Source organism: Bosea sp. 29B (assembly GCF_902506165.1).
Taxonomy (GTDB): Bacteria; Pseudomonadota; Alphaproteobacteria; order Rhizobiales; family Beijerinckiaceae; genus Allobosea.
Genome location: NZ_LR733817.1, coordinates 53,767 through 107,192, shown reverse-complemented (window position 1 = coordinate 107,192; position 53,426 = coordinate 53,767). Strand labels below are relative to the sequence as shown.

The 53,426-nt window shown below is 66.8% G+C and carries 62 protein-coding genes (2 of these 62 only partly in view); 32 read left to right on the top strand and 30 right to left on the bottom strand.

Features of this window, described 5'->3' with window-relative positions:
• Both GV161_RS00610 and GV161_RS00605 read left to right on the top strand, forming a co-directional pair.
• A protein-coding gene (locus GV161_RS00610) for a methyl-accepting chemotaxis protein (protein WP_152012324.1) crosses the window boundary here: on the top strand, positions 1-59 show its final stretch. It extends 1,918 nt beyond the left edge of the window; the window shows 59 of its 1,977 coding nt (coding positions 1,919-1,977); its start codon lies off the left edge, out of view; the stop codon is at positions 57-59.
• A complete protein-coding gene (locus tag GV161_RS00605) occupies positions 56-415 on the top strand; it encodes a tRNA-binding protein (protein ID WP_152012325.1) in 360 nt (119 codons plus the stop codon). Before GV161_RS00610 ends, GV161_RS00605 begins: the two co-directional genes overlap by 4 nt.
• Positions 416-633: 218 nt before the next feature.
• Here GV161_RS00605 and GV161_RS00600 read toward each other — a convergent pair whose 3' ends face one another.
• Together GV161_RS00600 and GV161_RS00595 are read right to left on the bottom strand one after the other, a co-directional pair.
• Complete coding sequence (locus tag GV161_RS00600; protein ID WP_152012326.1) at positions 634-1,545, bottom strand: pyridoxamine 5'-phosphate oxidase family protein; 912 nt, start codon at positions 1,543-1,545, stop codon at positions 634-636.
• Between the two features lie 4 nt (positions 1,546-1,549).
• Positions 1,550-2,173 carry a glutathione S-transferase gene (locus tag GV161_RS00595; protein WP_152012327.1) on the bottom strand — a complete coding sequence of 208 codons (624 nt, stop codon included), beginning with the start codon at positions 2,171-2,173 and terminating at the stop codon, positions 1,550-1,552.
• Between the two features lie 98 nt (positions 2,174-2,271).
• Between GV161_RS00595 and GV161_RS00590 the strand changes: the two genes are divergently transcribed.
• Entirely contained in the window at positions 2,272-3,174 is a 903-nt protein-coding gene (locus GV161_RS00590) for a LysR family transcriptional regulator (RefSeq protein ID WP_152012328.1), read from the top strand.
• A gap of 3 nt (positions 3,175-3,177) precedes the next feature.
• On the opposite strand, the gene GV161_RS00585 is transcribed toward GV161_RS00590, so the two are convergent.
• Together GV161_RS00585 and gcvA are read right to left on the bottom strand one after the other, a co-directional pair.
• Complete coding sequence (locus GV161_RS00585; protein WP_152012329.1) at positions 3,178-3,858, bottom strand: alpha/beta hydrolase; 681 nt, start codon at positions 3,856-3,858, stop codon at positions 3,178-3,180.
• Between the two features lie 114 nt (positions 3,859-3,972).
• On the bottom strand, positions 3,973-4,896 hold the full coding sequence (gcvA, locus tag GV161_RS00580; RefSeq protein ID WP_152012330.1) for a transcriptional regulator GcvA: 924 nt from the start codon (positions 4,894-4,896) through the stop codon (positions 3,973-3,975).
• A 105-nt stretch (positions 4,897-5,001) separates the two neighbouring features.
• Between gcvA and GV161_RS00575 the strand changes: the two genes are divergently transcribed.
• A complete protein-coding gene (locus GV161_RS00575; protein ID WP_152012331.1) occupies positions 5,002-5,223 on the top strand; it encodes a DUF1127 domain-containing protein in 222 nt (73 codons plus the stop codon).
• Positions 5,224-5,313: 90 nt separating this feature from the next.
• Here the strand turns inward: GV161_RS00575 and GV161_RS00570 are convergent, their stop codons facing one another.
• From GV161_RS00570 to GV161_RS00555, 4 genes are all read right to left on the bottom strand, one after another.
• Positions 5,314-6,762: an ATP-binding protein gene (locus GV161_RS00570; RefSeq protein WP_244623895.1), complete on the bottom strand. Its 1,449-nt coding sequence runs from the start codon at positions 6,760-6,762 to the stop codon at positions 5,314-5,316.
• A 5-nt stretch (positions 6,763-6,767) separates the two neighbouring features.
• Positions 6,768-7,493, bottom strand: a complete 726-nt coding sequence (locus tag GV161_RS00565) for a response regulator (protein ID WP_152012332.1) — start codon at positions 7,491-7,493, stop codon at positions 6,768-6,770.
• A gap of 158 nt (positions 7,494-7,651) precedes the next feature.
• Positions 7,652-8,164, bottom strand: a complete 513-nt coding sequence (locus GV161_RS00560) for a hypothetical protein (protein ID WP_152012333.1) — start codon at positions 8,162-8,164, stop codon at positions 7,652-7,654.
• 23 nt (positions 8,165-8,187) lie between these two features.
• Positions 8,188-8,709, bottom strand: a complete 522-nt coding sequence (locus GV161_RS00555) for a MarR family transcriptional regulator (RefSeq protein WP_152012334.1) — start codon at positions 8,707-8,709, stop codon at positions 8,188-8,190.
• A gap of 171 nt (positions 8,710-8,880) precedes the next feature.
• Between GV161_RS00555 and GV161_RS00550 the strand changes: the two genes are divergently transcribed.
• The 5 genes from GV161_RS00550 to GV161_RS00530 all read left to right on the top strand — a co-directional run bounded on the left by GV161_RS00550 (position 8,881) and on the right by GV161_RS00530 (position 12,621).
• The gene (locus GV161_RS00550) at positions 8,881-9,771 is read left to right on the top strand and encodes a branched-chain amino acid aminotransferase (protein ID WP_152012335.1); all 891 of its coding nucleotides are present in this window, start codon (positions 8,881-8,883) and stop codon (positions 9,769-9,771) included.
• A gap of 215 nt (positions 9,772-9,986) precedes the next feature.
• A complete protein-coding gene (locus GV161_RS00545; RefSeq protein ID WP_152012336.1) occupies positions 9,987-10,445 on the top strand; it encodes a hypothetical protein in 459 nt (152 codons plus the stop codon).
• 13 nt (positions 10,446-10,458) lie between these two features.
• The gene (locus GV161_RS00540) at positions 10,459-11,130 is read left to right on the top strand and encodes a ribonuclease T2 (protein WP_152012337.1); all 672 of its coding nucleotides are present in this window, start codon (positions 10,459-10,461) and stop codon (positions 11,128-11,130) included.
• A 4-nt stretch (positions 11,131-11,134) separates the two neighbouring features.
• On the top strand, positions 11,135-11,986 hold the full coding sequence (gene rlmJ, locus GV161_RS00535; protein WP_152012338.1) for a 23S rRNA (adenine(2030)-N(6))-methyltransferase RlmJ: 852 nt from the start codon (positions 11,135-11,137) through the stop codon (positions 11,984-11,986).
• Positions 11,987-12,018: 32 nt separating this feature from the next.
• Positions 12,019-12,621, top strand: a complete 603-nt coding sequence (locus GV161_RS00530; protein ID WP_193219477.1) for a glutathione S-transferase — start codon at positions 12,019-12,021, stop codon at positions 12,619-12,621.
• A gap of 256 nt (positions 12,622-12,877) precedes the next feature.
• Here GV161_RS00530 and GV161_RS00525 read toward each other — a convergent pair whose 3' ends face one another.
• Positions 12,878-13,549 (bottom strand): outer membrane protein, encoded by a 672-nt coding sequence (locus GV161_RS00525; protein ID WP_152012339.1) that lies wholly within the window; start codon positions 13,547-13,549, stop codon positions 12,878-12,880.
• 370 nt (positions 13,550-13,919) lie between these two features.
• Between GV161_RS00525 and GV161_RS00520 the strand changes: the two genes are divergently transcribed.
• Both GV161_RS00520 and GV161_RS00515 read left to right on the top strand, forming a co-directional pair.
• Complete coding sequence (locus GV161_RS00520; protein ID WP_152012340.1) at positions 13,920-14,720, top strand: glycosyltransferase family 2 protein; 801 nt, start codon at positions 13,920-13,922, stop codon at positions 14,718-14,720.
• Positions 14,713-15,459, top strand: coding sequence for an SDR family oxidoreductase (locus tag GV161_RS00515; RefSeq protein ID WP_244623896.1), 747 nt, complete (start codon positions 14,713-14,715; stop codon positions 15,457-15,459). The genes GV161_RS00520 and GV161_RS00515 overlap by 8 nt, the downstream gene beginning before the upstream one ends.
• Before the next feature lie 51 nt (positions 15,460-15,510).
• On the opposite strand, the gene GV161_RS00510 is transcribed toward GV161_RS00515, so the two are convergent.
• From GV161_RS00510 to GV161_RS00490, 5 genes are all read right to left on the bottom strand, one after another.
• Positions 15,511-15,798: a hypothetical protein gene (locus GV161_RS00510; protein ID WP_152012342.1), complete on the bottom strand. Its 288-nt coding sequence runs from the start codon at positions 15,796-15,798 to the stop codon at positions 15,511-15,513.
• Positions 15,799-15,960: 162 nt separating this feature from the next.
• Entirely contained in the window at positions 15,961-16,725 is a 765-nt protein-coding gene (gene pgeF / locus GV161_RS00505) for a peptidoglycan editing factor PgeF (protein ID WP_152012343.1), read from the bottom strand.
• Positions 16,726-16,747: 22 nt separating this feature from the next.
• Entirely contained in the window at positions 16,748-17,845 is a 1,098-nt protein-coding gene (locus tag GV161_RS00500) for an SAM-dependent methyltransferase (protein WP_152012344.1), read from the bottom strand.
• Positions 17,842-18,666 carry a prolipoprotein diacylglyceryl transferase gene (gene lgt, locus GV161_RS00495; RefSeq protein ID WP_152012345.1) on the bottom strand — a complete coding sequence of 275 codons (825 nt, stop codon included), beginning with the start codon at positions 18,664-18,666 and terminating at the stop codon, positions 17,842-17,844. The genes GV161_RS00500 and lgt overlap by 4 nt, the downstream gene beginning before the upstream one ends.
• A gap of 252 nt (positions 18,667-18,918) precedes the next feature.
• Entirely contained in the window at positions 18,919-19,485 is a 567-nt protein-coding gene (locus GV161_RS00490) for a hypothetical protein (protein ID WP_152012346.1), read from the bottom strand.
• A gap of 201 nt (positions 19,486-19,686) precedes the next feature.
• Here GV161_RS00490 and GV161_RS00485 point away from each other — a divergent pair, with 201 nt between their 5' ends.
• The 6 genes from GV161_RS00485 (at position 19,687) to GV161_RS00460 (ending at position 24,860) form a co-directional block, all read left to right on the top strand.
• On the top strand, positions 19,687-20,079 hold the full coding sequence (locus tag GV161_RS00485) for a RidA family protein (RefSeq protein ID WP_152012347.1): 393 nt from the start codon (positions 19,687-19,689) through the stop codon (positions 20,077-20,079).
• A 68-nt stretch (positions 20,080-20,147) separates the two neighbouring features.
• Complete coding sequence (gene uvrC / locus GV161_RS00480) at positions 20,148-22,256, top strand: excinuclease ABC subunit UvrC (RefSeq protein WP_152012348.1); 2,109 nt, start codon at positions 20,148-20,150, stop codon at positions 22,254-22,256.
• A gap of 173 nt (positions 22,257-22,429) precedes the next feature.
• Positions 22,430-23,041: a CDP-diacylglycerol--glycerol-3-phosphate 3-phosphatidyltransferase gene (gene pgsA / locus GV161_RS00475; protein ID WP_193219478.1), complete on the top strand. Its 612-nt coding sequence runs from the start codon at positions 22,430-22,432 to the stop codon at positions 23,039-23,041.
• Positions 23,042-23,067: 26 nt separating this feature from the next.
• Entirely contained in the window at positions 23,068-23,319 is a 252-nt protein-coding gene (gene moaD / locus GV161_RS00470; protein WP_152012502.1) for a molybdopterin converting factor subunit 1, read from the top strand.
• Between the two features lie 16 nt (positions 23,320-23,335).
• Positions 23,336-23,800 carry a molybdenum cofactor biosynthesis protein MoaE gene (locus GV161_RS00465; RefSeq protein ID WP_152012350.1) on the top strand — a complete coding sequence of 155 codons (465 nt, stop codon included), beginning with the start codon at positions 23,336-23,338 and terminating at the stop codon, positions 23,798-23,800.
• A 37-nt stretch (positions 23,801-23,837) separates the two neighbouring features.
• Complete coding sequence (locus tag GV161_RS00460; RefSeq protein WP_159650084.1) at positions 23,838-24,860, top strand: DUF1176 domain-containing protein; 1,023 nt, start codon at positions 23,838-23,840, stop codon at positions 24,858-24,860.
• Between the two features lie 64 nt (positions 24,861-24,924).
• On the opposite strand, the gene GV161_RS00455 is transcribed toward GV161_RS00460, so the two are convergent.
• From GV161_RS00455 to GV161_RS00440, 4 genes are all read right to left on the bottom strand, one after another.
• A complete protein-coding gene (locus GV161_RS00455) occupies positions 24,925-25,101 on the bottom strand; it encodes a hypothetical protein (protein WP_159650083.1) in 177 nt (58 codons plus the stop codon).
• 220 nt (positions 25,102-25,321) lie between these two features.
• Positions 25,322-26,212 carry a LysR family transcriptional regulator gene (locus GV161_RS00450; RefSeq protein WP_129159359.1) on the bottom strand — a complete coding sequence of 297 codons (891 nt, stop codon included), beginning with the start codon at positions 26,210-26,212 and terminating at the stop codon, positions 25,322-25,324.
• A 142-nt stretch (positions 26,213-26,354) separates the two neighbouring features.
• Positions 26,355-27,320: a thioredoxin-disulfide reductase gene (gene trxB / locus GV161_RS00445; RefSeq protein ID WP_152012352.1), complete on the bottom strand. Its 966-nt coding sequence runs from the start codon at positions 27,318-27,320 to the stop codon at positions 26,355-26,357.
• Between the two features lie 52 nt (positions 27,321-27,372).
• A complete protein-coding gene (locus GV161_RS00440; RefSeq protein ID WP_152012353.1) occupies positions 27,373-28,341 on the bottom strand; it encodes a mitochondrial fission ELM1 family protein in 969 nt (322 codons plus the stop codon).
• 105 nt (positions 28,342-28,446) lie between these two features.
• Here GV161_RS00440 and GV161_RS00435 point away from each other — a divergent pair, with 105 nt between their 5' ends.
• Positions 28,447-28,908 (top strand): Lrp/AsnC family transcriptional regulator, encoded by a 462-nt coding sequence (locus tag GV161_RS00435; protein ID WP_091842906.1) that lies wholly within the window; start codon positions 28,447-28,449, stop codon positions 28,906-28,908.
• Positions 28,909-28,917: 9 nt separating this feature from the next.
• On the opposite strand, the gene GV161_RS00430 is transcribed toward GV161_RS00435, so the two are convergent.
• The 4 genes from GV161_RS00430 to carB all read right to left on the bottom strand — a co-directional run bounded on the left by GV161_RS00430 (position 28,918) and on the right by carB (position 33,861).
• Positions 28,918-29,388 carry a hypothetical protein gene (locus tag GV161_RS00430; protein ID WP_152012354.1) on the bottom strand — a complete coding sequence of 157 codons (471 nt, stop codon included), beginning with the start codon at positions 29,386-29,388 and terminating at the stop codon, positions 28,918-28,920.
• Positions 29,389-29,392: 4 nt separating this feature from the next.
• Positions 29,393-29,881: a hypothetical protein gene (locus GV161_RS00425; RefSeq protein ID WP_152012355.1), complete on the bottom strand. Its 489-nt coding sequence runs from the start codon at positions 29,879-29,881 to the stop codon at positions 29,393-29,395.
• Between the two features lie 70 nt (positions 29,882-29,951).
• Positions 29,952-30,425, bottom strand: coding sequence for a transcription elongation factor GreA (greA, locus tag GV161_RS00420; RefSeq protein ID WP_152012356.1), 474 nt, complete (start codon positions 30,423-30,425; stop codon positions 29,952-29,954).
• A 103-nt stretch (positions 30,426-30,528) separates the two neighbouring features.
• The gene (gene carB / locus GV161_RS00415; RefSeq protein ID WP_152012503.1) at positions 30,529-33,861 is read right to left on the bottom strand and encodes a carbamoyl-phosphate synthase large subunit; all 3,333 of its coding nucleotides are present in this window, start codon (positions 33,859-33,861) and stop codon (positions 30,529-30,531) included.
• Between the two features lie 294 nt (positions 33,862-34,155).
• On the opposite strand from carB, the gene GV161_RS00410 reads away from it, so the two are divergent.
• From GV161_RS00410 to GV161_RS00400, 3 genes are all read left to right on the top strand, one after another.
• Entirely contained in the window at positions 34,156-35,217 is a 1,062-nt protein-coding gene (locus tag GV161_RS00410) for a methyltransferase domain-containing protein (protein WP_152012357.1), read from the top strand.
• Between the two features lie 181 nt (positions 35,218-35,398).
• Positions 35,399-35,866, top strand: coding sequence for an iron response transcriptional regulator IrrA (irrA, locus tag GV161_RS00405; RefSeq protein WP_152012358.1), 468 nt, complete (start codon positions 35,399-35,401; stop codon positions 35,864-35,866).
• 20 nt (positions 35,867-35,886) lie between these two features.
• A complete protein-coding gene (locus GV161_RS00400; protein WP_152012359.1) occupies positions 35,887-36,399 on the top strand; it encodes a DUF2753 family protein in 513 nt (170 codons plus the stop codon).
• Here GV161_RS00400 and GV161_RS00395 read toward each other — a convergent pair.
• On the bottom strand, positions 36,380-37,570 hold the full coding sequence (locus tag GV161_RS00395; protein ID WP_159650082.1) for an MFS transporter: 1,191 nt from the start codon (positions 37,568-37,570) through the stop codon (positions 36,380-36,382). The two genes, GV161_RS00400 and GV161_RS00395, sit on opposite strands and share 20 nt — an antisense overlap.
• Before the next feature lie 136 nt (positions 37,571-37,706).
• Between GV161_RS00395 and GV161_RS00390 the strand changes: the two genes are divergently transcribed.
• A complete protein-coding gene (locus GV161_RS00390) occupies positions 37,707-38,054 on the top strand; it encodes a helix-turn-helix domain-containing protein (RefSeq protein ID WP_152012361.1) in 348 nt (115 codons plus the stop codon).
• 22 nt (positions 38,055-38,076) lie between these two features.
• Here GV161_RS00390 and GV161_RS00385 read toward each other — a convergent pair whose 3' ends face one another.
• Positions 38,077-39,051 (bottom strand): quinone oxidoreductase, encoded by a 975-nt coding sequence (locus GV161_RS00385; RefSeq protein ID WP_152012362.1) that lies wholly within the window; start codon positions 39,049-39,051, stop codon positions 38,077-38,079.
• Between the two features lie 52 nt (positions 39,052-39,103).
• Entirely contained in the window at positions 39,104-39,808 is a 705-nt protein-coding gene (locus GV161_RS00380; RefSeq protein WP_152012363.1) for an RraA family protein, read from the bottom strand.
• A gap of 114 nt (positions 39,809-39,922) precedes the next feature.
• Here GV161_RS00380 and GV161_RS00375 point away from each other — a divergent pair, with 114 nt between their 5' ends.
• On the top strand, positions 39,923-40,807 hold the full coding sequence (locus GV161_RS00375) for a LysR family transcriptional regulator (protein ID WP_152012364.1): 885 nt from the start codon (positions 39,923-39,925) through the stop codon (positions 40,805-40,807).
• 1 nt (position 40,808) lies between these two features.
• Here GV161_RS00375 and GV161_RS00370 read toward each other — a convergent pair whose 3' ends face one another.
• A complete protein-coding gene (locus tag GV161_RS00370; RefSeq protein ID WP_152012365.1) occupies positions 40,809-42,191 on the bottom strand; it encodes an amidohydrolase family protein in 1,383 nt (460 codons plus the stop codon).
• A gap of 143 nt (positions 42,192-42,334) precedes the next feature.
• Here GV161_RS00370 and zigA point away from each other — a divergent pair, with 143 nt between their 5' ends.
• Genes zigA through GV161_RS00355 form a run of 3 tightly spaced genes read left to right on the top strand, consistent with a single transcriptional unit; the run spans position 42,335 to position 45,333 of the window.
• Positions 42,335-43,549, top strand: a complete 1,215-nt coding sequence (gene zigA, locus GV161_RS00365) for a zinc metallochaperone GTPase ZigA (protein WP_244623897.1) — start codon at positions 42,335-42,337, stop codon at positions 43,547-43,549.
• A gap of 35 nt (positions 43,550-43,584) precedes the next feature.
• Complete coding sequence (locus GV161_RS00360) at positions 43,585-44,883, top strand: hypothetical protein (protein ID WP_152012367.1); 1,299 nt, start codon at positions 43,585-43,587, stop codon at positions 44,881-44,883.
• Between the two features lie 45 nt (positions 44,884-44,928).
• Positions 44,929-45,333 carry a GtrA family protein gene (locus GV161_RS00355; RefSeq protein WP_152012368.1) on the top strand — a complete coding sequence of 135 codons (405 nt, stop codon included), beginning with the start codon at positions 44,929-44,931 and terminating at the stop codon, positions 45,331-45,333.
• On the opposite strand, the gene GV161_RS00350 is transcribed toward GV161_RS00355, so the two are convergent.
• Positions 45,334-45,831, bottom strand: a complete 498-nt coding sequence (locus GV161_RS00350; protein ID WP_152012369.1) for an anthrone oxygenase family protein — start codon at positions 45,829-45,831, stop codon at positions 45,334-45,336.
• A 4-nt stretch (positions 45,832-45,835) separates the two neighbouring features.
• Positions 45,836-46,540, bottom strand: coding sequence for a class I SAM-dependent methyltransferase (locus GV161_RS00345; RefSeq protein WP_152012370.1), 705 nt, complete (start codon positions 46,538-46,540; stop codon positions 45,836-45,838).
• A gap of 146 nt (positions 46,541-46,686) precedes the next feature.
• On the opposite strand from GV161_RS00345, the gene GV161_RS00340 reads away from it, so the two are divergent.
• From GV161_RS00340 to GV161_RS00325, 4 genes are all read left to right on the top strand, one after another.
• A complete protein-coding gene (locus GV161_RS00340) occupies positions 46,687-47,943 on the top strand; it encodes a cyclopropane-fatty-acyl-phospholipid synthase family protein (protein ID WP_152012371.1) in 1,257 nt (418 codons plus the stop codon).
• A 2-nt stretch (positions 47,944-47,945) separates the two neighbouring features.
• Positions 47,946-48,752 (top strand): inositol monophosphatase family protein, encoded by an 807-nt coding sequence (locus GV161_RS00335; protein WP_152012372.1) that lies wholly within the window; start codon positions 47,946-47,948, stop codon positions 48,750-48,752.
• Positions 48,753-49,395: 643 nt separating this feature from the next.
• Complete coding sequence (locus GV161_RS00330) at positions 49,396-49,767, top strand: metalloregulator ArsR/SmtB family transcription factor (RefSeq protein ID WP_244623898.1); 372 nt, start codon at positions 49,396-49,398, stop codon at positions 49,765-49,767.
• Positions 49,764-50,255 carry an SRPBCC family protein gene (locus GV161_RS00325; protein WP_152012373.1) on the top strand — a complete coding sequence of 164 codons (492 nt, stop codon included), beginning with the start codon at positions 49,764-49,766 and terminating at the stop codon, positions 50,253-50,255. Before GV161_RS00330 ends, GV161_RS00325 begins: the two co-directional genes overlap by 4 nt.
• 265 nt (positions 50,256-50,520) lie before the next feature.
• Here GV161_RS00325 and GV161_RS00320 read toward each other — a convergent pair whose 3' ends face one another.
• Together GV161_RS00320 and GV161_RS00315 are read right to left on the bottom strand one after the other, a co-directional pair.
• The gene (locus GV161_RS00320) at positions 50,521-50,856 is read right to left on the bottom strand and encodes a cupin domain-containing protein (RefSeq protein WP_152012374.1); all 336 of its coding nucleotides are present in this window, start codon (positions 50,854-50,856) and stop codon (positions 50,521-50,523) included.
• Between the two features lie 319 nt (positions 50,857-51,175).
• Positions 51,176-52,075, bottom strand: coding sequence for a DMT family transporter (locus tag GV161_RS00315; RefSeq protein ID WP_244623899.1), 900 nt, complete (start codon positions 52,073-52,075; stop codon positions 51,176-51,178).
• A 92-nt stretch (positions 52,076-52,167) separates the two neighbouring features.
• Here GV161_RS00315 and GV161_RS00310 point away from each other — a divergent pair, with 92 nt between their 5' ends.
• Together GV161_RS00310 and GV161_RS00305 are read left to right on the top strand one after the other, a co-directional pair.
• Positions 52,168-53,100 (top strand): LysR substrate-binding domain-containing protein, encoded by a 933-nt coding sequence (locus tag GV161_RS00310; protein ID WP_152012375.1) that lies wholly within the window; start codon positions 52,168-52,170, stop codon positions 53,098-53,100.
• Positions 53,101-53,212: 112 nt separating this feature from the next.
• A protein-coding gene (locus tag GV161_RS00305) for a hypothetical protein (RefSeq protein WP_152012376.1) crosses the window boundary here: on the top strand, positions 53,213-53,426 show its 5' portion. Its footprint extends 1,835 nt past the window's final position; only the first 214 of its 2,049 coding nucleotides appear in the window; it begins with the start codon at positions 53,213-53,215; the stop codon falls past the right edge of the window.

Genomic DNA, 53,426 nt, shown 5'->3' with positions numbered 1-53,426 from the left:
ATGGCAGCGCCGCGCGCAAGGTCGCCAATGGCGGCGATCGCGGCTGGGAGGAATTTTGAGCACGCCTAGCGAGATCGCCGCGCAGATCGGCTTCGACGATTTCCTCAAGGTCGACGTTCGCGTCGGCACCATCGTCGAAGCTGCTCCCTTCCCCGAAGCGCGCAAGCCGGCGATCAAGCTGGTGATCGATTTCGGTGGCACCATCGGCCGCAAGAAATCGTCCGCGCAGATCACCAGGCATTATCGGCCCGAGGACCTGGCGGGCCGGCAGGTGCTGGCGGTCGTGAACTTCCCCCCGCGCCAGATCGGCAAGTTCATGTCCGAAGTGCTGACGCTGGGCGTGCCCGATGCCGACGGCGAGGTCGTGCTGATCAGCCCATCGCTCGAGGTGCCCACGGGCGGGCGGCTGTACTGAACAAGGCTAAATGCCTTTGAGCGCTTGCCCGGAGAGGGGCGGCCTCAACATCTCCCGTAGTGTCATCCCGGACAAGCCGCGTCAGCGGCGCTGATCTGGGATCCATTCCGGAGCCTCACCGATAGAGGTTCCGGAATGGGTCCCGGGTCTACGCTGCGCTTCGCCCGGGACGACCCGCGCTTTTTTTGGCAAGACGCGGCGGAAGGCCCGATCTTTGCTCAGGCGGCTCGATCCTGCCGCCAGGTTCCCGTCGCGAGCGTGGTCGGCGCCGGCTGCGACGCGCTCCAGCGCAGAGGCAGCGCCGATTTGCGTCGCCAGGCCCGCGTGACCTCGACCTTCAGCAGGCGCCGGGCGCCGTCGAAGCCAGCCAGCTCCGGGCCGTTCCAGACGACCTCCGCCACCCCCTGCAACTGCAGCAGATCGCCCTTGGCGAAGTCGATGAAGAGCAGCGACGTTGCCGGCTCACGCAGCAGATTGCCGAAGGTGTTGAAATAGCTGTTGCCGGCGAAGTCCGGCACCGTCAGTTGGTTGCCTTCGATCCGGACGAAGCCCGGCCTGCCGCCGCGATGCGAGATGTCGAGGCCGCTCTCCGAACCGCTGGCGATGAAGAGCGTATCCGACTGCGCGATCAGGGCGCTGGCCGCCGCGTCGAGGCTGCCGAGATCTTCGGTGACAGTCGTGGCGGCCGGCGTGATCTCATGCTGCCGGAGCTGGATGTACTTGGCGCAGTTGCCGAAGCTCTGGCTCACGGCGATCCTCAGGCTGTTTCCGTCGCGCTCGCTGGTGAGACCATTGGCGCGGTTGCGCCTTCGCGTGCGCAGATCGAGCCCGAGCAGGCCGATCGGCGCACCAGCGTTCAGCGCAGCAGCGGCCGGATCGTCCGGAGCGGGCAGGGCGGCGATTGCGAGCTCGTTCGGCGTCGGGCTGGTGACGAAGCCTTCCGGGCCGGTGAGGACCGTCGCGATCGGCTTGCCCTCAGCGTCGCGCCCCGCCGCGAAGAGATAGGGCAGCAGCGCGAAGAAATCGCGATGCTGGTCCGGCATGAAGCTGCGGATGCCGGCGCCGCGCGAACTCTCGCCAGCGAGCGCCTGGGCCTCCAGTTCACCTTCATGGAAGGGCGAGGCATCCATGATCTCAGGCCTTCACAGGGATGGGCGAGGGCGGGATCGGCTTGAAGAAGGGCAGGGCCTCGACGCGTGCCAACCAGGCCCGCACCGCCGGATAGGGATCGAGCGGGATGCCGCCCTCAGGCGCATGCGCGACATAGGAATAGCAGGCGAGGTCAGCGATCGTCGGGTGCTCGGCGGCGAGGAAGCTGCGGCCGTCCAGATGTCCTTCCATGAAGGGAAGCAGGCGGGCGGCGACGCGCTCGGCCCTCGCCGGATCGTCGTCGTACTTGAACTGCGCGATCATCCGGGCAATCGCCGGGCCGTGCATGACCTCGCCGGCGGCGATCGAGAGCCAGCGCTGCACCTGCGCGGCCGCGACCGGCTCCTGCGGAAGCCAGTCGCTCTCCGGTGCGTAGCGCCTGGCCAGATAGACCAGGATGGCGTTGCTGTCGGCCAAGGTGAGGTCGCCGTCCTGCAGCACCGGGATCTGGCCGAGCGGGTTGAGCTTGCGGAAAGCCTCGCTGCGACGGACGTCCGCCGGGGCCGGGACGACATCGAAATCCAGCCCGAACGCGCGCAGCAGCAATTCGACGCGATGGGTATGGCCCGACAGGGGCGTGCCGTGGAGCGTGATCTTGGCTTGGGTCATCGGGGCCTCGTGATGGTGCTGGACCCAATCTGATTGTTTCAACGAAATGGCGAAAGCTGGTAGGCTGGCAAATCAGAATTCCGAATGATGGAATGGTCATGGATCGGCTCGACGAGCTCGCCATCTTCGTCGCGATCATCGACACCGGCAGCCTCGCCGGCGCGGCGCGCCAGCTCCGGCGCTCGCGTCCGGCGGTGACGCGGGCGCTTGCTGCGCTGGAGGAGCGTGCCGGCGTCAGGCTGATCGCGCGCACGACACGGCAATTGATGGCGACCGAGGCGGGGCGGGAGCTGGCGGCTTCGGCCCGCAACATCCTCGCGGAGTATGATGCGTCGCTCTCGGGCGTGACGGCGGCGCCGATGCGCGGCCTGATCCGGATCACGGCGCCGACCGCCTTCGGCCGTCGCCATGTCACGCCGGTCGTCGCCGAATTCCTCGATCTGCATCCTGAGATCCAGATCGAGCTGGTATTGGCCGACCGCAATCTCGACCTGATCGAGGAGGGGCTGCATCTGGCAGTCCGCATCGGCGCGCTGCCGAGCTCGCGGCTGGTCGCCCGCAAGGTCGGCGAGGTCAGGCGTGTGCTGGTTGCGGCGCCGGCCTATCTGGAGCGCCGTGGCACGCCGCAGCGACCGGCTGATCTCGCCGGCCATGACACCATCGTCAGCATCGCTGCCGGCCAGAGCATGCTCTGGCGCTTCGCCGGAGGGGCGCGGAGCGCGACCGTTCAGGTCACGCCGCGCCTGATCGTCAACGAGATCGAATCGGTGCTGATCGCGACGCGCTCCGGCCGCGGTCTCGCGCGGGCGCTGTCCTATCAGGCTGCGCCCGATATCGAGGCCGGCACGCTGGTCCGGATCATGCGCGAGTGGGAGCCGCCAGCCTCGCCGGTGCAGCTCGTCGTGCCGAGCGGGCAGCACCTCCAGCCCAAGGTGCGCGCCTTCCTCGATTTCGCCGCCGGCCGGCTGCAGCAGCTGCCGGTGATCCGGCCCGAGGGGTGAGGATCAGCGCAGAGAGCCGACGAAGCCGGTGATCGCCGAGACAACCGCGCCCTCGCGGCCGATGAAGCCGTGATAGGCGCGTGCCTGGCAGGGATCGCCGGAGGAAGTACCGCCGTCGATCCAGAGCAGGCGGGCGCGATTGCCGGCCCATTGCTGGAAGGAGATTGCCGATTCCGGCAGCGTCACGCGGCAGGTATCCTGGCGATGCTGGATGATCAGGGTCGGCGGCAGGCTGGCGGGATCGCCGAGCGAGGGTTTGGCGGCGTCGAGCATGGCCGAGGCGAAGACGATGCCATCCGGTCGGGCCGACAGCGTGCCGGGAACCTTCAGTGCGCCACGGCTCATCGCGACGACGACGACACGCGGCGCAATGGTGCGCATCAGCTCGATCGCCTTGTTCGGATCGGCGCCGCCGTCGAGCGTAATGCTGGCGATGCCGCTCCTGGCATAGGCGCCGCGCGTGCGGATGATCCAGTTGCCGCTGCGCTCGACGCTGCCGTCGCTGCCGATGCCGACATAGCCGTCGCCGCCGGTGAGCAGCACGACCCCGGCCTTCGCCTTGCCGGCGGGCTTGTCGAGCAGCGCCTTGCCGCCGCCGAAGAAGCCGCCGAGATCGACGACTTCCTCCGCCGAGACGAAGCCGGGCAGCAGCGCCACCGTCACGGCGAGCAGCAAGCTTCTCATTTCGACGATCATCTGCATCCCCCCTTTTGTGCTCAGGTCGGGCCACCCCCCGGTCCCGATCATGAGAAACCGCATGCCTGCAGGCTAGTTTCATTTGGTGGCAGGCGTGTGAAATCAGCGCAGTGTCGCATGCTGGGCCGCTTCCTCATGGATCCAGCGACGGAAGGCGGCGATCGCCGGGCGCTGCGCCACGGCCTCGGGGCAGACGACATAGTACTGGTAGGCGCCCGGCAATTGCTGCGGAAACGGGCGTACCAGGCGGCCAGCTTCGAGATAATCGCCGATCAGGGCGCTGGTCGCGAGCGCGATGCCCTGGCCCGAGGATGCGGCCTGCAGGGCAAGGAAGGTATGGGAAAAGCGCGGACCGTGCGAGGCGTCGATATCGTCGACGCCGGCATAGGCCAGCCATTGCGGCCAGGTCACATATTCCGGGATGCCCTCTGCCAGCTCATGCAGCAGGGTGTGATGGCGCAGGTCGGACGGCTCGCGCAACGGCCGGTCGGGATCGTTGAGGAGCGCCGCGTTGCAGACGGGAAAGAAGGTCTCCGTCATCAGCAGTTCGGAGTGCAGGCCGGTATAGGCGCCCTGGCCATAGCGGACGGCGATGTCGACATCCTCGCGGGTGAAGTCGGTGAGATGCATCGACACCGAGATGCGCACCTCCAGTTCGGGATGGCGCTGCTTGAGCACGCCGAGGCGCGGAATCAGCCAGCTCAGCGCGAAACTCGGCATGGTGCTGACCGTGAGGACATTGGCGGTGTCGGGCCGCAAGGCTCGCGCGGTGGCCTCGTCGAGCTGATCGAGCACCTGCGAGATCGCGGTGGCATAGCGTTGGCCGAGCGGCGTCAGCGCGATGCCCTTGCTCGGCAGCCGGGTGAAGAGCGGGCGCTGGAGCCAGGCTTCGAGGGTCTTGACCTGCTGGCCGACGGCGCTGGCGGTTACAGCCAGCTCATCGCCCGCCCGCTCATAGTTGAGGTGTCGTGACGCGGCCTCGAAAGCGCGCAGCGAGGTCAGGGGCGGGAGGTGGCGGCGGGACATCGGACGGCCAAGTTTTGCTTGGGCTGAGACAAAGAAGTTCTCATTTGCTTGCAAGGCTCGCAAGCCCCAAATTCTCAGTCAGAAACGAGATCAAAGGAGGCCGTGATGCCGGCCGGGACCACCACAGGAAATCTTTCGCTCTCCACCGCTCACCAGGCTCATGGGCTCGCCGGGCTGTTCCTGCGTTTCGAGGACTGGCTGACGGCGCGGGCCAGCGCGCGGGCGCTCTATCGCTTGGACGACGTGGCGCTCTCCGACATCGCGCTCTCCCGCAGCGACGTGGAACGGGTCAACAGCTCGGCCCGCAAGGCCTTGTGGAGCCACTGAACTTCCCCGCTTTCGACACTCAAGTCGTCCCGGATCGAGCTATGCTCGCCCGGGACGACTTGGTTCTCTGTATGACGTGTGCCCGCCCGCTCAGACCGGCAGCCTGACCGTGGCGCGCAGGCCGCCGAGCGGCGACTCGCCCAGCATGATGTCGCCGCCATGCGAGCGGGCGATGTCGCGAGCGATGGCGAGGCCAAGGCCGGTGCCGCCGCCGTCGACATTGCGGGCCTCGTCGACGCGGAAGAACGGCTTGAAGACGTCTTCGCGCAGCTCCGGCGGGATGCCCGGGCCGTCATCGTCGACCATGACGATCAGATAGCGCGCGTCATGGGTGGCGCGGATGGCGATGCGGTCGCCGAAGCGCGCGGCATTCGAAACCAGATTGGTGAGCAGGCGCCGGATCGCGTCGGGCCGGACGACGACCAGCGGGTCGCCGACCACCGTGAGCTCGGTCTGGTGATCCTGGCGTTCGGCGTCGGCCTTGAGCGTTTCCAGCAAGGCGCGGATATCGGCCTCGACCGGCGCCTCGCCGGCATCGCCACGCGCGAAGGCGAGATAATCCTCGAGCATGCGGCTCATCTCATCGACATCCTTCTCGAGCGCCTCGAGGTCGGGCGACTTTTCGAGAAGGGCAAGAGAGAGCTTGAACCGCGTCAGAATGGTCCGCAGATCGTGGCTGACGCCGTTCAGCATCATGGTACGCTCGCCGATCGAGCGTTCGACGCGCCGCTTCATCTCGATGAAGGCATTGCCGGCGCGGCGGACCTCGCGCGCGCCGCGGGGCCGGAAATCGGCGTCGCGGCCCTTGCCGAAGGCTTCGGCGGCGTCGGCCAGGCGCAGGATCGGCCGGATCTGGTTGCGCAGGAACAGCACCGCGATGGTCAAAAGGATCAGCGAGGTGCCTATCATCCAGAGCAGGAAGATGTGGCTGTTCGAGGCATAGGCCTGGCTGCGCCGGGTCAGCACCCGCATCACGTCCTTGCCGATCTTGATCCTGATCTCGATCAGGCTGGAGCGGCCGACCGTGTCGAGCCAGAAGGGCCGCTTGACCTGTTGGGCGAGCTCGGCCGAGAGCGCACTGTCGAGCAACGAGAAGAAGGGGCGGGTGCCGGGCGCCGGCAGGTCGGTATCGGGCAGGATCTCGACATCCATGCCGAGCCGCTCCTCGGCAATCCGGCCAATCACCGTCGCCTGGTCGTCCTGCGGATAGCTCTCATAGACGTCGATCAGCGTCGCGATCTCCGACGAGACGGCTGAGGAAAGCCGCTGCGTCACCGTCTGCCAGTGCCGCTCCATGAAGACATAGGCGATGACCGATTGCAGCAGCACCACCGGTGCGATGACGATGACGAGGGCGCGCGGATAGAGCCCCTTGGGCATGATGCGCGCGACCGGGCGCAGCCAGCGCTCCGGCAGGCGCCGGAGCGGCGCGATCACGGCGGAGAGTACCGACATGCCCTTGCTGCAGGCAATGCGCAGCTTCGCCAGCGTCCGCGCGGCGAGCGGGACGAGGCGACGCCTGAGCGAAGCGTCGGCCATGCCGGTCAGGTCCTGTCGACGACGAGGCGGTAGCCGATGCCGCGCACGGTCTGGAGATAAAGCGGGTCGGCCGGGTCGCGCTCGATCTTGCGGCGCAGCCGGTTGATCTGCACGTCGATGGTGCGGTCGTTGGCGGCGGAGCCCTGGGCGGCGAGCTGCTCGCGCGGGACATGCTCGCCGGCTCGTTCGGCCAATGTGGTCAGGATCTCGCGCTCGCGCTCGGTCAGGCGGATCGAGTCCTCGCCCTGGCGCAGTTCGCCGCGGGCGAGGCCGTAGATGAATGGTCCAAAACGGACATAGTCCGGCCGCATCGGCGCAGACGGCGCTTCGGGCTGGGCGTTGCGCTTCAGGACATTGCCGAGGCGCAGGATCAGCTCGCGCGGCTCGAAGGGCTTGGAGAGATAGTCGTCGACGCCGATCTCCAGGCCGTTGATGCGGTCGTTCGAATCGGCACGGGCGGTCAGCATCAGGATCGGCACCTGCGAGCTCTTGCGCAGGCGGCGGGCGAAGTCGAAGCCGTTCTCCCCGGGCATCATCACGTCGAGCACCATGGCGTCGAAGACGAGATGGCCGAGGCGGGTATCGGCGTCGGCAGCGTTGGCAGCGGTGGTGACGCGGTAGCCATGGTCGCCAAGGAAGCGCGCCAGCAGGTCGCGCAGGCGGCGATCGTCATCGACCACCAAGATATGCGGGGCCTCGTCAGGCACTGGCTTGAGCACGCTGGCCGCCATCTGGGCTCCTCTTTCCGCCTCCGACACCGGGCGATGCGCCGCTGCCTTCGCATAAGGATAGCATAGGCCGCCGGAACTCAGGCCCGCGCCGGGGGAGGCCTCGGATAACATTGTCTAACGTTCTGCAACGTCTGCGGCAGGGTACGCGACTTCGATATTCAACGACCCGCCTTGCCGAAGGTGACGCCGCGGTCGGTGACCTTGAGGCTGAAGCGGCCGCGGCCGGTCGGGCCGGCGCGGGAATCGTTCGGCCCGAGGACCGTGCCGATGTAGGTGATGACGCCCTGGCCGAACTGGACCTGGCGCGGCTCCATGCCGACCGTCTCGTCGGCGCGGCCGACCGGCGTCCAACGGCCGCCGGCTTCCCTGAACACGATCGCCATCTGGTTCATCGCATTGCCGGTCTGGTCGTACTGATAGCTGACGAAGGCGACGGCATGGGGCGTCGGATCATTCTTGAAGCTGCCATGGAACAGGCTCGCACCGCTGGCGGTGTCGATGATCCGGCACGTCTCCTCACCCTTCTGCGTATAGCAGGGGATGCGGGTCTGCTTGAGATAGCGGGTCACGGTCTCGGTGGCGGGGCCTTTGAGGCTTGCGGTCACGTCCTGCGCCGCCGCTGCGGCGATGAAGCCCGCCATGGCGGCGAAGTCGAAGAGAATCCTGCGCATCATCATCCTGTGTCGTCGCCTCGTCACCGCGGCCCGGCGAGCGCGTCCTGCACCTTCTTGCGCTCGGACGGGTCGATCAACCCCGCGAGATAGCGTGCGACGATCTCGCCCGCCTCAGGTCCCACCTGGGCGAGCGCGCCGTTGATGCGCTTGCCCTGCAGCTGCGCCAGCCTGACGGCGAGCTCGCGGCCGGCCTGGGTGGCGTAGAGATTGCGCTGGCGCTTGTCCTGCGTGCCCGTGCGCGACTCGACGAAGCCGGTCTCGACCAGCTCCTTCAGGACGCGGTTGAGGCTCTGCTTGGTGATCTGCAGGATGTCGAGCAGCTCGGCGATGGTCAGCCCCGGCCGGCGCTCGACGAAATGCAGGACGCGGTGATGGGCGCGGCCGAAGCCGTAATCGGCGAGGATGCGGTCGGGGTCGCCGACGAAGTCGCGATAGGCGAAGAAGAACAGCTCGATCAACTCGTAAGGCACGGTGGTATCAGGCGCCTCGGGTGGGGCGGCAGAAACTGGATGCAATACGGGTGTGCTCACCGTCACGCTCATTTTTTATGTCAGCCTTGTTGACATATCTCAGACGTAAGATTACCGGTCAAGTACGCGGGGCGACCGATTATGTCGCAAGTGCCGGTTTCGGCGCAGCATAGATACCGCGCTTGCACGCCTTTCCGGCCTGTGGCGGAGTGGAGGCAAGAAAAGCACCTGGAGGACTGTATCATGTCTGTCATTCCTTTCGACCAGCGCGACGGCGTCATCTGGTTCGACGGCAAGCTCGTGCCGTGGAAGGAGGCCAAGGTGCACGTACTCACCCATGGCCTGCACTATGGCTCCTGCGTCTTCGAAGGCGAGCGGGCCTATGACGGCGTGATCTACAAGTGCACCGAGCATTCGCAGCGCTTCCACAAGTCGGCTGAGATCATGGATTTTACGATCCCGTATTCGGTCGCGGAGATCGATGCCGCGAAGTATCTCTGCCTGAAGGAGAACGGCCTCAAGGACGCCTATCTGCGCCCGGTCGCCTGGCGCGGCTCGGAGATGATGGCTGTCTCGGGCATGAACAACACCATCCACACGGCGATCGCGGTGTGGGAATGGCCGAGCATGTTCGACATGGCGCAGAAGCTGAAAGGCGTGCGCCTCGACCTCGCCGAGTATCGCCGGCCCGACCCGGCCTGTGCACCGGTCCATGCCAAGGCGGCGGGGCTCTACATGATCTGCTCGCTCTCCAAGCACAAGGCTGAGCGCGCCGGTTATGCCGATGCGATGATGCTCGACTGGGAAGGCAACGTCGCCGAGTGCACCGGCGCCAACATCTTCTTCATCAAGGACGGCGTGGTCCACACCCCGCTGGCCGACCGCTTCCTCAACGGCATCACCCGCCAGTCGGTGATCGACCTGTGCAGGAAGCGCGGCTTCGAGGTGGTCGAGCGCCGCATCCGGCCGGAAGAGCTGGAAGGCTTCGCCGAGTGCTTCATCACCGGCTCGGCGGCCGAGGTGACGCTGGTCTCCGAGATCGGCCCCTACAAGTTCGTCACCGGCAATATGGGCAAGGTGATCATGGAAGACTATTCGGACGAGGTCCGGCAGGCTTCCAAGGCCGCGGCCTGAGCACATCTTTCATCGCCATGCTCGCCGTCGAGCGAGCATGGCGAGCTTGCGACAGATCGTTGATGCCTGTCCGGGCGCCGCCCTGGCGGTCCCCCGGCAGGATCGAAATGCCACAGGGGCCGCGCGACAGGTCGGGCGAGCGCTGTGCTGCCTTGACCGTGACCGGCCCCATCGCCATCGTGCCGGCAGCGAACTTCTCCCCATACGAGGCCCCCATGCGCCGGGTTTCCCTTTTTTCCACCCTTGCCGCCGCGATCTGCCTGACCGGCCTGTCCGCCCAGGCCGCGGGCGGGCGCTACGTCAATCCCGCCGACCGGGCGGAAGAGCGTATCATCGCGATGCATGGCAACCTGCCGGCCTGCGAGGATCCGGCGGTGCTCGGCGAGATCACCAGCCGCTTCAATTCGCGCGAGTCCAACTTCTGGGGGCCGCTGCAGGCAGTCACCTTCGATCGCGTCCAGCCGATTGCCTGGCGTCCCTGGGGCGCGGACTTCATCCCGCGCCGTTTCTGCACCGCGCGGGTCCTGACCAATGACGGCGTGCTGCGGCGGGTCGACTATTCCGTCCGCGAGAATCTCGGCCTGTTCGGCTACACTTGGAACGTCAACTGGTGCGTCTCGGGGCTCGACCGCCATCGCTCCTACGCGCCCGATTGCAAGATGGCCCGTCCCTGATCCAGGCACAGCCATGCGACTGAAGCGAATCGCCGCCGGCCTGCTGGCCGCCTTCTGCGCGCTCGGTGGCACCGCCCTGGCGCAAGGCCGCTATGATCGCGGCGGCACGCCGGGCGATTTCGATTTCTACGTACTGGCCTTGTCCTGGTCGCCGGGCTTCTGCGAGATCGACGGCGGGCGCGGACGCAATCGCGAGCAATGCGCTCCGGGCGCCAATCTCGGCTTCGTCGTGCACGGCCTCTGGCCACAATATGAGCGGGGATTTCCGAGTGATTGCGGCCCCTCCGGCCGCAGCCCGTCGCGCATGGCGATGGATCAGGCCGAGGGCCTGTTCCCGACCGAGAGCCTCGCGCGCTATCAGTGGCGCAAGCACGGTACTTGCTCCGGCTCGAGCCCGTCCGACTATTTCGCTGATGTCCGCCGCGCGCGGGAGAAGGTCAAGCTTCCGCCGGCGTTGGCGATGGTTGAGAGCGAGCGGAGCTGGACGGTGCTCGATCTCGAACGTGCCTTCGTCGACGCCAATCCGGGCCTGCGTACCGACATGATGTCGGTTTCCTGCCGGCGCGGCGTGCTGGAGGAGGTGCGCATCTGCTTCAGCAAGGACCTGCGCAGCTTCCGCAGCTGCGGCGAGGTCGATCGTTCTGGCTGCCGCGCCCGCGATTTCCGCGTCAACGCGATCCGCTGACCCGATGAACTACCGCCACGGTTTCCACGCCGGCAATTTCGCCGATGTGCTCAAGCATGTCGTGCTGATGCGCGTGCTCACGCATCTCAACGCCAAGGACAAGCCCTGGCGCGTGATCGACACCCATGCCGGCGCCGGCCGCTATGATCTCGGCTCCGAGGAGGCGCTGAAGACGCATGAATGGCGCGACGGTGTCGCGCGGCTCGACCAGGCGCCGCTCGCCTCGCAGGTCGAGGAACTGCTGAAGCCTTGGCGCGAGGCGCTGGCCACTGCACGCAGCCGGCACGGCGCCGAGGCCTATCCGGGCTCGCCCTGGCTCTGCCGCCATGCCATGCGCGGGGATGACCGGCTGATCGCCGCCGAGCTGCATGAGAACACCTTCCGCAAGCTGAGCCAGGCGCTCGGCCGCGACGAGCGCTGCAAGGCGCTCGAGATCGACGGTTGGACGGCACTGCGCGCCAATGTCCCGCCCAAGGAGCGGCGCGGCCTCGTTCTGATAGACCCGCCCTTCGAGGAGAAGGACGAGTTTGCGACGCTCGCAACCGAGTTCATAGCCGCGCATCGCAAATGGCCGACCGGCATCTATGCGCTCTGGTATCCGATCAAGGAGGAGCGTGCAGTCGAAGGCCTGCTCGATTCGATTCTCGGTGCTGGCATCGGCCGGCTGCTCCGGATGGAGATCGACGTCGATCGCCCCGGCGCCGCTGGTGGCCTGAGCGCAACCGGGATGCTCCTCATCAATCCGCCCTGGCTGCTTGTTCAGGAGGCCGAGATCCTGCTGCCGGCCCTGTGCGAGCGGCTCGCGCAGGGGCCGCGCCCGCGCTATCGCTGCGAGGCGATCCGCCCCGACGGCTGATCGCACGTCCTGCCAACCCGAAGGCTGCCCCGATGCTGATTCTGCGCTCCTCCCCGACCTCGCCCTTCGGCCGCAAAGTCAAGATCGCCATCGCCGAGCTCGGGCTGGAGGAGCGGATCGAGGTGGTGCCGGCCGACACCAACGATCCCACGGAATCGCTGCGTCGCCAGAATCCACTCGGCAAGGTTCCGACCCTGGTGTTCGAGGACGGCTCGACGCTGTTCGATTCGCGCGTGATCGCCGAATATCTCGATCATCTCGTCGGCGGCGGCAGGCTCTTCCCGGCCGGGGAAGGACGCTTTGCGCAATTGCGCCTGCAGGCGCTCGCCGACGGAATCTGCGATGGGGGGCTGCTGCAGGTCTATGAGGTCCGCCTGCGATCGCCTGAGATGCGCAGCCAGCCCTGGACCGAGAACCAGGCCGGCAAGGTTGCCCGGGCGCTTGCGACGCTCGAAGCCGCGCCGCCCGCCTACGAGCGGCCGCGCATCGGTGAGATCGCGCTGGCCTGCGCTCTGGGCTATCTCGATCTGCGCTTCGAAGGAGCCTGGCGGGCCGATCATCCGGCGCTGGTCGCCTGGCTCGACGGCTTCGCCGCCAAGGTGCCGGCTTTCGAGGCGACGCGCTTCAAGGGGTAAGCGCCCGCTCGATCAGGCTCAATCGTCGCGAATCGTCATTGAGAGGAGTGTCGGTGACGCAGCAATCCAGCGGCGTAGAGCTCTGCCGCTCCCGGATCGCTTGGCGGAGTCTGTCCTCGGGCTTGCCGAAGACAGGACCCGGGGGCTCGCAATGACGGATTGCGAGGCTCGCCGGAGCCGACTCTTCAACCTGAAAGACAACAAAAAACCCGGTGGCCGAAGCCACCGGGTTTGTTCTGTCTCCGGGAGGAGAAAATCAGAACTTGTAGCTGAGGCGGGCGCGGACCAGCGAGAAGTCCGTGCTGACCTTGTCGGCGCCGTTGAAGACGCGCTTGTCGCCGAGGTCGACGTAGAGGTACTCGACGCCGCCAACCAGGTTGTTGGTGAAGGCGTACTCGACGCCCGCGCCGACGGTCCAGCCGGTGTGGGTGTTGGAGTCCGAGTTCAGGCCGTTGAGGGTCAAGCCCGGCACCAGCGAGGTCTTCACGCTGCCGTAGGCAAGACCACCGGTGACGTAGGGCAGGAACCGGTCGAAGGCGAAGCCGACGCGACCGCGGACGGTGCCGAACCACTCGGTCTTGCCTTCGCTGACGCGACCCAGACCAGCGAAGCTCGGGCCGGCCTTCAGGTCAGCGCCCTGGAAGTCGGCTTCAGCGCCGAGGACGATCTGGCCGAGCTGGTAGTTGTAGCCGACCTGGCCACCACCGACGAAGCCGTCGAAATCGCCGAAGGCGTTGACGCCGCGCGACTTCATGTTGCCCCAGCCGTAGCCGGCGTTGGCACCGACGTAGAAGCCGGTCCAGGTGAAGGCGGGAACGTAAACCGGAGCAACGACCGGGCCCTTGCGGCTCGGCAGGTCGGCAGCGGAGGCAGCGCCGGCAGCGATGAGGCCGAGGGCCGCAACGCCCGAGAGCAGATACTTCTTCATGACAAACTCCTTAGTCATCGTATTTCCGGCGCTGGCCGGCGGGTGATCCCAGTAGCCTCGTTATAAGGCAGGTGACGGGCCGTGTCTGTTGCGGCGAGAACACATGTGCTGGTCAGACCGGGGCGAAATTGCGGCACGATCAGGAACAAGCAAGGCATATTAGTCAATTTCGGTTAGTGTTTGTTAAGGCAGTGTGAATTGGCTAACCGAATACTAACGCAACGGTAGCGACTACGGACCGCGATCACATAATCGCCTGGATCGGCTTTTGGTTCCCTCGCAGGTGCAGCCCCGTTATGCGCCGACTGCTTGCAGCACGCCTCGGCCCATGCTTTAGCCGACTGGCCCCGCCCTTCCCGTCGAGACCTGCGTGCCTCCGCTTTCGATCTTCATCATCGCGCGCGACGAAGCCGACCGCATCGGCCGCACCATAGCTGCGGTCCGCGGCCTCAGCGATGACATCGTCGTGATTGATTCCGGCTCGGCCGACGGCACCCAGGCCATTGCGGCTGATCTGGGCGCGCGCGTGATCGAGCGCGCGTGGCCGGGCTATGGCCCGCAGAAGCGCTTCGCCGAGGAGCAGTGCCGCCATCCCTGGCTGCTCAATCTCGACGCCGACGAGGTGACACCGCCGGATCTCGTCGCCGAGATCGCCGCGCTGTTCGCCAAAGGCGAGCCGGCCTGCGACGCCTATCGCATGCGCATCGCCGAGATATTCCCGGGGGAGGGCGCGCCGCATCGCTTCGCCTATGCGCTCTCGCCGGTCCGGCTCTACCGAGCCGACAAGGGGCGCTATTCGCCATCGCCGGTGCATGACCGTGTCGACCTTGCGCCAGGTGCGCGCGTCGGCAGGCTCAAGGGCACGATCCATCATTATTCGGTGCGTTCGCTCGGCGAGCAGATGCAGAAGCTCAATGCCTACAGCGATGCACAGGCCGATGATCTCGACGCGCGCGGCGAGACGCTCTCTGTCTTCCGCCTGGTCGCGGAGTTTCCAGCGAACTTCATCAAGGCCTATATCGGGCGGCGTCACATGCTGCGCGGGGTCTATGGCTTCATGACCGCGATGAACTACGCTTTCTACCGCTATCTGCGCGTCGCCAAGCATTGGGAGCGCCGGCTCCAGCGCCGCAGCGCCCGCGGCAACGGCAATGGGGCCCCCGGTGGCTGAGGTCGCCCTCGTCACCGGTGGGGCAAGGCGCATCGGCCGCGCCATTGTCCTGCGCCTGGCCGAGGCCGGCTATGCGGTCGCGATCCACTGCAACAGCTCGCGCGCCGAGGCGCTGGCGCTGGCGGATGAGATCGGCGCGGCAGGCGGCCGGGCCCATGTCATCGTCGCCGACCTCGTCGATCCCGCGGCGGTCGAGCGGATCGTGCCGGAAGCAGAAGCCGCGCTCGGTCCCGTCAGCCTGCTCGTCAACAGTGCCTCGAGCTTCCTAGTCGACGATCTGACGGCACTGGATGTGCTTATGTGGAATCGCCAGTTCTCGATCAACCTGCGGGCGCCCTCGGTTCTTGCCGGGGCGATGGCGAATCGCTTGCCCGCGGAGCGCCAGGGCGCGATCGTCAACATCGTCGACCAGCGCGTCTGGAAGCTGACGCCGCAATATTATTCCTACACGCTGACCAAGGCGGCGCTGCTGACGGCGACGACGACGATGGCGCAGGCGCTGGCGCCGCGCATCCGGGTCAACGCGGTCGGCCCGGGCCCGACCTTCGCCAACCCGCATAACGGCGAGGCGCTGCTGGCGGCAGAGGCCGGCGGCACACCGCTCGGCCGCAAGGTCGAGGCCGCCGACATCGCCGAGGCGGTGCTCTATCTGGCGCGGGCCAAGGCGATCACCGGCCAGATGATCGCGGTCGATGCCGGCCAGCACATTGCCTGGCGCACGCCCGACATCGTCGACTGAGCTTGTCGCGAGGGGAGCTGCCGCCGGGGCGGCAGCTCCGGGGTGGAAGGATCAGGCCGAGGCCTTGTTCTTGATGGCGCCGATGATCGCGGTGAGGATGGCACCACCGGCGCCGCCGCTGATCAGATTGGTGATGATGCCGCCGACGCTGAGATTGCCACCCATCGCCGCAGCGGAGATGGCAGGCAGCAGGACCGGGATCAGCTGGCCGAGTACGCCGCCGCCGACCAGACCCGCGATCGTATTGCCGATCGTACCGATATCGAAAGTCGGCGAGGCCTTGCCCGCCGCATTGCCGCCGATCGCGCCTGCGACCAGGTTCATCAGGATTTGTTCCATGTTCAATCCCTCAGCCAAGGTGGATGGCAGAGGGAGGATGCCTTTCCGTCACGGCGTGCGCAACTCGGCATCGATGGAAGCCAGCCCTGCAACGAGACGTTGCGTGGACTTAACCACCGGAATCGTCCGTCAGCTTGCACTGCGAGCTAGGCAGAGCAGAATCTACCCCAGCGCGATCGCCGAGATCAGTCGCCCGTAATCGGCTTCCTGTCGGTGAGTCGTGCGGCGGTAGCTGTAGAAGCGCGCCTCGTCGCCATAGGTGCACAGGGCCATGTCATAGAAGCGGCCGATGCCGGCCTCCTGGGCGCGATGGGCGATGAAGGCCGGCAGGTCGAACATCGCATGCGCCGGCCGCTCGGAAGCGTGGAAGAAGCGGGAGAAGGTCGCGTTCTCGCCCTTGAAGCGCTCGATGAACTCCGGGCCGACTTCGTAAGCCGCGCCGCTGATCGTCGGCCCGAGCACGGCGATGATTCGCTCGCGCCTTGCGCCGAGCTTCTCCATCTCGGTCACGGTCGCGCCGATCACGCCGGTGAAGGCGCCCTTCCAGCCGGAATGGGCGGCACCGATGACCCCGGCCTCCGAGTCGGCGAACAGGATCGGGCCGCAATCGGCGGTGGAGACGCCGAGCGCGACGCCATGCGCGACCGAAACCATGGCATCGGCCTTGGGTCGCTCCGCCTCCCAGGGGCCGGTGACCACGGCCACATCCGGCGAATGCACCTGATGGACGCTGACCAGCCGGTCGCGCTCGACGCCCATCTGCCCGGCCATGCGGGCGCGGTTCTCGGCGATATGGCTCTGGTCGTCATTCGAGCCGAGCCCGCCGTTCAGCGAGGCGTAGATCCCGTCGGAGACGCCGCCCTCGCGGGTGAAGAAGGCGTGGCGAATGCCGGGTTCATGGGCGAGGTCGGGCGAGGTGATGAACATGGCAGTGCATCCGTTTGTCAGGTCAGCCCTGCTCTGGCAGGCGATGAAGGTCAAATCCGGGCAGGAGCGGCAGGTTCCGCTCGGCGACCGCCAGCACCTTGAAGAGCTCGCCCATTGCCGTCGGCCCGGTTTCGATCAGGCGCTCGACGCCGCTCGCGAGCGTCTGCGCCTGCGCCGAGCTCGCGCGACGGGACAGCGCCTCGAAGCGCTGCTGCAATCCCAGCGCCAGCAGGAAGTCGCGCTGCGTGACGGCGCCATGCGCCGCCGCCGCCGCGGCCAGTCCCGCCTGGGCCATCCGGGCGAAATCGACATGCACGGTTAGGTCGGCATCGCCGGGCTCGGCCAGCACGTCGACGAAGGCGTGGTGCTTCAACCCTTGCAGCGTGTCGCCGAAGCCGGAGCGGGCCGGGCCGTAATCGATGAACAGTCCCGCGCCGCCCTGGGTTGCAACATGCCTGGCGACGGTCGCGACCGCTTCCGACGCCGCGGCGGGCTGTTCCAGCACGGAGCCGACGGGAGCAGCGACCGAAAGCGAGCTATCGGTCTCTCCCGCCAAACCAAAAGCGAGCCGGCCTTCTTCATCCAACCCAACCAGCCGCTCGCGCCAGCCCTCCGGCGTGCGGACGAACTGGTCGAGCGGTAGTGCGTCGAGGAATTCGTTGGCGACGATGATCGCCGGGCCTTCAAGCGCCTGGTCGATTCGATCATGCCAGCGCGGCTCCGCACCGCTCGCAGCCAGCGTCTGTCTCTGCCGTTCGCGCAGCACCGGGCTCATCTCGACCAGATGCACGGACAGCGCATCGCGAAAGCCCGGCAGCGCCCGCGTCGCCCGCAGCATGTCCTGCATCAGCGTGCCGCGTCCGGGCCCCAGTTCGACGAGGCGGATGGAGGCCGGCGCGCCCATCGCCTGCCAGACGCTCGTCGCCCAGAGCCCGATCAGCTCGCCGAAGATCTGGCTGATCTCGGGGGCGGTGGTGAAGTCCCCGTCGGCACCGAACGGGTCCTGCTTCATATAGTAGCCATGGCGGGGATGGCCGAGGCAGAGCGCCATGTAGCGGGAGACGCTGAGCGGTCCCTCCTGGCGGATCAGCTCCGCGAGTTCCTGCGCGAGGAGGCTCACGCTTCAGCGGACTCCTTGCGCCGCAGGGCCAGGAAGAGGCCGGCGAGGAACAGCGGCGCCGACAGTACCATGCCCATGGTCAGCCAGTTCGTTCCGAACAGGAAGCCGAGCTGCGGATCGGGCTCGCGGAAGAACTCGCAGGTCGTGCGGGCGATGCCGTAGCCCATGCCGAACAGCCCGGCGACAAGACCCGGGCGCTTCAGGCCACCCATGCGGACCAGGATCATCAGCAGCACCAGCAGCAAGAGTCCTTCGCTGAAGGCCTCGTAGAGCTGGCTCGGATGGCGCGGCACCGGCCCGCTATGCGGAAACACGATCGCCCAGGGCACGTCCGGTGCCGGGCGGCCCCAGAGCTCGCCATTGACGAAATTGGCGATGCGGCCGAGGAACAGGCCGATCGGTGCCACCGCAGCACCGAGATCGAGCGCCGAGAGCGGCGGATAGCCGCGCCTGATGGCGAAGACCCACAGGCCCGCCGCCGCGCCGACGAGTCCGCCATGGAAGGACATGCCGCCCTTCCAGACCGCGAAGATCTCCAGCGGATTGGCGAGATATTCGGGCAGGTTATAGAACAGCACGAAGCCGAGCCGGCCGCCGATCACGACGCCGAGCGCGGCGAACAGCAGGAAATCGTCGAGCGAATCGACCTCCGGCCGCCGGCGTCCGCCCCAGAGCGTCTCGGCCGCGGCGAGCTTGCGCGCATACCACCAGCCGCCGAGCAGGCCGACGACATAGGCGAGCCCATACCATTTGATCGAGAGCGGGCCGAGCTGCAGCGCGACCGGGTCGATCACCGGAAAGGGGAGGGCGAAGACGGGCATGGGCAGCGGGTCCGGGTTGCGCGCTGCGGTGATGCAGGGCGCGCGGTGTCCGGGTCAAGAGGTCAGACCGACACAGCCAAGAGGGTAAGCTCTGCCGCAGATGACCAGCGCAAGCCCTCCCCCCGCTTGCGGTGGGGAGGGTTGGGTGGGGGGCAGTGCCGCTCGGCGCTAACCTGGAAGAACGTTCGCGCCCTGCTTTCCGTCCCCCCATCCCTAACCTTTCCCCACCGCAAGCGGGGGGAAGGGGATAGTTCAGCCCCGTCCGCGCAACCGCGCCTGTGCCAGCATCGGCTCCGCGGCCAGTTCGGGCGAGGCCGGCGGCAGGTCGGTCGGCAAATGGCGTTGGATCGTCAGCGCCAATTCGTCGAAGCCGTTGTCATAGGTCGAGAAGCGCAGGCGCGGCCCTTCGAAGGAGGAGATCCAGAGATAGCCGGTCCACTCCCCGCCGATCCGGGCGAGCTCGAACCAGCTCAGCGAGATCGTCCGGCCGAGGATCGTCCGGCGCTCGATGCGCAGGCTGTTCCAGCGCACCTGCTCGACCAGGGCCTGGATCGCCAGGAACAGGGTGATGCCGGCGAAGGCGCTGGTGAAGAGCAGGCCCGAGGTTCGCTCGACGCGCCCGCCTGCGACCACCAGTGTCGCGACCGCGGTGATCAACACGCCGGCGAACAGGCCGAGCCAGAAATACGGGCCGGGCGTCAGGTATTTCCACTCGCCATGCCGCCGCGCCCGCCGCCGCTGCAGGCAGACGCAAAGCGCGGTCACAGCCATGAAAGCCGGAACGAACAATGCGATCTTCGTCAGGATATCGACGGACATGGACGGCCTCGGGCGAAGCGGAGCCTGCTTCTACCGAAACTCGCAGGAAGCCCGAAGCGCAACCATTCGGAATGGCAAAGGATTCCTTGCTCGTTTTTCAACGCAAGGGAGAGCGGGATCCTTCGGTCAGAACCGTAGCGTTCCTGCTCTGGGCCGTTCAAATCGCCTGCTAGCCTGCAGCTTGCCACGCAGGAGAATCCGATGAGACGAGATGTCATTCGTGTCGAGCCGTTCTCGACTTGGGGCGACCGTTTGAAGGTGCCGTTCTCGCCGCTGGTTCGTCATGGCGATACCCTCTATGTCTCAGGCATGCCGCCCTTCGATCCGGCGACCGGCGAGATCGCCCAGGCACCGATCGAACGACAGACGGAGCTCGTGCTGGAGCAGATGAAGCTCTGTCTCGAAACCGCCGGCTCGTCGCTGGCGAATGTGCTGAAATGCAATGTCTATTGCACCTCCCCCGACAAGTTCGCCGCCGTCAACGCAGTCTACGCCCGCTATTTTCCCAAGGAGCCGCCAGCCCGGATCTTTCTCTGCGTGCCGGTCTGGTTCGGGCCTTTCGACATCGAGATCGACTGCATCGCTGCGGCCTAGAGACAGCACCGAAATCTTGTCTGCGCTCCTGACATGACGAAGCGCCTGCGGCATCCTACATGCATGTCATGAATCGCGAACGCCAAGAGCCACCGGAGCAAGAGCTGCCGGACGAGGACTTCAAGGACGAGGAGGACATCCTTCCCCCGCCCGAAGCCGGGCTCGACCTTGGCGAGGCGGCGCCCAGCGCGCTCAAGGCGGGGATCGAGGTGATCGCCGACTTCGCCAGGCACCTGCCGAACAAACCGGGCGTCTACCGGATGTTCGATCGCGCCGGCGAGGTGCTCTATGTCGGCAAGGCCAAGAGCCTGAAGAACCGGGTTACGGCCTATGCCCGCGGCATGGCGCACACCAATGCTGTCGCGCGCATGATCGCCGAGACCGCGAACATGGAGTTCGTCACCACCGGCACCGAGACCGAGGCGCTGCTGCTCGAATCGAACCTGATCAAGCAGCTCAGGCCGCGCTACAACGTGCTGCTGCGCGACGACAAATCCTTCCCCTACATCTTCCTGTCCGGCGACCATCCGGCACCGCAGATCGCCAAGCACCGCGGCTCGCGCCAGCGCAAGGGTGATTATTTCGGCCCCTTCGCCTCGGTCTGGGCGGTCGAGCGCACCATCGACGCGCTGCAGAAGGCGTTCCTGCTGCGCTCCTGTTCGGACAGTTATTATGAGAACCGCACCCGGCCCTGCCTGCTGTTCCAGATCAAGCGCTGCTCCGGCCCCTGCACCGGCGAGATCTCGCATAGCGACTATCAGGGCCTGGCCGACCAGGCGCGCGACTTCCTCTCCGGCCGCTCCTCGGCGGTGAAAGAGCTGCTCTCCAAGCGCATGCAGGCGGCGGCCGAGGAGCTCGAATTCGAGAAGGCGGCGCGCTATCGCGACCGGCTGGCGGCGCTCTCGGCGGTGCAGGCCGGGCAGGACATCAACACGCAAGGGGTCGAGGAGGCCGACGTCTTCGCCATCGACGAGCAGGCCGGCCAGTTCTGCGTCGAGATATTCTTCTTCCGCAACAAGCAGAACTGGGGCAATCGCGCGCTCTTCCCGCGCGCCGACAAGAGCCTGACCCCTGCCGAGGTGCTAGCCTCTGTGGTCACCCAGTTCTACGACGACAAGCCGCCGCCGCGGCTCGTCCTGCTTTCGCATGAGCTGGCCGAGAATGATCTCATCGCACAGGCCCTGTGCGAGCGCGCCGGCCGCAAGGTCGAGCTCGCGACGCCCAAGCGCGGCGAGCGACGCGACCTCGTCGCCCATGCCCAGAAGAACGCGCATGAGGCGCTCGCCCGCAAGCTCGCCGACAATGCCGGCCAACAGAGCCTGCTTGCCGCGCTCGGCGAAGCCTTCGGCATGGCGAAGGCGCCGCGCCGGGTCGAGGTCTACGACAACTCGCACATCATGGGCACCAACGCTGTCGGCGGCATGGTCGTTGCCGGGCGGGACGGCTTCATGAAGAGCCATTACCGCACCTTCAACATCTCGTCCGACACCATCGCCGGCGACGATTTCGGCATGATGCGCGAGGTGCTGAAGCGGCGGTTCTCGCGGCTGGCGAAGGAGAGTGGGACAACCGATGAAGTGCCCGAGCTGGCTCAGGCGGACACGACTGGCCAGCCCGATGCAGTTGTGGACGAAGTCGGGGCTTCAAGTCCCTCTCCCGCTACTGTCTCTCCTGAAGAGGCTACCGGGCAGACGCCCGAATCGCCCGAAGACGACGCCACCTTCCCCTCCCGCCCCGACCTCGTCATCGTCGACGGCGGCAAGGGGCAGTTCGAGGCGGCGCGCAAGATCATGGCCGAATGCGGCGTCACCGATATCGCGCTCGTCGCCATCGCCAAGGGCGAGGATCGCAACGCCATGCGCGAGACCTTCTTCATGGTCGGGAAGGAGCCGTTCAAGCTGCCGCCGCGCGATCCGGCCCTGTTCTTCATCCAGCGCCTGCGCGACGAGGCCCACCGCTTCGCCATCGGCACCCACCGCGCCAAGCGCAAGCGCGACATCAAGACCAACCCGCTCGACGAGATTCCGGGCATCGGCCCGTCGCGCAAACGGGCGCTGCTGCTGCATTTCGGCACGGTGAAGGCGATCCAGCGCGCCAAGCTCGACGACCTGATGCGGACCCCCGGCGTCAACGCTGCGACAGCAAAGGCGGTGCATGCCCACTTCCATGAGCATTAGTGCGCACATTTCGCCGGGTATCTGTGGAGCGACGAGAATTCGTGCCAGCTCACAAATTTGAGCATGTTCTCGCCGCGAAGTTGCTGTCCTTGGTGCGGGGCATGCGTGGCGAATGGCGGGGTCACAGTCTTGCGTGTTGACGCTGTCATGAAGGGGCTGCTTTGGTGAGCGTCGTGACGAGTCTCAACGAAGCCATCCGCCGCCGGGGGCCATGGTCCCTGCCGAATCTTCTCACCTACGGCCGGATCGTCGCGATTCCGGCGCTGGTGGCGCTGCTGTTCTGGCCCTGGGACGACTGGGCTCGCTGGACGGCGCTGGGAATCTATGTCGTCGCCGCGGTCACCGATTATCTCGACGGCTGGCTCGCCCGCAGCTGGGGCCAGCAATCGGCGATCGGGCGCATGCTCGATCCGATCGCCGACAAGCTTCTGGTCTGCGCCCTGCTTCTGATGCTGGTCCATACCGAGACGATCAAGGGCTGGGCGATCTGGGCGGCGATCGTCATCCTCTGTCGCGAGATTCTGGTCTCGGGTTTGCGTGAGTTCCTGGCCGAGCTGAAGGTCAGCGTCCCCGTCAGCAAGGTCGCCAAATACAAGACCACGGCGCAGTTGTTCGCGCTCGGCTTCCTCGTCGCCGGCCCCGCCGGGGACAAGGTCCTGCCGCACAACACCCAGATCGGGATCGTGATGCTGTGGGTCGCGGCGCTGCTGACGATCTACACCGGCTGGGACTACCTGAACTCCGGCATCCGCCATCTCGTCGAGGAGGACGAGCGCGCGCCATGAGCACGGCCATCACCGAATCCGCCAGCCTGCGGCTGGTCTATTTCGCCTGGGTGCGCGAGCGCGTCGGCCTCACCGAGGAAACGGTGACGCCGCCAGCCGGCACGGCAACAATCGCCGACCTGGTGCGTTGGCTGAAGACGCGCGGCGAGGGCTATGAGCTCGCTTTCGAGAACGAATCGATCGTGCGCGCCGCGATCGACCAGACCCACGCCAAGCCGGCCACGAACATTGCCGGCGCGCGCGAGATCGCCTTTTTCCCGCCGATGACCGGCGGCTGAGATACGAGGCCGGGCCATGACGCCGCTCGTCCGCATCCAGCGCGAGGATTTCGACATCGGTGTCGAGATGGCGGCGCTGACCGCCGGCAACACGAATATCGGCGCTGTCGTCAGCTTCGCCGGTCTCTGCCGCGACGAGAGCGGCCGGCTCGCGGCGCTCGAGCTGGAACACTATCCAGGGATGGCCGAGGCCGAGATCGCGCGCGTCGCCGCCGAGGCCGCCGAGCGCTGGCCGCTTTCGGGCCTCGTCGCCATCCATCGCTTCGGGATGATCAAGCCGGGCGAGCAGATCGTGTTGGTGATCGCTGCGTCGAGCCATCGCCGCGAGGCTTTCGAGGCCGCCGACTTCCTGATGGACTACCTCAAGACCCGCGCCCCATTCTGGAAGCGCGAGCATCTCGCCGACGGCACGCTCGGCGGCTGGGTCGAAGCCAAGGCGGATGACGAGGATGCGGCACAGCGCTGGGAACAGGTATCGTGATCGAGTGAAAGCGCTCGTCTCGGGGAGCGTTCTGGCCATGCTGCCGGCGCTCGCCCTGGCGGCAGTGCCTCAGCCGAAGGGCTTCCGCGACTGGATGGCCGGCTGCGACAATCTCAAGAGCTGCACGGCGCTGTCCGTGCCCTCCGACCGCATCGACACGATCGCCTATCTGCGCCTGGAGCGCCCGGCCGGGCCGGAGGGGGCAGCCAAGCTGGTCCTGCGGCTGCGCGGCGAATGGCAGAAGCCGCCGCTCACCGTCGAGCTCAAGCTCGATGGCGCGGCCTTCCCGGCCGGCGGCAAATCCATGCCGGTCTCGGCCGATGCAGACCTGGCTTCGGTGACCTTCCAGCCCGCCGAAATGACGGCCTTCATCGAAGCGGCGCGCAAGGCGACGAAACTCTCGGTCGCCGTCCCCGGCCTCTCGGCCGAGGTCTCGCTCTCCGGCGCTGTCGCAGCGCTGCTCTGGATCGACGAGCAGCAGGGCAGGCTCAACACGCCCTCAGCCCTGATTCGGAAGGGCAGTGTCGGAACCGCCCCGGCCGCTCCCGCGCTGCCGGTGATCACGGCCCGGCCTTCCAGCGGCACCCTCTCGGAGAAGGATGCCAAGGCGCTCGCCGCAGCCCTGCGCAAGCAGATCAAGCAGCGCGATCCCGACCAGTGCGAGGATGGCGAGATGACGACCAAGCACGACACGGCCTGGCGGCTCGACGGGAAGCGCAACCTGGTCTCGCTGACCTGCTCGCTCGGCGCCTACAATGCCTCCAACGCCTTCTGGATCGTTGAGAACGGTGCGGTGGCGGGCGCCAGGCCCGTCGAGTTCCCGTGGACCGACGACAGCGAGAAGAACACGCTGGTCAACGGCGCGTTCGAGCCGAAGACCGGCCGCATCGACTATTTCGCCAAGGGGCGCGGCGTCGGCGATTGCGGCGCCCTGGGCGGCTATGCCTGGACCGGTACCGGCTTCGCCCTGACCGGGTTCAGCATGATGGGCGAATGCCGCGGCATCGGCTCGGACGATTGGATCATGCTGTTCCGCAGCGAGATCAGGACCGCGAAATAGGCGCTTCGGCCTATCCCCTCACATCCCGGCTGTCACTCGGTGCCGAGCGCTTCGGTTCGCTGAGTCATGGAATGACGGCGTGGCTTGCCGTCACGAGGTGATGCGCGATCAGGTCTGACAAGATGTCGCCGAGGACGGCAAGAAAAAAGGCCGGCGTCCCGAAGGAGCCGGCCTGAAAGTTTGAAACATCCAGCGCAAAAGCGCCAAACATCTCAGAGGGGAACGGCTGGAACGAACTCAACGCCGGGAGGAGATGCGGAGCCCGTTCCGAACAACCGTGGACTGAATATCGGGCAGACCCTGCCTTTTCGCAATGCAGCATTGGGCGGGTCGGTTATGCGTTGGCAACATGACTCATTGCTATAATTCGTCACAATTGCCAGGAGACCGCGCGTGGCACGCATGCGCAGCCGGCATAGGGCAGGGCGCTGCCGCGATTTGCGCCAGCGCTTGCCTGTTCTTCAATAGGTCCAGCGCTGCGACTTCTGGATCAGGAAATCGCGGAAGACCTGCACGCGGGCGACCGATTTCATCTCCTCGGGATAGACCAGATAGCTTTCGAGCTGCGGCATCTCGGTCTCGCGCATCAACTGCACGAGCGGGGAGCCGGCCTCGATCAGGTAGTCGGGCAGGATCGCGATGCCGGCGCCCGAATCGACCGCGCGCTTCATCGCCGTGATGTTGTTGACGGTGAGATGGATCGGACGCGGGTTGCGCTGGTCGCGGCCGAGCGTGCCGAGCCAGTGCACCGCCGTCAGATAGGATGGCGAGGATGCACCGAAGGAGAGCAGCCGGTGGTTGTCGAGCTCCTCATAGCTTTTCGGCTCGCCGAAGCGCTTGATATAGGCTGGCGCGCCGTAAACGTGGAAGTGCACGGTGAAGAGCCGGCGCTGGATCAGGTCGGGTTGCTGCGGCTGGCGCAGGCGAATCGCGATGTCGGCCTCGCGCATCGAGAGGTCGAGTTCCTCGTCGGTGAGGATCAGCTCGACCTTGATGTCGGGATAGAGGTCGAGGAACTCGGCCAGGCGCGGCGTCAGCCAGTGCCCACCGAGGCCGCGCGTCGCGGTGACCTTGAGCTCGCCGGACGGATGCTCGCGCGTCTCCGAGAGCTGGGCGCGTGTCCGCTCCAGGCGCTGCGTCATCTCGCGCGCAGCGCGCCAGAGCAGTTCGCCCTGCTCGGTGAGAATGAGGCCGCGCGTATGCCGATGGAACAAAGGCGCGCGCAATTCGCGCTCCAGCGCACCGATCTGGCGGCTCACAGCGGATTGGCTGAGGCCCAGCCCGTCTCCGGCCTTGGTGAAGCTTCCCGATTCAGCAACCGTGTAGAAGATTCGGATGCGGTCCCAATCCACCGCGTTCCCCCCGTGTTATGCGTTCAACGCATGATGGGGGGATAGCAGTGTCCGGTCAACGACTCCTTTGCCGGGACCGTTGATTTTCGCCCTTAATATCGTGCTGGAACTGATCAATTCCAGTGATGGGTGCTGATTCCGGCTATTCCGCCGCTTCGCGCACGCCCAGCTCCTGCGCCATCAGCCAGCGCTCGGCGTCGAGCGCCGCCATGCAGCCGAGACCGGCCGCGGTCACGGCCTGGCGGTAGTGCTCGTCGGTGACGTCGCCGGCGGCGAAGACGCCGGGCACATTGGTCTGGGTCGTGCCGGGCGTGACCTCGAGATAGCCCGAATCACGCATGGCGAGCTGGCCGACGAAGAGCTCGGTCGCCGGCTTGTGGCCGATGGCGACGAAGACGCCGTCGGTCGGCAGGTCCTGTACGGCGCCGCTCTTCAGGTTGCGCAGGCGCACATGGGTCACGGAGGGCGGCTGCGTCCCGCCGAGGATCTCGGCCACCTCCGAATCCCAGATCACCTCGATCTTGGGATGCTTGAACAGGCGCTCCTGCATCACCTTCTCGGCGCGCAGCGAATCGCGCCGGTGCACCAGCGTGACCTTGGACGCGAGATTGGCGAGATAGAGCGCCTCCTCGACCGCGGTGTTGCCGCCGCCGACCACGACGACCTGCTTGTTGCGGAAGAAGAAGCCGTCGCAGGTGGCGCAGGCCGAGACGCCGAAGCCCTGGAAGGCCTGTTCCGAGGGCAGGCCGAGCCATTTGGCCTGGGCACCCGTCGAGACGATCAGCGAGTCGCAGGAATAGGTGGCGCCGCCATCGCCCCAGAGCCGGAACGGGCGCTGCGAGAGGTCGACGCGGGCGATGTGGTCGGAGACCATCTTCGTGCCCATGTGCTGCGCCTGGGCCTGCATCTGCTCCATCAGCCAGGGGCCCTGGATCACGTCAGCGAAGCCGGGATAGTTTTCGACATCGGTGGTGATCATCAGCTGGCCGCCGGCCTGCAGGCCTGAGATCAGCACTGGCTCCAGCATGGCGCGGGCGGCATAGATCGCGGCGGTGTAGCCGGCCGGGCCGGAGCCGATGATCATCACCTTGGCGTGGATATGAGCCATGTCTTTGCTTCCTGAGCCGGCACGAGCCGGACATATTGGTATCAGGCGGGCTTCACGCCAGCCCCATCGTTGCCTTGTGACGCCGCCAGCCGTCGAGCACGGCTGCGGCGATCGTTCCGGTCGAATCTAGCGGTTCGTAGCGGGAGCCATCAAGCTTGCCCTGGAAATGATGCACAGCGCCGTAGCGCTTGAGCGCCTCCAGGAACCTGGCCAGCTTGCCATGGCCGCCATGCGGCTCGAAGACGAGGATCGGTACGCCGGTCGCAGCCGCCTCGCCGATCATGTTGGTGGAGTCGGCCGTGGCGACGATCGCGTCGGCATTGGCGAGCAGCGGAATGTAGGGATTGGCGCCCGAGCCGTCCCACCACCAGCCGCGATGGCGGCGGAAGACCTCGCCGATCGCGGCATCGAGTGCCGGCGGCGTGCGGCGCGAACGCGAGCCCATCAATGCGATGCCCGAGGAGGCGAGTGCGTCGAGCTCGCGCGCGAAGCGCTCGATGTCGTCGGGTCGGAAGGTATGGTGGCGGCTGTCGCCGCCGACGAGCACTGCGGCACGCGGCGCGGGCAGGGCGGCGATCTCAGGCGGAGGTGCGATACGGGCGGTGGCGAGGGCATCCGGCGCGAGCCGGTGCGGCGAGGTGATCGTTACCAGCACGTTCTCGCCGCGCAGGCGGTCATGCTCGGAAACCCAGATCAAATCGGCGGCGCCGGTGCCGGTGCGCGGATCTTTCAGGAAGACGGTGAAGCTCGCCCCGTTCGAGGCCTTCTTGACGGCGCGCAGATAGGCGACGGCGCGGCGGCCCGAGGCGATGGCGATGTCGGGAAAGGGGGGGCGGATCGGGCTCCTCGGCCGGTCGGGCGTATCGCGCGGATCGATCGGCCCACGCGGCATCAGCCAGCTCCAGGGCTTGCCTGGATTGATGCGGCGGATCTCCGGGACGACGCCCATGCGTTCGGCGACGCCGAGGCATTGCACCTCGTCGCCGGCCTTGCCGTCGGTCAAAATCCAGAGGGATGGCATCTTTTCTGTCGGCACGGCGGTTTGGCCCGGGATTGGCGTGGATCGACGCCTTGTAACGCTTCGATGGCCCGTCTACACCTGCGCGTCCGATTTTCAGGAGGATTTGTGCGCGCCAAACTCGACGAGATCGATCTCCGCATCCTCACGGAGCTGCAGAGTGACGGGCGCATGACCAATGTCGAGCTCGCGAGCCGGGTCGGCATCTCGCCGCCGCCTTGCCTCAGGCGCGTCCGCGCGCTGGAAGAGGCCGGCGTGATCACCGGCTACCGGGCGCTGCTCGACGAGCGCAAGCTCGGCATCGAGGTCGTCTGCTTCGCCTTCGTCCATCTCGCCAGCCAGGCCGAAGCCGATCTTGCCATCTTCCAGGAGCGCATCCGCAGCTGGTCGCTGGTGCGCGAGTGCTGGACGCTGTCGGGCGATATCGACTTCATCCTGAAATGCGTTGCGACCGACCTCAAGGCTTTCCAGGACTTCGTCGCCGACCTGACGGCGTTGCCGAACGTCCGCAATGTCCGCACCGCGCTGGCGCTCGACCGGGTCAAGGACGCCCCGATCGCGCCGCTTTAGCGCGGTCGCTCAGCCTCCGAGCGCCCGCCTGATCCATTGCGCGTTGCTGGCGACAAGCGCCTCGATCCGGCGCTGGTCGACGTCCGGTCGATACCAGGCGCCGCCATAGCTCGGCGCCATGATGGCGAGGATCGGGTAGCGGCCGATCTCGCGACCGTCGGCCCCGATCAGCCGAGCCTCGCTTTCGAGCGTATCATTGCCGAGCGTGACGGACTGCCCGCCGGCATAGCACGCCAGGTAAAGCCCGGTGACGGTGACGTACAGGGTCGCGCCGTTTCCAGCGGTGCGCAGGCCGGCGAGCTCGCGCTCCAGCATCGGCCTGATCGCGGCCGCGGTGGCGCTCTGCCCCTTGGCCGCCAGCGGCCCGGTATCGACACGGATCGCGCCGATCGCGACGGGGGAGGCGGTTTGCACGGCCGTCTGGCAGCCAGCCAGCAGGGCTGCGGCGAGACCAGTCAGGATGGCGCGTCGTGCGAGCATGGCCTCAGGCGCCGAGATATCGGCGGATCCACTGGGCGTTGTTTTCGAGCAGCGCGGCGATGCGGCGCTGGTCGACATCGGGGCGATACCAGGCGCCGCCGGAGCTGGATGGCAGCATCGAGCGGATCTCGCGGCTGACGAGCGGGCGGCCACGATCGGCGACCTCGATGATGCTCAGCATGTTGTCGTCGCTGCCGCCGCCGCCGTCGCCGTGCATGCCGCCGCCGACACCCGCGCCGAGCCAGAGGCTGAGCACAGTGACATGCAAGGTCGGGCCGCCGCGGGGGCGCAAGGGGAGGAGCTCGCTGGCGAGCCTGCTTTCGAAGGCCCGGGCGATGCCGGGGGCGTTCTCGCCCCAGCCGAGCGGGCCGAGGCTGCGGGCGTCGACCTTGATCGCGCCGATCGAGACCGCCTGCGCCAGGGCCGGAAACGAAACGAGCCCGCCGGCGGCGAGCGCGGCAGACCCGGTGAGAAATGCGCGACGCGTGGTCATGGCGTGGTCTCCGGCAGGCAGGCCTCTAATCTAGGAGCTGCCGCCGGGCTGGCCAAGTCACCCCGCTTGCTTAGCGGAAGGCGACGTTAACGACCTCGTAGGACTTGCCGCCGCCGGGCGTGTTGACATGGACGGAATCGCCGACCTTCTTGCCGATCAGCGCGCGCGCGATCGGCGAGCCGATCGAAACCTTGCCGGACCTCACATCCGATTCCGGCTCGCCGACGATCTGGTAGAGCTTCTTCTCTTCGGTATCGTCGTCGATCAGCGTGACGGTCGCGCCGAACTTGATCGTGTCGCCGCCGAGCTTGCTGACATCGATGATGTCGGCGCGGCCGATCAGCGATTCCAGCTCCATGACACGGCCCTCGTTCAGCGACTGGGCTTCCTTGGCGGCATGGTATTCGGCGTTCTCCGAGAGATCGCCCAGCGCGCGCGCCTCGGCGATCGCCTGGATGATGCGCGGGCGCTCGACCTGCTGGCGCTGCTTCAATTCGACTTCGAGGGCGGCGAAACCGCCCGCGGTCATAGGAACCTTTTCCATCGTCCCGTCCCAGTTATAGAAAAACGACCGATGTGCGCTGGCCATGGCCAACGCACCCCGTGTCGCTTTCGATCGTCAGAAAACTACTTCGCCGCGCTGCCGGTCAGGCGGCGCGGGCGAAATAGGATTGCAGCGACCTCACTTCGAGATCGCCGCTGCAATAGGCCTTGATGCCCTCCGCCGCGGCGATCGCTCCGGCCAAGGTGGTATAATAGGGCACCTTGTGCAAGAGGGCCGCGCGGCGCAGCGAGCGCGAGTCCGCCAGCGCCTGTGGACCGTCGGTGGTGTTGAAGACGAGCTGGATCTCGCCGTTCTTGATCGCGTCGACGACGTGCGGGCGGCCTTCCAGCACCTTGTTGATCTTGCTGGCGCGGATGCCGTTGTCCTGGAGCAGGCGCAGCGTGCCGCCGGTCGCGACGATCTGGAAGCCGAGCTCCGCGAGGACCGCGATCGAGGGCAGGATGCGCGGCTTGTCCTCGTCGCGGACCGAGACGAAGACCGTGCCCTTGACCGGCACCTTCGAGCCGGCGCCGAGCTGGCTCTTGGCGAAGGCGACATCGAAGGAGCGGTCGAGGCCGATGACCTCGCCGGTCGAGCGCATCTCCGGTCCGAGCAGGACGTCGACGCCGGGGAAGCGGGCGAATGGGAACACCGCCTCCTTCACGCCGACATGCTGGAGCTTTTCCTGCTTCAGATCGAAGCTCGCGAGCTTCTCGCCGGCCATCAGCCGCGCAGCGATCTTGGCGATCGGCTTGCCGATCACCTTGGCGACGAAGGGCACGGTGCGCGATGCCCGCGGATTGACTTCGAGCACATAGATCTCGCCGTCCTTGATGGCGTACTGCACGTTCATCAGGCCGCCGACGTCGAGGGCGAGCGCCATCGCCTTGCTCTGGCGCTCCAGCTCGGCGATCAGCTCCGGCGAGAGCGAGCGCGGCGGCAGCGAGCAGGCCGAATCGCCGGAATGGATGCCGGCCTCCTCGATATGCTCCATGATGCCGGCGATGAAGGCGTCCTTGCCGTCGCAGAGACAGTCGACATCGACCTCGATCGCATCGGAAAGATAGCGGTCGAACAGCAGCGGGTTCTTGCCGAGGACGGTGTTGATCTGCCCGGTCTTGTCGTTCGGGTACTTGGCCTTGACCTCGGAGGGGATCAGCGAGGGCAGGGTGCCGAGCAGGTAATCCTCGAACATCACCTCGTCGCGGATGATCGCCATGGCGCGGCCGCCGAGCACATAGGACGGGCGCACCACGAAGGGCAGGCCGAGCTCAGCCGCGATCAGGCGGGACTGCTCGACCGAATAGGCGATGCCATTCTTCGGCTGCTTGAGATGGAGCTTGTCGAGCAGGCGCTTGAAGCGGTCGCGGTCCTCGGCGAGGTCGATCGCGTCGGGCGTGGTGCCGAGGATCGGGATGCCGGCCTGCTCCAGCGCATGGGCGAGCTTCAGCGGGGTCTGGCCGCCGAACTGGACGATGACGCCGTGCAGCGTGCCGGCCTGCTTCTCGGTTTCGAGGATTTCGAGGACGTCCTCGGCGGTCAGTGGCTCGAAATAGAGTCGGTCCGAGGTGTCGTAGTCGGTCGAGACCGTCTCGGGATTGCAGTTGACCATGATGGTCTCGTAGCCGGCGTCACGCAGGGCGTAGCAGGCATGGCAGCAGCAATAGTCGAACTCGATGCCCTGGCCGATGCGGTTAGGCCCGCCGCCGAGGATGACGACCTTCTTGGCGTCGGAGGGCTTGGCCTCGTCGGCCGGCGCGCCGGCGAAAGGCATGGCGTAGGTCGAGTACATATAGGCGGTCGGCGAGGCGAACTCGGCGGCGCAGGTGTCGATGCGCTTGTAGACAGGACGTACCTTCAGCGAGCGGCGCAAGGTCCGGACATCGGCCTCGCTCTTGCCGGCGACGGCGGCGAGGCGCTTGTCGGAGAAGCCCATCGCCTTGAGCTGGCGGAAGGCGACCGGCGTCTGCGGCAGGCCGTATTTGCGGACCTTCTCCTCGGCGTCGACGATGCCGCGCATCTGCTCCAGGAACCAAGGGTCGATCTTGCAGCTCTCATGGATCTGCTCGTCGGTGAAGCCGGCGCGCATCGCCTGGGCGACCTGCAGGATGCGGTCCGGCGTCGGCGTCGAGAGCGCCGCCTTGATCGCGTTCTTGTCGTCGCCATGGCCGACGCCCTCGATCTCGATCTCGTCGAGGCCGTCGAGCCCGGTCTCCAGCGAGCGCAGCGCCTTCTGCAGCGACTCCTGGAAGGTCCGGCCGATCGCCATGGCTTCGCCGACCGACTTCATCGCGGTGGTCAGCGTCGGTTCGGCGCCCGGGAATTTCTCGAAGGCGAAGCGCGGGATCTTGGTGACGACGTAGTCGATCGTCGGCTCGAACGAGGCCGGGGTGGCGCCGCCGGTGATGTCGTTCTCGATTTCGTCGAGCGTGTAGCCGACGGCAAGCCGTGCCGCGACCTTGGCGATCGGGAAGCCGGTGGCTTTGGACGCCAGGGCGGACGACCGCGACACACGCGGGTTCATCTCGATGACGATCATCCGGCCGCTCTCGGGATCGACCGCGAACTGGACGTTCGAGCCGCCGGTCTCGACGCCGATCTCGCGCAGCACCGCCAGCGAGGCGTCGCGCATGATCTGGTATTCCTTGTCGGTCAGCGTCAGCGCCGGAGCGACGGTGATCGAATCGCCGGTGTGGACGCCCATCGGGTCGATGTTCTCGATCGAGCAGACGATGATGCAGTTGTCCGCCTTATCGCGAACGACCTCCATCTCGTACTCCTTCCAGCCGAGCACGCTCTCCTCGATCAGCACCTCGCTGGTCGGCGAAGCATCCATGCCGCGCTCGACGATGTCGATGAATTCGCCCTTGTTGTAGGCGATGCCGCCGCCGGTGCCGCCCATGGTGAAGGACGGCCGGATGATCGCCGGCAGGCCGATATCCTCCAGCGCGTCGAGTGCGGCGCCGAGCGTCTTGACGTGGTGCGAGCGCGGGGTCGAGAGGCCGATCTTGGTCATCGCCTCGCGGAAGCGCTCGCGATCCTCGGCTTTGTCGATGGCGTCGGCGGTGGCGCCGATCATCTCGACGTCGAACTTCTCCAGCACGCCCATCTTCTGCAGCGAGAGCGCGCAGTTGAGCGCGGTCTGGCCGCCCATGGTCGGCAGCAGGGCGAAGCCGCCGGGCAGGACGTTGCGCTCCTTCTCGATGATCTTGGCGACGATCTCCGGCGTGATCGGCTCGACATAGGTCGAATCGGCCAGGTCCGGATCGGTCATGATCGTCGCCGGGTTCGAGTTGACCAGGACGATGCGATAGCCCTCGGCCTTCAGCGTTTTGCAGGCCTGGGTGCCGGAATAGTCGAACTCGCAGGCCTGGCCGATGATGATGGGGCCGGCGCCGATGATCAGGATCGTCTTGATGTCTGTGCGCTTGGGCATGGTCTCGACCGGTTCCGTGCGGGCGCGCACGGCCCCTCCGTTCGAAAGGAGCGGAAGCCAGCGAGCGCCAAAGATGAATGCTAGGCGCTCGCTATAGACGCCGCGAGCGGCGGGGGGAAGCGGAAAGCGCTGCTTCCTGTCATGCGCGCACAGGTCATGCGCGCACAGGTGGCGCGTTTCTCCCTTTGCGCAGTTGAGTGGTGGCGGGCGGGGTATAGCATCGGCTTCCGCGATGGCGTCGAGCCGGTTCGCGCCTGAGCCCGGCCACGCCCTCCCAACCAGAGGAGCTTGGCCATGCGTCAATCCGATCCGCAGAAGCTCGATGCCCTTGTCGGACGCCTCGTCGGAGACGTCGGAGCCTGCGTCACCGGCTCGCTCATCGTCCTCGGCGACCAGCTCGGCCTCTACAAGGCGATGGCCGATGGCAAGCCGGTCACCGCTGCGGAGCTCGCCAGCAAGACCGGCCTCAAGGAACGCTATGTTCGCGAATGGCTCTCCGCCCAGGCCGCGGCCGAGTACGTCGACTATGACGAGGGCAGCGACAGCTTCAGCCTGTCGCCGGAGCAGGCCATGGCCTTTGCCGAGGAGGGCAGCCCAGCCTTCTTCGCCGGCGCCTTCGAGATCGTCCAGTCGATGTGGGTCGACGAGCCCAAGGTCGAAGAGGCCTTCAGGACCGGCTCAGGGCTGGGTTGGCACGAACACAGCAACTGCCTGTTCCGCGGGACCGAGCGCTTCTTCCGGCCGGGCTACAACACCAATCTGGTGAGCAGCTGGATTCCGGCGCTGGACGGCGTCAAGGCCAAGCTCGAGGCGGGAGCCGTCGTCGCCGATGTCGGCTGCGGCCATGGCGCCTCGACCATCCTGATGGCGCAGGCCTATCCGAAGTCGCGCTTCTACGCCTTCGATTATCATGGCCCCTCGATCGAGAAGGGCAGGGAGGCGGCGGATAAAGCCGGCGTCGGCGATCGCATCGTCTTCGAGCGGGCCAGCGCCAAGGACTTCCCGGCGGCGAGCTATGATCTCGTCGCGATGTTCGACTGCCTGCACGACATGGGTGATCCGGTCGGGGCAGGCCGCCATGTCAGGGAGACGCTGGCCGAGGGCGGAACCTGGATGATCGTCGAGCCCTTCGCCCACGACAATCTCAAGCAGAACATCAATCCGGTCGGCCGAATCTTCTACGGGGCCTCGACGATGATCTGCACGCCGGCCTCGATGGCGCAGGAGGTCGGGCTCGGGCTCGGCGCGCAGGCTGGCGAGATGCGCTTGCGCAAGGTCGCGCTCGATGCCGGCTTCACCCGCTTCCGCCGCGCCACCGAGACGCCGTTCAACATGGTGTTCGAAGTCAGGGCCTGATCTCGGGGCCTGCGAATCCTGTTTCGATCAGATCGGTAGGAGACCCGCTCGCTCTGCGAGCGGGTGGGTCACGCATGCTCATTTTCGCAGTGCGTCGCTTGGTAAATTCTATTGCTAATGCAAACTAGTTGCATTTACTTTGAGGGGAGCGACCTGATTTGAGAGGGAAGGGGTGCACGTCATGCAGACGATGATCCCGGTCATGGCACCGGCTTTGGCCCCGCTCTGCGAGGTGCGCTCGATCCTGAAGGGCGCTCGCCTGCGGCCGACACGCCAGCGTCTCGCACTCGGGCGCGTGCTCTTCGCCGACCGGCACCGGCATGTCGCCGCCGAGGATCTCTTCCGTGATGTCGTGGTCAGCGGCGAGCCTCTGTCGCTCGCAACCGTCTACAACACGCTCAGGCAGTTCTGCGCCGCGGGGTTGATCCGCGAGGTTGCGACGCAGGGCGGGCGTTCGCAATACGACACCAGTGCCGGCGACCATCATCATTTCTATGTCGAGGAAGAGGATCGGCTGATCGACATCCCCGGCGAGACGATCCGGCTCGATCGGCTGCCGGCGCCGCCCGCAGGTCATCGTATCGTGGCCGTGGACGTTCTCGTCAGGCTGAGACGTGTGCCTGCTCGGGAAGGAGAGATCGCAGCATGAGCAGGCTGCCTATGTCGGCTATGGTCGACGATGCCGAGTGGACCCGCCTGACCGTCGCCGCAAACGATGCCTTCCGACGCGAACAGATCTGCGAAGCGCTCCTTCTCTATCGGGATGCCCTGGCGGAGGCGGAGCGCCTGTTCTGCAATACCGAGATCGTAGGCTCGCCGGTTTCTGTGGCGACGATCTATGTGATTTCCTGCCAGAACCTGGCGGAGGCGGCGCGGCTGACCGGCGAGCCCGGCGCTGCTGAGAGGTGGTCGCTGCAAGCGTTCGAGCGGCTGGCGGCCGCCGCCGAATCGCCGGCGACGCCGCTCAGCCTCCGCCTCGACTGCATGCGCGACCTCAAATTCGCCTTCCTCAATCTGGTCGAGGGGCGGCGCGAGGATGTGGCGTTCCACCTGGAGATGGAACGCCTGCTCGCACGCGGGCGAGGCGTCGTCGCCTGCGTCATGGGCGTGGTCGAGCGATTGGCGACCTTGCCCGCCGGTGAACTCAGGCTCTTCGATAGCGTTACAGGGCGGCCGTCCTGAGCGCTTGCGCAGCAGCGCGCTTGCGCCGTTGCGTCGCGATCAGCAGCAGGCCGAGTGCGCCGAGTTCGCAGGCTGCCCCGACGAAACCGAGCTCCCAGGAGGCGCCGTGGCGCAGCACTTGCTGGCCGAGCGCGGCGCCGGCGGCGATGCCGACATAGAGCGCCGAGGCGTTGAGCGAGAGCGCGACTACGACTGCATCCGGCGCCATCGCGGCGAGGCGCGACATCTGCGAGGGATGGCCGGCCCAGCCGGCGCCGCTCCAGATCATGAGGATTACCGGCAGGACGAAGATCGCCACCGCCGGCGGCAGCGTCACCGCGACGAGCGAGGCGGCGGCGAGCGAGGTTGCGAGCAGGGTCAGGACGAAGGTCAGCGTCGGCACCGGGCCGAAGCGGTCGCTGGCCTGGCCGCCCCACTGGTTGCCCAGCGCCGAGCCGATGCCGGTGACGACCAGCGTCGCGCTCAGCCAGTGGCCGGAGATGCCGGCATGGGCCGAGAGGAAGGGCGCGACATAGGTGTAGAGCGTGAAGGCACCGGTGGTCCAAAGCGCAGTTGTGCCGAGCGCCAGCAGGACATCGCCGCGGCGCGCGACCTGCAGCCGTTCGGCGAGCGTGTTGGCACCGCGGGGCAGGCCGGCCGGCATCTTGAACAGCAGGCCGGCGAGCGCGAGCGCGCCGAACAGCGCCACGACCAGGAAGGGGAAATGCCAGCCGAGCGTGGCGACGGCGGTGCCGAGCGGCACGCCCAGAATCAGCGAGACCGTCATGCCGCCGGTGACCAGTGCGATTGCGCGGGCCCGTCTCTCGGGCGGAACGAGCGCCACCGCGACGGCGTTCGCCGCCGGCATGAACACGCCTGAGCCGAGCGCCATGACGATGCGTGCCAGCATCAGCCAGGCGAAGTCGCTGGTGAAGGCGGCGAGGAGATTGGCGAGGGTGAAGACCGTGAGCGAGCCGACCAGCACGAGCTTGCGGTCGAGATTGCCGAACAGGGTCGAGAGCACCGGCGAGCCGATGGCGTAGGCGATGGCGAAGATCGAGATCAGCAGGCCGGCCGTGTCGACGCTGACGCCGAAGGCTGAGGCCAGGTTCGGCAGGATGCCGGTGATGACGAGGCTGCCCGTGCCGATGGCGAAGGCGCCGCCGGCCAGCAGGAGGAGACGGATATCCATGGCAAAGGGCTCCGTGGGGAGTGCCGACAATTTCAATGATCGTTGAATCATGGGCGTCGGCTGACCATGAGTCAATCCTATTTTCAAGGATCATTGAAACTTGTCAGGAGCGGCCGATGCAATTAAGCCGGAGGTGATGAAGCAGCTCTTCCACCCCGAGATCGAGGACGTCGTGCCGGCCGACGTGTTCGCGGCGCTGGGCGACCCGATCCGGCTCGGCATCCTGGTCTCGCTCGCCGATTGCGACGAGGTCGACAAGGCGCGCTGCGGTGCCTTCACCGAGCTCGCCTCGCCCTCGCTGCTCTCCTACCACTTCGCCAAATTGCGCGAGGCCGGGATCACGCGCTCGCGGGCGGAAGGGACGGTGCGCTTCCTCAGCATCCGCCGCGAGGACTTCAACCGGCGCTTCCCCGGCCTGCTCGACAGCGTGATCGAGACGGCGCGGCGCGATCCGTCGGTGCCGCGGATCAAGCTCGACGTCTGATCGCGCGGCCGGCAGGTCGACGTTACGGGATGAGTATCGTCGAGCCGGAGGTCTTGCGAGCCTCGAGGTCGCGATGCGCCTGCGCAGCGTCGGCGAGCGGGTAGGACTGCAGCGCCGCGATCTTGACCGTGCCGTCTGCGACGACGGTGAACAATGCGTTGGCGGCAGCTTCGAGGTCCTCGCGCTTGGCCATATAGGTCGCGAGCGTCGGCCGCGTTACGAAGAGCGAGCCCTTGCTGGCGAGCTGGCCGAGGGCGAAGGGCGGAACCGCTCCAGAGGCATTGCCGTAGCTGACCATCAGGCCGAGCGGGCTCAGGCTGTCGAGCGATGCCTCCCAGGTGTCCTTGCCGACCGAATCGAAGACGACCGGAACGCCCGCGCCATTCGTGATGTCGCGCACCCGTTCGGCGATGTTCTCCTCGCGATAGAGGATCGTATGGGCGCAGCCATGGGCGCGCGCCAGCGCCGCCTTCTCCTCGCTGCCGACGGTGCCGATCACGGTGACGCCGAGCGCGCTCAGCCATTGGCAGGCGATCAGCCCGACGCCGCCGGCCGCGGCATGAAAGAGCACGGTGTCACCGAGCTTCGCCCGATAGGTCCGATGGATCAGGTAATGAGCCGTGAGGCCCTGCAGCATCATCGCCGCCGCCTGTTCGTCCTTGATGGCGTCGGGCAGCTTGACCAATGGCGCGGCCGGCATGATGCGCGCTTCGGCATAGGCGCCGGGCGCTCCGCCGGCATAGGCGACGCGGTCGCCGGGCCGCACATTGGCGACGCCGTCGCCGATCGCCTCGACGGTGCCCGCGGCTTCCAGGCCAATGCCGCTCGGCAGCGGCAGCGGGTAGAGGCCGCTGCGCTGGTAGACGTCGATGAAGTTGAGGCCAACGGCCGTCTGGCGCAGACGGACCTGGCCCGGGCCGGGGGCGCCGAGCGCGGCGTCCTCATAGCGCAGCACTTCGGGGCCGCCATTCTCGTGGATGCGGATCTGCTTGGTCATGGCAATGTCTCGTTAGGGAGCGGATGGGGGCGTCTGGGTGCGCGAGGCGAGGTCACACCTCGCCGGCGGCCTCGATGTCCTTGAGATGCTGGCGGAAGCCGTAGGCCGGGTTCTGCGCCCGCGTCGTCAGGTACTGGTCGAAGCGCGTCTGGCTGCGGTAGCTGCGGCCGGCGCGCATCGCCGCGAGCTGGCGCGCCTCGGTCTCGCGATAGCCGATCGCGGCCGCGACGATGTCCTCGATCCGGCTTTCGGGGAGGAACAGCACGCCATTGCTGTCGGCGGCGACGTAATCGGTCTCGGCGATGCCGTGCTGGCCGACCAGCGCCTGGTGGAACAGGTCGTGCGGGCGCGGATGCAGGCGCTGTGGCCCGGTCGGCAGCGCGCCGAGGCTGAAGACAGGCAGGCTGATCTCGGCGAGCTCGCGATTGTCGCGGTGCAGGCCCCAGATCACGAAGCCGGCGATGCCCGCCGCCTTCGCCTCGATCGCGACGATGTCGCCGATGCAGGCCTCGTCGAGGCGCCCGCCATTGTCGATGACGATCACTTCGCCCGGCGCAGCATGCTCGAGCAGTTCGAAGAAGACGTCGATGCTGCCGACATGGCGGACGGGACGGGCGCGGCCGCGCAGTTCCATGTCCGGCGCGAGCGGTCGCAAACCGGCGGGCGCGAAACGGATCGGCACGCCGCAGCGCAGGCAGCCATCTGCCAGATGCGGGGTGGTGAGCGTCTTCAACTGCGCGATCAGATCGGACTTCATGCGCTGTCCTCCATGGTCTGGTCCGGCCGCGAGGCCGCTGGACAGGACGCTAGCAATGCGAGATCATTCAGAATAACGAAATGATCATAAGTCTGGCTTCAGGAATTCGGGTCGATGTCGGCGAATTTCGATATGGACGCGCTGCGGGCGATGGTGGTCGGGGTCGAGCTCGGCAGCTTTGCCCGCGCCGCGACGCAGCTCGGCCGGTCGCAATCGGCGGTCAGCATGCAGCTCAAGAAGCTGGAGGAGCAGGCGCGGCGCCCGCTGTTTCGCCGTGACGGCCGCGGGCTGGTGCCGACCGAGGCTGGCGAGGCGCTGCTGAGCTATGCCCGCCAGATCATCGCGCTGAACGACGAGGCCGCGGCGGCCGTCGGCAACAGCGCGGGGGCGGCGACGGTGCGTCTCGGCCTGCCGCAGGACTTCTTCGAGGACGTGATGCCGGAGGTGCTGGGACTGTTTTCGCAACAACGCCCGAATTCCCATCTCGAAGTCCGCGCCGGGCGCAACTACGCGCTGGAGGAGGAGGTGCAGGCCGGCCGGCTCGATGTCGCGCTCGCCTTCTTCAAGGCGGGTTCATCGACGGCCGGCGCGCATGTCGCGACGCTGCCACTGGTCTGGCTGGCGGCTGAGACCATGCCCCCGCCCGGCTCGGCCGAGCTCCCGCTCGTGCTGTTCGACCATCCCTGCCTGTTCCGGCAGACCGCGCTCCAGACCCTCGACCGGGAGCGCCTGCGCTGGCGGATGGCGCTGACGACGCCGAGCCTGCCGGGGCTGTGGGCCGCTCTCGGCGCCGGGCATGGCATCTCGGTGCGGACCCGCCACCGCCTGCCGGGCACTGTTCGCGATGTCGCCACCGAGCATGGTCTGCCGGACCTGCCGCCGATCGAAGTGCGCCTGCTGGCATCGGGCGCGCGCACGCCGGCGGCCGGAGCTCTGCTCGAGATCGCGACGGATGTCGTCCGCAGGCTGGTCGCGGAACCGGCGGCTGCGGCCGGCTAGATCAGCCGCAGCAGGGGCAGCCGGGGCCGAAGACAGCGCGGCTGCCGAGCGCCGCCAGCTTTCCGCGCCAGCCCGGTACCTTCTCCTTGATCCGGGCCATTGTCCGCTCGCGGTCGAGGCGGGTCGGGCGGCCGTCCTCCACGACGATCGCCCCGTCGACGATGCTCGTCACCACGTCGCTCGCACGGGCGTAATAGACCAGCGCGGCGTAGTCGCCGTAATAGGGCTGGAGGTGCGGGCGGTCGATGTCGACCATGATCAGGTCGGCCTTCTTGCCCATTTCCAGCGAGCCGATCTCGTCCTGAAGGCCCATGACGCGGGCGGCGCCGATCGTGTGCAGTCCCAGCGCCTGCGCGCAGGAGAGGGCGGTGGGGCTCCCCAGGCGCAGCCGCATGGCGTTGAGGGCGTTGCGCATGCCCTCGAACGGGTCGTTCAGCATCCAGTCTGTGGCGAAGCCGGTCGGGATGCCGCGCGCCATGATGTCTTCGAGCGGCGGATAGCGGCCGCGGCGCGGATAGATCGTCGGGCAGTGGGCATAGGCCGCGCCGCTGTCCTCGACGGCGTCGAGATCGCTCGTCCCGGCGAAGACGAGATGGGCGAGCACGACATCCGGGCCGAGCATGCCGACATCCCTGAGGAACTCGACCGGGCCGCAGCCATGGGCCGCCTTGATCTGCTCGACCTCGGCCGCGCTCTGGGCGGCGTGGATATGCATGCCGATGCCGAGCCGGTTCGCCTCCGCGCGGGCGGTCCTGAGCAATTCCGCCGAGCAGGTGTCGGTGGCGTGCGTGCCGATACGCGCGGTGATGCGGCCATCGTCGGCGCCGTGCCAGCGCTCGGCGAAGGCGACGCCATCGCGCAGGCGCTCCTCGCCAATCGCTGCATGATGGGTGTAGTCGCCGCGCCAGAGCTCGTGCAGGCGGACGTCGAAGACCTTGTGGGCGATCTGGGCGCGCAGGCCGCAGGCCTCGACCGTTTCGGCGAGCCGGTGCGGCGCGTACCAGATGTCGTTGATGGTGGTAATGCCCGACTGGAGCATGTCGGCGCAGCCCGCTTCCGCCAGCAGCGCCCACTCGTCCTCCGTGATGTCCTTCTCCATCCGGAAGGCGACTTCGAGCAGCGCCGCCTTGGCGGCGTGGTCGTCGGTCTGGCTGCGGAAGACCAGCGAGGCGGCGTGCGAATGGCAGTTGATGAAGCCGGGCAGGACGGCGCGGCCGGCGCCATCGATCGTGCGGGCCGGCGTCCAATGTCCCTCCGGCTGGCGCGGGCCGGCATGGAGGATACGCCCGCCGGCGATCGCGACCTCGCCATCGGGGATCACCGGCATGCCGGGGCTGATTGGATAGAGGAATTCGGCGCGCACCAGGAGGTCGATCTCGATCATGGCGCGGGCTCCGCGGTCGGCTTGGATGAGCGAGCTTAGGGCGCGTGCTGTGGAAGGCCAGCGACGCGCCTGCACGGCAGCCTTGCGTCGGCGATTTGCTCTCGTTATGAAATGTTACAACGTAACAAAATATGAGATCCGAGATGGATGGCCGCCTTCCCGTCACCGTGTTGTCCGGCTTTCTCGGCGCCGGCAAGACGACGCTGCTCAACCACGTCCTCAACAACCGCGAAGGCCGCAAGGTCGCGGTCATCGTCAACGACATGAGCGAGGTGAACATCGACGCCGACCTCGTCCGTGCCGGCGGCGGCGATCTCTCGCGCACCGACGAGAAGCTGGTCGAGATGAGCAATGGCTGCATCTGCTGCACCTTGCGCGACGACCTTCTGGCCGAGGTCGGCCGGCTCGCTCGCGATGGCCGCTTCGACTACCTGCTGATCGAGGGCACTGGCATCGCCGAACCGCTGCCGATCGCCGCGACCTTCGAATTCCGCGACGAGGACGGCTTCTCGCTCTCCGACCTCGCCCGGCTCGACACCATGGTGACGGTGGTCGATGCGGTGAACCTGCTCAAGGATTACGGCTCGCGTGACTTCCTGCGCGAGCGCGGCGAGACCGCCGGAGAGGGCGACGAACGTACGCTGGTCGATCTCCTGGTCGAGCAGATCGAGTTCGCCGATGTCGTCGTGCTCAACAAGGCCGGCGATGCCGGGCCGGAGGCTGTGGCGCAGGCCAGGCTCGTCATCCGGGCGCTCAATCCGGATGCGCGGCTGATCGAGGTGGATTTCGGCCGCGCGCCGCTGGACGCGATCCTCGATACCGGCCTGTTCGACCATGAGAAGGCGCAGCAGCATCCGCTCTGGCACAAGGAGCTCTATGGCTTCAAAGACCATGTGCCGGAGACCGAGGAATACGGCATTTCCTCCTTCGTCTACCGGGCGCGCCGGCCGTTCCATCCGGAAAAGTTCAACGCCTTCCTGGCGCGGAGCTGGCCGGGGCTGATCCGCGCCAAGGGCCATTTCTGGCTGGCGACGCGGCCCGAATGGGTCGGCGAGATGTCGCTTGCAGGCAGCATCTGCCGGACCGAGGCGATGGGCTTCTGGTGGGCCGCCGTGCCGCGCCCGCGCTGGCCTGACCATCCGGAATGGAAGGCGATTCTGAACCGGCACTGGCACTCGGTTTGGGGCGATCGCCGCCAAGAGCTGGTTTTCATCGGTGCCGGCATGGACGAGCGCGCTATCCGCGCCGGGCTCGATGCCTGTCTGCTCGGCGAGACCCCGACCATCGCCTTCAAGCCCGAGCGCTATCGCGATTTGCCCGACCCGTTCCCGGCCTGGCGCCGCGCCACCGCCGCCTGAGACCTCCCCCTTTCCCGTCCGCCCTGGAGACCATGATGCGTTCGCTTTCCCTGTTGTCCTCGCTCGCCATATCCGCCGTGCTGTCGAGCCTGCCGGCGTTCGCCCATGACCACGCCGTGCTGCGCGGCCGGCTGGTCTTCGCCGATCACGAAAAGCCGGTCGTGCGCGTGCTCGACCTCGACACCGGCGAGGTCACGCACAGCTTCGACGTGCCCAAGGCCAATCCCGGCTTCGCTACCGCGCAGGGTGGCCGTTTCGTGGTGATCAAGACCGGCGACGATGCCGGCACGATCCGCTTCCTCGATACCGGCCTGACGATCGAGTCGCATGGCGACCACAACGACATCGAGAAGGGGCCGGTGAAGCTCGTCGACCTCGTGCTGACTGGCCAGAAGCCGGCCCATGTCATCTCCGGTCATGGCCAGCTCGCTTTGTTCTATGACGGCATCCGTCCCTGGGACGGGCAGAGCACGGCGAAGGCGGTGCTGGTCGTGATCAACGATCTCGCCAAGGACAAGCCGCAGCTGACGGAATGGCTGAGTCCGGGGCCGCAGCACGGCATCGTCGTGCCGATGGGCGAGGGGCGCTGGCTGATGTCGGTGCCGAACCCGGTCTACGTGAAGGGCGAGGACAAGAGCGCCTCGTCGCGGCCGGATGGCTTCGAGATCCTCGACCGGACGAAGGGCAGCTGGGCCAGGCTCGCCAGCTTCAACGATCCGGCCAAGGCCGACGCCTCCTGCAAGCTCTATCACGGCCATGCCGCGGCCGATGGCCGCCATGTCTTCGGCTGCGCCGAGGGGGAGGGCGGCGGGATGCTGGTGCTGTCGCAGGCCGGCGGCAAGTTCGGCGCGCACAAGCTCGCCTATCCCGACGAGCGCCGGATCAGCGCGATCAAGGCGAAGGCGGGAGCAAAGTTCATGGTCGCCAATTACGGCAAGACCTCGCCCTATGACGGGCTGCTCCGGGTCGACCCGACCGCCAAGTCGCTGACCTCGGCCGATGTCCTGTCGGTGCCGGGCGGCCAGTCGGCCTGCCAGTTCGAGCTCTCCGCCAATGGCCGGCGGCTCGCCAATCTGACACCGGACGGCAAGCTCCGGGTCTATGACGTCGCCGCCTGGAAGGAGCTCGCCAGCTTCGACGCCGTGCCGGCCTTCGACTGCCAGTATGGAGCCAAGACGCCGACGCCCTCGCTCGCGGTGGTCGGCGGCAGCGCCTATGTCAGCGACCCCACGAACGGCCGCATCCGCGAATACAACCTCGAGACGCTGAAGCAGGCGCTCGACCTGCCGGTCGAGGGCATGCCGGCCAATCTTGCCGGCAGCGATGCGGGCTGATTGGCCGTAGGCTTCCGTTCAGCATCCGGGGTATAGGCATCCCGGATGCTGAACCGTCTTCCCCGCCACACGCGCCAGGTCATCGCCTATGCCTTTTCGGGCGTGATGGCGGCGGTCGCGCATTATGGGCTACTGATCGGCCTGGTCGAACTCGGCGGGGCCGATCCGGTTGCCGCCTCGCTCGCCGGGTTCGTGCTCGGCGGCGTCGTCTCCTACGCGCTGAACCGCTGGCTGACCTTCGAGGCGACGCGGAGCCATGGCGAGGCGAGCTGGCGCTTTAGCCTGATCGCCTTCGGCGGCTTCCTGCTCACCGGCGTGCTGATGCACCTCTTCGTCAAGGTCGCCGGGCTGCCCTATCTGCCGATGCAGGTCGTCACCACGCTGATCGTGATGATCTTCACCTTCGCAGGGCACAAATTCTTCTCCTTCGCCGATCGCGAAGGGGCGTGATCAGGCCTGCCCGGCGGCGTAGAGCGCCCAGCCGACCAGCAGCAGGCTCGCAAAGCTAGCGACCGTGCGGACATGGTTCCACAGCGTCCACGGGCCGGAATAATTCCGCCAGAGCGTCCGTGCCTGCTCGGGATCGGTGGGAATCGTCGCGATGGCGAGCGCCTCGTTCATCGGCACATTGGCGACGATAGTGACGAGGAAGGTGCCGGCCAGATAGATGATGGCGGCGAGCGCCAGCAGCAGCGCGACCTGCCCGGCGCCCGCCTTCCACCAGAGCCCGGCCGCCACCAGCGCCACCACCGGCGTGCCGAAGAAGGCCGGGAAGAAGATGGCGTTGCGCACGACGATGTTGATGCTCTGCATCGACGCGATCGCGGCCTTCGGATCGACCGCGTCGAGCGCCCACATCACCGACATCGAATAGGCGTAGAAGAAGCCGACCATGGCGCCGGCCAGAGCCAATGTGACGACGGTGAGAGCGAGCGCGAGCGAGGTCATGGCGTCAAACCTCCGGTATGAGCTGCTTCCTGGCCGAGAAGGCCATGCGGTGCGGGTTATGGCCGAAATTGGTACGGCGTGTGACGCCCTTGAAGCCGGCGGCTTCAATGAGCGCAGTGATGCCGACGGCGCTGTAGGTCGACAGCCCATATTGGGCGCGCAGCTTGCGATAGTCCGAGAAGACGGTGCGGACGAGGCCGCCGAGCGCCGCGACGAAGAAGCCGCCGCGCCAGGCGAAGCCGAGCAGTTCGGTCGCATCGGTCAACGGCGAGAGGTCGGGCGGGATCACGTCAGCGAGGATGAGCTCGCCGCCGGGCTTGAGCTTGGTGAGCCAGGTCGCCAGCGCCCGCTTCAGCTCGTCTTCGCCGAGATACTGGATCAGCGAATTGGCGACGACGAGATCGAGCGAATCATCCGGCAGCGCCTCGACCTCTTCCGGCGAGACGACCGAGAGATTGGTGAGCGCGCCGAAGCGGGCTCTCAGTTTCTCGCGGACGGTCGGGGCGGCCTCACAGAGAATCAGCCTGCCAGTCGCCGCGGCGACGAGATCGGCCGAGAGCGCCTCGCCGCAGCCGACATCGAGCACGCTTGCGTCCCTGGAGGGTACGGCGGCGGCGATATCCTGCGCGATGCGGCGATAATGCAGGGCCTTGTGGCGATCCGAGACGTAGATCGCGTGCTCGCCGTTCCAGAAATCACGCCAGGACATCGGGTCTCCGTTTCGAGGGGGCGCCTTCGCGGCTAGCCCTTAGCATGGCCGCGCCGTGTATGCAGAGCAGGTTGATTGCATGCGGGGTTTACGGCACGGCTGGCGAGCCAATAGCCTGCGCGCGACCGACCGGAGCCTGCCCGACCATGCTGCTGTTGCCGAAACTCTTGAAGCGCTCGATCCGCAAGGGCCGCTTGACCGTCATTGCGCCGGACGGAACGCGGCATGTCTTCGGGCCTGGCCGGACCGAGTTCGTCTTCGCCGGCAAGCCCGTCGTCGCCGGCGAGGTGACGGTGCGTTTCAAGGATAGCAAGATCGAGCGCGAGCTCTTCCTCAATCCCGAGCTGGCGCTGGCCGAAGGCTATATGGATGAGCGGATCGAATTCGAGGACGGCTCGACCATCCACGACCTCCTGACGCTGTTCTGGATCCAGCGCAGCGAATTGCGCAAGCACCCGCTGCAGGCGGCGATCCGCAAGATCCGTTTCAAAATCCGGCGCTGGCGGATGCACAACCCGCTCGGCGTCGCCGGCAAGAAGGTCAAGCACCACTACGACATCCCGACCGAGTTCTATCGGCTCTGGCTTGACGAGACGATGACCTATTCCTGCGCCTATTGGCACAGCCCCGAGGTCGGGCTTGAAGCTGCGCAAAAGGCCAAGCTCCGGCACCTTGCCGCCAAGCTGAAGATCGAGCCGGGCATGCGCGTGCTCGATATCGGCTCGGGCTGGGGCGAGCTTTCGATCTATCTCGCCAAGGCCTGCGGGGCGAAGGTCACCGGCCTCAACGTCTCACCCGACCAGATGGCGGCCGCCCAGAAGCGCGCCGAGGCGGCCGGCGTCGGCGATGCCGTCAGCTTCATCAACAAGGACTATCGCGAGCTGACCGGCAGCTTCGACCGCGTCGTCTCGGTCGGCATGATGGAGCATGTCGGCGTCGCGCATTACCTCGAATATTTCGAGAAGATCCGCGACCTGCTCACCCCCGACGGGATCGCGCTCGTGCACTGCATCGGCCGCGTCGGCCCGCCCGGTTTCACCGGCCCGTTCTTCGACAAGTACATCTTCCCCGGCGGCTACGCCCCGGCGCTGTCGGAGGTCTTCGCCGCAGTCGAGCAGACCGGGCTCTGGCATTCCGACTGCGAGTTCTGGCGTCGGCACTACCACTGGACGCTGGAAGCCTGGCGCGAGCGCTTCATGGCGCACCGGCCGGAGGTGGTGACGATGCTGGGCGAGCGCTTTGCGCGGATGTGGGAGTTCTACCTCTCCGCCTGCTCGATCTCCTTCGACATCGGCGGCGACATGGTCTTCCAGCTGCTGCTCGGCCCGCACAAGAGCGCCGTCCCGGTGATCCGGGACTACATCACCGACGCCGAAGCCGAGCTGGAAAAGCGGGGCTTCTGACGATGGTTGGACAAGAGCTGATCGGGCAGGTCTCCGACCTGCTGCGCGAGGTCGCGGCCGAGGTGGTGATGCCGCGCTTCCGCAAGCTGGCGGAGTCGGAAGTCCGGGTGAAATCGCCGGGCGAAGAGGTCACGATCGCCGACGAAGAGGCCGAGCGGCTGCTCAATCTCCGGCTGCCGGCGCTGCTGCCGGGATCGCGGGTAATCGGCGAGGAGGCGGTCTCGGCGCAGCCGGAGCTGTTGCAGGGGCTGGGCGAGGGCACGGTCTTCGTCGTCGATCCCGTCGACGGCACCGCCAATTTCATCAAGGGCAGCCCGTGCTTCTCGATGATGGTGGCGCTGCTGCGCGAGGGCGAGCCCGTCGCCTCCTGGATGCTGAGCCCGGCGACCGGGACGCTCCATGTCGCCGAGCGTGGTTCGGGCGCCTGGGTCGATGGTGAGCGCGTCAGGGTTGCGCAGGCGCCGCAATGGACCGGGCTGCGCGGCGGCGTGCTGACCCGCTTCCTGCCGGCCGAGATCACGGCGCGGGTCAAGGCCAATGGCCGGGATCTTGCCATCACGCCGGGGATGCATTGCGCCGGCGAGGAATATCCGGCGATCGTGCGCGGCGAGCAGCATTTCGTGATGTTCTGGCGCGGACTGCCCTGGGACCATGCGCCCGGCACGCTTTTTCTCGAAGAGGCCGGCGGCCGGGCGGCCCGCTTCGACGGGCGTCCCTACAAGCCGGCCGAGCAAGGCTTCGGCATCCTGGCTGCGCAAACGCCCGAGCTGTGGGACGAGCTGCAGCGGCGGTTGTTCGCGGAAGGCTGAGGCGGGCCGACGAGAAAAAGCACCCCGCCGGCTTCCGCCGCGAGGGTTCGATGCTGGACGCCATCCGAGGGAGGGCGCGGGGCCAGGCGGCGTCGCAGTCGACGGCTGCGTGCCGAATGTCGATGTCGATGATGTCGAAGCAGCGTCACTGGCCACTGCCCGAACCCCGCGCGCGGTTCTCTATGAATTGCCGTCATCTGTTTATGTCCGGCGGGACCGGGACCGCATGTCCCGAACGACGACAACCCTCCGCAGCTACTTTGGACCCGCAACGGTCCTTTCGCCACGAAACACCGCTCTCCCGCCCGGCCTCATGATGCCTCGCGAAGCCCCCTCGGTTCGGGCGGGACGGGGAGAAGCATAAGCCAGGTTTCGGGGGCGGGGATTGATTGGGGATTTGTCCCCGTCCGCTCGACCGTCATGCTCGCCCTTGTGGCGAGCATCCACGTCTTGGGCACCATTCTCACCGACGAAAGACGTGGATGGTCGGGACAAGCCCGACCATGACGGAGAGGAGTGGGAACCCCTTGCTTCAATGAATGGTTCTGTTCGCATGGCATCGGTAATTTGCAAAACTAAGGAATTGACCTAAGTATTGAGTCCCGCTATCGATGCCGCCGGCGAAGGGGCCGAGGGGGACATCGTGACACCGCACATCGGATCCAACGCACCACAGGCGGCCAGTGCCGTCATCGTGGACCAGATCTTCCGGGCTCTGTCGGATCCGACGCGGCGCAATGTGCTGGAGCGCCTGACAGCGCGGCCGGCCTCGGTGAGCGAGCTCGCTGCGCCCTACAAGATGGCCCTGCCGTCCTTCGTCGAGCATCTGAAGGTGCTCGAAACCAGCGGCCTGGTGCGCTCGCACAAGGCCGGGCGGGTCAGGACCTACGAACTGGCCGCCGACCAATTGAAGCTCGCCGAGGATTGGCTCGGGCGCCAGCGCAATGTGTGGGCGCGCCGGCTCGACCGCTTCGACGCCTATGTCATGAGCCTGAAGGAGGAAGAGAACAAATGACCTTGCCTGCGATCACGATCAATCCCGAGCTCGACCTCGTGCTCGAACGCAAGCTCGACGTCCCGGTCGAGCTGGTTTGGCGTGCCTGGACGACGCCAGAGCACCTGCGTAACTGGTTCGCGCCCAAGCCGTGGACGATCTCCGCCCTGGACCTCGACCTGCGTCCCGGCGGCGCGATCAACTTCACCATGCGCTCGCCCGAGGGCCAGGAATTCGCCAACACGCAGTGCTATCTTGAGGTGAAGCCGCTGGAGCGGCTGATCATGACCGACACGCTCCTCGGTGGTTATCGGCCTTCGCCGAATCCGTTCTTCACCGCCATCCTCGACCTCGCCAGGGACGGCAACGGCACGCATTACCGGGCCGTCGCCATCCATGGCAGCGATGCCAGCCGCAAGCAGCATGAAGAGATGGGCTTCCACGAGGGATGGGGCACTGTGGTCGGCCAGATGGTCGAGTACATCAAGGCTGGGCACCTGCGGGCCTGAGAGCCCGGTCGGTCATGAATGCAACGACGCCGGCGCTTTCTTGCTGAAAAAGGCGCGGGTCGTCCCGGGCGACCGCAGGGAGACCCGGGGCCCATTCCGGAGCCTTATTCCAATAGGCTCAGGAATGGGTCCCGGATCGGCGCGGCTCCGCCGCTTGTCCGGGATGACAGCGTGATGGAAGATGACGGCCTGGTCCTTCTGGGCTCGCAGGCGATGCGCGGTGATAGGCGCATCGTCGCCGGTCTTCCATCTCAAGGAATGAGCCTCAGAGATTCTGCTGCAGAATCCGCCCGTTCGGGTGGACGCAGATCAGCTCCAGTCGGCCGTCGCCGACATTCTCGAAGCGATGCGGGATGTCGGGCGCGGCGACGACGACGTCGCCGGGATAGCCCCGTGTCCGTTCACCACCGACAGTGAACTCGGCCTCGCCCTTCCGGACGATCCAGGTCTCGGAATAGGGGTGGACGTGCAGCATCGAGCCCTGGCCCGGCTCGGCGTCGACGATGAAGAACGAGACCGGGCCGCCGAGCGCTTCGCCTTCGAAACGCACCGTGCGATTGGCGCCGCGCTGCTGATCTTCGGACCGAAGGACGTTGAACATGACTGCCTCCCTGGCTGATCGCGTCAATTTACCTTGACGGAAAGATATCTAGCTGAGAGATATCTTTCCGTCAAGATAATTATCTTTGTGCCAAGATATCTCAGCGAGCGACGGGCAGCGGAAGACCATGTCGATCGCCTGCGCCGGCAACGATCCTGGGAATCGAAGCAAGCCGGGCGGGAGTGCAAGGTGGTCAGTGAAGGCACGTCATGCTCGGGCTTGACCCGAGCATCTCAGGCCGGAGGGGGCTCCGGCCTGCGCCTTCTCGTCATGAGATTCCCGGGTCAGCGCTGTGCGCCGCCCGAGAATGGCGATGGCTTCAGCGCTTCAGGTTGACGAGCACGACGCCGGCCAGCGCCATGGCGCCGCCGATCAGGCCGAGCGTGGTCGGGACCTCGCCGAGCCAGAGGAAGCTGATCAGCATCGCCGCCGGCGGCACGCAGTACTGGAAATTGGCGGCGCGGGCGGCCGGCAGGCGCGACAGGGTGATCGCCCAGGTGCCGTAGGCGACGACGCTCGAGACCAGAGCGAGCCAGACCACCGACCAGATCGCCTGCGCCGGGGCGGCCGGCAGTTGCTCCAGCGCGCCGGGCAGGAAGGGCGTCAGCGCGAGCCCGCCGAGCGCCATGTTCCAGGCCGCGACCGTGAGCGGCTTGTGGCGGGCGAAGAGCGGCTTCTGCACCACGGTCGAGACTGAATTGCACAGGGCGGCGCCGAGGATCAGCAGGACGCTGACGCCGATGTTGAGGTCGAGCCCGTTGCCGACAGCGATGACGCCGATGCCGGCGAAGGCCAGTGCCGTGCCGGCCCACGCCAGCGCGCTGAAACGCTCGTTCAGGACCAGCATGGCGAGCGCCGCCGTCATGATCGGGTTGGTGTTGATGATGAAGCTCGCCGCGCCCGCCGGAACGACGCGCTGGCCGAGATTGAGGAAGATCGCATAGAGCGCGATGAAGACGATGCCGCCGGTGAGGAAGCGCCAGATGTCGGCGCGCTCGGGCAGCTTCGGGCGCGTCACGATCAGGAAGAGCGCGGCGAAGACGCCGGCGATGGCAAAGCGCAGGGCGGCGAGTTCGAGGGCGCCGAAGCCGGCAAGACCGGCCCGGATCGCCGGGAAGGACGAAGCCCAGGCGATCACGGTGAAGGGGATGGTGAAGAGTAGCATGGCGTCGAGGGTGGAGCCGGGCCGGGAGGACGCGGCGGAGGGGACGGTTGTCATGGCAGGCCTCAAAGGCTGGTGACGGTTCGCCTTCGGATAAGCGCTTCGGCGAGCTGATTGACAAACGAGTAATTCAATGACGAGCTGTGAGTATGGATCACAACTCGCCACTTCCGCCATTAGACACGCTGCGCGCCTTCGAGGCCGCTGCCCGCTCCGGCAGTTTCTCGGCCGCGGCCGAGGCGCTGAACCTCACCCATGGCGCGATCTCGCGGCAGGTCGCCAAGCTCGAGCACTGGCTTGGCCTGCGCGTTTTCGAGCGCCAGGCGCGCGGCGTCGCGCTGACACCGGAGGGGCAACGCCTGTTCCAGCGCACGCAGGAGGCCTTCTCGGTCTTCGCCGATTCATCCGACCGGTGGAGCGAGCCGCGCGGGGCGGCGGTGGTGCGCTTCAGCGCGACGCCGTCGGTCTGCTCGCTCTGGCTGATGCCACGCTGGCAGCTTCTGGAGAGTGGCGATCCCGCCGTGCGGATCATGCTGCAGGTCGACCATCGCAAGGTCGATCTCGAGGAGGAGGGCATCGACCTTGCCATTCGCTGCGGCCGGGGCGGCACGCCGGGCCGGGTCTCGGTGCAGCTGTTCGAGGAGTGGTGCTATCCGGTTGCCTCGCCGGAGCTGGCCAAGGCGATCGGTGAGGGCAAGCCGGAGCGCTTCCTCGACCAGCCATTGATCCATGATTCGGACGCCGCCGGCTGGCGCGCCTGGTTCAATGCGCAGGGGCTCGACTTCCGGCCGCGCCAGCAGGACCGGAGGTTCGAGGACTACAACCTCGTGCTCGACGCCGCCGCCAGCGGACTCGGCGTGGCGCTATCGCGACCGCCGCTGGCGCAGGCGCAGGTCGATGCCGGGCGGGTCGTCAGGGTCGATCGGCGTACAGCGCTCAATCCGGTCTCCTATTGGCTCGACCGGCCGATGGGTCAGCCGCGCCCGGCTGCCATGGCATTGGCGGCAAGGATCGCCCATGAGGCCGGGCTGTCGGCGGGCAAGCTCGCGGGGTTCCTCAGGCAGGAGGCGAAGGCGGCCTGAAACGAACGTGCGAGGTTTGGTTGTGGGTGTGAACACCGGTTCACACTCGAATTGACGCCGGTTGCGCTCGGTCTCATCTCTCTCGCAGAGGTTGAGATTCGGGAGACTCACCATGCCGAAGCTGGGGCTGTTTTATAGGGGCAAGGGCGAGAGCACGGAGATATTCACGAGCATCTATGATGGGACGACGTGGGCGGGCGACACGAGCATATCAAGCCAGCGCGGTGGCATAACTCCCAAGACGAAAAGCGCGCCGGCTGCTTGCCTGTATAATAATCGGATTTTGATGGTTTATAACGGCCATCTCGGTAGCAATATATTCATGT

Bases quoted from the DNA above. Each gene is read 5' to 3' on its own strand.
- irrA (WP_152012358.1), top strand. From the start codon at position 35,399: ATGCAGACGATGATCCCGGTCATGGCACCGGCTTTGGCCCCGCTCTGC.
- GV161_RS00310 (WP_152012375.1), top strand. From the start codon at position 52,168: ATGGATCACAACTCGCCACTTCCGCCATTAGACACGCTGCGCGCCTTC.
- GV161_RS00350 (WP_152012369.1), bottom strand. From the start codon at position 45,831: ATGACCTCGCTCGCGCTCGCTCTCACCGTCGTCACATTGGCTCTGGCC.
- lgt (WP_152012345.1), bottom strand. From the start codon at position 18,666: ATGCCCGTCTTCGCCCTCCCCTTTCCGGTGATCGACCCGGTCGCGCTG.
- GV161_RS00595 (WP_152012327.1), bottom strand. From the start codon at position 2,173: ATGACCCAAGCCAAGATCACGCTCCACGGCACGCCCCTGTCGGGCCAT.
- GV161_RS00575 (WP_152012331.1), top strand. From the start codon at position 5,002: ATGCCGGCCGGGACCACCACAGGAAATCTTTCGCTCTCCACCGCTCAC.
- GV161_RS00560 (WP_152012333.1), bottom strand. From the start codon at position 8,164: ATGCGCAGGATTCTCTTCGACTTCGCCGCCATGGCGGGCTTCATCGCC.
- GV161_RS00385 (WP_152012362.1), bottom strand. From the start codon at position 39,051: ATGACCAAGCAGATCCGCATCCACGAGAATGGCGGCCCCGAAGTGCTG.
- trxB (WP_152012352.1), bottom strand. From the start codon at position 27,320: ATGGCTCATATCCACGCCAAGGTGATGATCATCGGCTCCGGCCCGGCC.
- GV161_RS00510 (WP_152012342.1), bottom strand. From the start codon at position 15,798: ATGGAACAAATCCTGATGAACCTGGTCGCAGGCGCGATCGGCGGCAAT.
- GV161_RS00375 (WP_152012364.1), top strand. From the start codon at position 39,923: ATGTCGGCGAATTTCGATATGGACGCGCTGCGGGCGATGGTGGTCGGG.
- GV161_RS00465 (WP_152012350.1), top strand. From the start codon at position 23,336: ATGACGCCGCTCGTCCGCATCCAGCGCGAGGATTTCGACATCGGTGTC.
- GV161_RS00315 (WP_244623899.1), bottom strand. From the start codon at position 52,075: ATGACAACCGTCCCCTCCGCCGCGTCCTCCCGGCCCGGCTCCACCCTC.
- GV161_RS00355 (WP_152012368.1), top strand. From the start codon at position 44,929: ATGCTGAACCGTCTTCCCCGCCACACGCGCCAGGTCATCGCCTATGCC.
- GV161_RS00485 (WP_152012347.1), top strand. From the start codon at position 19,687: ATGAGACGAGATGTCATTCGTGTCGAGCCGTTCTCGACTTGGGGCGAC.
- GV161_RS00360 (WP_152012367.1), top strand. From the start codon at position 43,585: ATGCGTTCGCTTTCCCTGTTGTCCTCGCTCGCCATATCCGCCGTGCTG.
- GV161_RS00320 (WP_152012374.1), bottom strand. From the start codon at position 50,856: ATGTTCAACGTCCTTCGGTCCGAAGATCAGCAGCGCGGCGCCAATCGC.
- GV161_RS00550 (WP_152012335.1), top strand. From the start codon at position 8,881: ATGTCTGTCATTCCTTTCGACCAGCGCGACGGCGTCATCTGGTTCGAC.
- GV161_RS00545 (WP_152012336.1), top strand. From the start codon at position 9,987: ATGCGCCGGGTTTCCCTTTTTTCCACCCTTGCCGCCGCGATCTGCCTG.
- GV161_RS00540 (WP_152012337.1), top strand. From the start codon at position 10,459: ATGCGACTGAAGCGAATCGCCGCCGGCCTGCTGGCCGCCTTCTGCGCG.
- GV161_RS00555 (WP_152012334.1), bottom strand. From the start codon at position 8,709: ATGAGCGTGACGGTGAGCACACCCGTATTGCATCCAGTTTCTGCCGCC.
- GV161_RS00600 (WP_152012326.1), bottom strand. From the start codon at position 1,545: ATGGATGCCTCGCCCTTCCATGAAGGTGAACTGGAGGCCCAGGCGCTC.
- uvrC (WP_152012348.1), top strand. From the start codon at position 20,148: ATGAATCGCGAACGCCAAGAGCCACCGGAGCAAGAGCTGCCGGACGAG.
- GV161_RS00340 (WP_152012371.1), top strand. From the start codon at position 46,687: ATGCTGCTGTTGCCGAAACTCTTGAAGCGCTCGATCCGCAAGGGCCGC.
- GV161_RS00440 (WP_152012353.1), bottom strand. From the start codon at position 28,341: ATGCCATCCCTCTGGATTTTGACCGACGGCAAGGCCGGCGACGAGGTG.
- GV161_RS00395 (WP_159650082.1), bottom strand. From the start codon at position 37,570: ATGGATATCCGTCTCCTCCTGCTGGCCGGCGGCGCCTTCGCCATCGGC.
- gcvA (WP_152012330.1), bottom strand. From the start codon at position 4,896: ATGTCCCGCCGCCACCTCCCGCCCCTGACCTCGCTGCGCGCTTTCGAG.
- GV161_RS00380 (WP_152012363.1), bottom strand. From the start codon at position 39,808: ATGAAGTCCGATCTGATCGCGCAGTTGAAGACGCTCACCACCCCGCAT.
- GV161_RS00590 (WP_152012328.1), top strand. From the start codon at position 2,272: ATGGATCGGCTCGACGAGCTCGCCATCTTCGTCGCGATCATCGACACC.
- GV161_RS00460 (WP_159650084.1), top strand. From the start codon at position 23,838: ATGCTGCCGGCGCTCGCCCTGGCGGCAGTGCCTCAGCCGAAGGGCTTC.
- GV161_RS00585 (WP_152012329.1), bottom strand. From the start codon at position 3,858: ATGAGAAGCTTGCTGCTCGCCGTGACGGTGGCGCTGCTGCCCGGCTTC.
- zigA (WP_244623897.1), top strand. From the start codon at position 42,335: ATGGATGGCCGCCTTCCCGTCACCGTGTTGTCCGGCTTTCTCGGCGCC.
- GV161_RS00570 (WP_244623895.1), bottom strand. From the start codon at position 6,762: ATGGCCGACGCTTCGCTCAGGCGTCGCCTCGTCCCGCTCGCCGCGCGG.
- pgeF (WP_152012343.1), bottom strand. From the start codon at position 16,725: ATGTTCATCACCTCGCCCGACCTCGCCCATGAACCCGGCATTCGCCAC.
- GV161_RS00565 (WP_152012332.1), bottom strand. From the start codon at position 7,493: ATGGCGGCCAGCGTGCTCAAGCCAGTGCCTGACGAGGCCCCGCATATC.
- GV161_RS00390 (WP_152012361.1), top strand. From the start codon at position 37,707: ATGAAGCAGCTCTTCCACCCCGAGATCGAGGACGTCGTGCCGGCCGAC.
- GV161_RS00525 (WP_152012339.1), bottom strand. From the start codon at position 13,549: ATGAAGAAGTATCTGCTCTCGGGCGTTGCGGCCCTCGGCCTCATCGCT.
- greA (WP_152012356.1), bottom strand. From the start codon at position 30,425: ATGGAAAAGGTTCCTATGACCGCGGGCGGTTTCGCCGCCCTCGAAGTC.
- GV161_RS00325 (WP_152012373.1), top strand. From the start codon at position 49,764: ATGACCTTGCCTGCGATCACGATCAATCCCGAGCTCGACCTCGTGCTC.
- rlmJ (WP_152012338.1), top strand. From the start codon at position 11,135: ATGAACTACCGCCACGGTTTCCACGCCGGCAATTTCGCCGATGTGCTC.
- GV161_RS00425 (WP_152012355.1), bottom strand. From the start codon at position 29,881: ATGACCACGCGTCGCGCATTTCTCACCGGGTCTGCCGCGCTCGCCGCC.
- GV161_RS00400 (WP_152012359.1), top strand. From the start codon at position 35,887: ATGGTCGACGATGCCGAGTGGACCCGCCTGACCGTCGCCGCAAACGAT.
- GV161_RS00490 (WP_152012346.1), bottom strand. From the start codon at position 19,485: ATGTCCGTCGATATCCTGACGAAGATCGCATTGTTCGTTCCGGCTTTC.
- GV161_RS00530 (WP_193219477.1), top strand. From the start codon at position 12,019: ATGCTGATTCTGCGCTCCTCCCCGACCTCGCCCTTCGGCCGCAAAGTC.
- carB (WP_152012503.1), bottom strand. From the start codon at position 33,861: ATGCCCAAGCGCACAGACATCAAGACGATCCTGATCATCGGCGCCGGC.
- GV161_RS00430 (WP_152012354.1), bottom strand. From the start codon at position 29,388: ATGCTCGCACGACGCGCCATCCTGACTGGTCTCGCCGCAGCCCTGCTG.
- GV161_RS00370 (WP_152012365.1), bottom strand. From the start codon at position 42,191: ATGATCGAGATCGACCTCCTGGTGCGCGCCGAATTCCTCTATCCAATC.
- GV161_RS00335 (WP_152012372.1), top strand. From the start codon at position 47,946: ATGGTTGGACAAGAGCTGATCGGGCAGGTCTCCGACCTGCTGCGCGAG.
- GV161_RS00345 (WP_152012370.1), bottom strand. From the start codon at position 46,540: ATGTCCTGGCGTGATTTCTGGAACGGCGAGCACGCGATCTACGTCTCG.
- GV161_RS00410 (WP_152012357.1), top strand. From the start codon at position 34,156: ATGCGTCAATCCGATCCGCAGAAGCTCGATGCCCTTGTCGGACGCCTC.